The organism is Pseudomonas sp. HY7a-MNA-CIBAN-0227 (genome assembly GCF_040310325.1).
GTDB lineage: Bacteria > Pseudomonadota > Gammaproteobacteria > Pseudomonadales > Pseudomonadaceae > Aquipseudomonas.
Genome location: NZ_JBEOPT010000006.1, coordinates 228,157 through 283,648, shown reverse-complemented (window position 1 = coordinate 283,648; position 55,492 = coordinate 228,157). Strand labels below are relative to the sequence as shown.

The following is a 55,492-nucleotide window of genomic DNA, read 5'->3' as shown; positions in this document are numbered from 1 at the left end:
AGTAACCCCACATGATGCTCGCACTAGGCATGTTCGTATTCAGCCTATCGACCGCCGCCTACCAGGAACTCCAACGCCAAACCGAATGGCGTCACGCAAGCAACAGCCGGATAGGTGCGGTACCTGCGCGGCAGTTCCTCGGACGTGGTGATGACACCATCACGCTGCCTGGCATCATCCTCCCGGAACTCGCCGGCAGTGCCCTCAGCCTGGACGTTATACGGCTGATGGCAAACACCGGTAAGGCCTGGCCGATGGTCGAGGGAAGTGGCCGAATTTACGGCCTCTGGGTGATCGAAAGCCTCAGCGAAACCAAGACCCTATTCTTTCGCGACGGTACGCCTCGGCGTATTGAGTTCAACTTGTCCCTCAAACGTATCGACGATGACCGTATCGACCTGCTCGGCGCCGGTACCGCCGTCGGCGTCAACATCCTGCGCAGGTTGCTATGATCGAAGCCGCCCTTTCCCGAGTCACTGGGTTCTTGAAAGACACCGTCGATCGCTACAAGCGCGATGCGGCATATCCAATACCGGCTTTCCGCTTGACTGTCGACGGCAACGACATCGCCCGGATCGTCAGCCCGCGGTTGATGGGCCTGGAGCTGACAGATAACCGGGGTATCGAATCCGACCAGCTCAGCATCACGCTCAGCGACCACGACGGCCTGTTGTCGATTCCGCCCAAAGGCGCGGTGTTGCGATTGTGGTTGGGCTGGAGCGACACCGGCCTGGTGGACAAAGGCACGTACACCGTCGACGAAACCGAGCACAGTGGTGCCCCGGATGTGCTGAGCATTCGCGCTCGGTCAGCCGACCTGCGCAAGGGTCTGAAAACAAAACGCGAACGCAGCTGGAGCAATACCACCCTTGGCGACGTCTTGGGCGATATCGCCATTGGCAACGGCCTCACCGCCACCATTGCCGGAGCCTTAGACGGCCTGCCCATCCTGCAGCTCGACCAGGCTAACGAATCGGATGCCAATCTCATCAGCCGGCTGGGGGAAGAATTCGACGCGGTGGCCAGCGTCAAGGCAGGTTGCCTGCTGTGTCTGCCAGCTGGCGGCGGCAAGACCGCCAGCGGCCTGGACCTGCCCCACATCACCCTGACCCGTGCCGATGGCGACCAGCACCGCTACTTACAAGCCGACCGCGACAGCTACGACGGTGTGCGGGCCTACTTCTACGACGTGAACAGCGCGAAGAAACAAGAAGCCATTGCCGGCGGTGGCGAAAACCTCAAGGACTTGCGCCACACCTACAGCGACAAACAGTCAGCCCTACGCGCCGCCAGAGCCGAGTTCAACCGACTGCGTCGCGGCAGTGCCACCCTCAGCTACACCCTGGCGGCTGGCCGGCCCGATCTGATTCCGGAGCTGACCTATACACTCCAGGGTGTGAAAGACGAAATCGACGAAATCATCTGGTACGGCGGCAATGTGCAACACAGCCTCAGCCCGGACAGCGGGTACACCATGAGCCTGGAGCTGGAAAGCAAGCTGCCAGAAGATACCGTCGAGGATTTGGCGGAAGACAATAAAGTGAGTTACACCGGGATCATCGCCTACTACCGCGAAGAGACCACCGGTAAAGAGAAGACCATGGCGGCAGGAGACCAGGCCAAGCCGAGACGGTTGTTGTGGCTGTACACCAACAAGAACACGGCGAAGCGCGCCGTGGATCGGGAGTGGAAGCGGTTGCAGGCGGTGAGGGCCGAGGCGGACGACCCTCCAAGCAGCGGGGCCAAAGCGTAGGGACGTTACTCGGAAAACACGGTAATGGTCGTGCCACCACCGTCACGGGCGAAGGCTTGGCATTCAATGGCCAGGCCTTTTTGCTCGACAGTGGCAATTTCGCTTTCGTCCTTCAGGGCCTCTTTACGGCACTGCTTGGAGGCCTTCACAACGTCAGCGGCGGACCGGGTTGAAACCAGGCTGCCGGTACGGCCGACCAGGTCATAAAAGCCCTGGTCTGGTGCTGGGCCATCCCAGGTGACGGCGATGTTGGGTTTGCCCAAGGCGCAGCTGAGAGACAGAGCGATGTTCGGGCCGTCGAGATACTCAGTGGTTTGTTTGCCTTCGGTCTGCTTGACCTGGGACAGGTGGCGCTCCTGCTGGAGGGCAGCAAGCACAGTATCGCAGGGTTCGGCGAGCGCATTGGTAGAGAGCGCCAGTAGTGCCAAGCCGGTACCAACTACCATCAGTAAATCGGTTCTCACAACAGTCCCTCTCTGGATCATTCCTTGATACCTTCGCATCTGATGTGTTGCCAAGGCACATAGGCTATTGGGCAATCACTGTTTCGGCAATAGCTGCACGCCTGACTTGCACCGCATTTGTCCGACTTAAAAGCCCGGCGGACCGGGCTTTTCCCCCTACTGAGCGCTCAAGAGCACATCAATAAACCGAAGGATGTCGTTCCGGTGTTCTTCGCTTAGCTGCCTGAACCCCTTCACCAGATGCAGCTCAGCTGTTGTTAAACGCTGGTCTTCACCGCCTTCGGCTTGATTGGTCTCTGCATCGCTGTTCACCAACATGTCCTACTCCCTTTACAACACGTAACGGGCGCCCGGCACCATCAGTAGTACCGTCGAAAACACCCGGCGAACGAACGATTCTCTGCATGTTTGAGTGTGTCACCACCCCTGCCATGCAATAAAAAGCGACGGACGCTGTGGGCAGAGAAGCAAGTAGGTGTAGTACATCGAGAGGTGAGACAAGTGCCTGCCCCTGAACCGTTGATACGGCGGAAAACTTAATGAGCCGGCGCTACTGCCAATGCATTGGTGAGTCGCACAACGGACGCTTTATCGCCGTCGGAAAGCGAGCGGTAACTTTCAATAATTTTGGATTCGACGCTATCGATCGCATCCTCTGAAAGCAGGGCCTTGGAACCTGTCAGTACGTAGTGAACATCCACCCCCGCCCTTTCAAGCGCTGACAGATAACGCAGATCTGGCGAATTCATGCCCAGTTCGTACGCCTTTTGTGTCCCACGACTGACGCTCCCCAACGCCCCAAAATCGGTCTGATTCAGGCCCAAGCGATCGCGCTCTTCTCTCAGGCGATCGCCCACTCCTTCAGAAATGTACATTTTTCTGCTCAACCTTCTATTGACTTGAACATTTTTATATTCAAGAATGGCCCCACATCAACACGAACGAACACACATGAACACTATGCCCGCCCCCCTTACACCCGAGCAAGCCCGCGCGGCTCTTGACCGCAACGGTGTGAGCATTGCCGAGTTCTGTCGCAAATATGAGCTGAACAGAAATCTGGTCAGCGATTTGCTCAACGGCCGCAAGAAAGGTCGTCGTGGTGAAGCGCATCGAGCAGCTGTTCTGCTCGGAATCAAAGACGGCGTGATTACAAACTAGGGCCTCTGGCTCCAAGGGGAAACCAGAAGATGAAACGCCCAGTTCTAGACAGCAGAAAGAGCGTCGTTATGGCCGTCATCGGCGCCTACCCAGGCGGTCGGTCGTACGCCTCGGCAGACCTCGGCATGCCAATCAAGAAGTTCGACAACCAGGCCTACGAGAACGCTGGCAGCCGCCCGCTGACCGACGAACACATTCACCGTCTGGAGCAGGTCGCCGGAACTACGTTCCTGGCTGACTACATCGCGGCAATGTACGGCGGCATGTTCGTGCCGCTGAGCATCCCGCAGAACCTGGACAACGTGGAACTGTACAGCCGCTCGCTCAAGGCTTCGGCCAAGCGGGGCAAGGTCGACCAGATCATGTCTGCCGCCCTGGATGACGGAATCATCGAAAAGCGTGAGGCCGACGCGATCATCAGTGCCCTGATCACTTACATGTCCGCCCGCTACGCCGAGGTGTTCGCGACCATCCAGCTTTACAGCAAAGGAGCTGTCCAGTGAGCACTTACAAACTGGTCTGCCCCCACTGCCACGGCCGCATGCGCATCCGCACCAGCGAAGGGCAGCATATTTTCCTGCGTATCACCTATATGCAATGCACCAACGAAGCGTGCGGCTGGGCCGTGCGTGCTGAATTTCAAATGACCCATGAACTGAGCCCCAGCGGCATGCCAAACCCGGCTGTCCGCCTTCCAGTTGCAGATGTGGTCATTCGTCGCCAGGCAATGAAAACAGCCAACGATCAACCCGATCTGCTGGATCAACTGGAAATGGAGCGCGCGTGATGAAACTCGATCAACAGACTCATGACTACCGCAGCAGCATGCAACAAGCTGCTTTCGCCTACCTGAAACGCCATGAAGCAGAACACTTGGTGGATTGCGATTTGTTGTTTGATCGCTGCATCCGGCATCTGACCCTTGCACTGGAAGTGCCAGTATTCATGGCGCCCAAGCTGGTCCATAACGCCTGGACTGAATTGCAGGTCATCAAAAAGCGCCGTTGGATTGGCATCGACTGGGCCAGTGGCTCGGACAGTACCCGTGTCCACTTGGTGGACGTTCTCGCAGGTCAACGCTTCCCGGTATCAGCTCGGTTTTTGCCACAGAAGCTGCTCGACCAGCGCAACACCGAATACAAGCAACACCCTCAGTAACGCTCCCTTTTTAAACCCCGCCCTGCCCCATTCCCAATGGGTTTGGGTGAGCTTTGCCCGCAATCCGAGGTGGACCATGGAAATCGACATCGCCATCACCGCAAAACTGCCCCGCGACCAGGCCGAGGCCCTGCTCCAGGACCTGCGCGCGCAGTACGCGCTGCTGTTCAACGAGCATTGGTATGACGACCGTTTTCGCATGATCCCCGAGGGTTTACGGCACGGCTCGTTGCTGGTCGCTTTCCCTGCGCTGGCTGCAAGAAAAAGCCTGATAGGCGCCCTTAAACACAGTCTCGACGAAGCGAAGTAAGCCACGATGGAAATGAAAGAAAGGCTGCGCGCCGACGTCATCCAACGCATTGAGCGGGATTACCAGCTCAAGCACATGCGCGGCACCGACTATATGCGTAAGGGTGTTTGCCCTGCCTGCGGCCAGAAGACCCTGTACACCTTCTACGACTCGCCTTGGACGTTGATCTGCGGACGTCCGGAAAAGTGCGACCACCGCGTCCACGTAAAGGACGTCTACGACGATTTGTTCAACGACTGGAGCAAGACTGCTCCGTCGACGCTGGACAACCCGCTTGCCACGGCGCGCGCTTACCTTGAGTTTGCGCGGGGCTTCAAATTTGAACTGATCGCCGGTTGGTTCACCCAGGATAACTACTGGGATGGTCGGCAGAACATCGGCAGCGCCACGGTGCGTTTCGCGCTGGAAAAAGGTGGGTACTGGGAACGCCTGATCGATCGGCCAGACCGCTTCGGCAAGATGAAAGCACGCTTCCGCCCGACCGGCGAAGGCTTGACCGGTTACAAGGGCGTTTGGTGGTGCCCACCGAGCGTGGACCTGCTGGAGGTCGATGAGCTGTTTATAGTTGAAGGGATCTTCGACTCCATTGCATTGCTGCATAACGACGTGTCGGCCGTGTCGATGATGTCCAGCGCACCCTGCCCGATTGACTCGCTTAAAGCCCTGGTAAAGCTGCGCCACGACGCTGGTAAGCCCTTGCCGCTCCTGGTGTGGGCACTGGATAACGAGCCCGTAGCCAAGGCCAACATGCGCCGCTGGGCGAAGGAAGCGCGCGACCTGGGCTTCACCTGTAAAGCGGCGGTGGTCCCGCAGCCCAATGGCAAAAAGGTTGACTGGAACGACCTGCACCTACGGTGGAAGTCGATCGAGGGCGATGACAAACGCGCCGAGCGGATCGAGCAGGACATCGACGAAGCCCGCCACCACGGCGATTTGCTGCTGGCTGACTCTGCTGAGGAAAAGGGCTTCCTCATCTACCTGCGCGACGAGCGCAAGGAATTCAACTTTATATTCCGCAAGCGCCTGTACTGGTTTCGGCTGGACCTTGATAAGTACGACCGCGCCATGGGCGATCTGGAAAGCTCTGACCGGCATGAAGATCAGTTGCTCACCGATGAACAGCGGCGCTACAAGGCCCTGCGCCAATCCGGCTCAGTGACCAGCATCGCCAATTGCAATTTCCAAGCGCTGTACTACATGCGCAACGACCTGACCGACGAGGCCTGGTATTACTTCCGTATCGAGCGCCCGCAAGGGCCTGCCATCAAAAGCACGTTCACGGCCAAGCAGCTCACGTCGGCACCTGAGTTCGCAAATCGCCTGCTCAACGTCTCCAACGGCGCAATGTTCGAGGGCAGCGCCCAACAACTGAAGCGGATTTTGGCGCCCCAGCTGGACTGCCTGAAAACCGTCAACACCATCGAGTGGATCGGCTACAGCCGCGAGCACGGTGCTTATGTGTTCAACGACCTGGCCTTCTTCGGCGGCGCAGCGCAGGTGCGCAACAAGGAAGACTTTTTCGACCTGGGAAAGCTGAGCATCAAGTCGCAGAGCCAGTCGCCCTTGTTGCACATCAATACCGACCTCAATGAATACAACGAAGGTTGGTTCGACATCTACTGGCGCTGCTTTGGCGTACAGGGCCTGGTGGTGCTGGCCTGGTGGCTGGGCGCGTTGCACGCCGAGCAGATCCGCCAGATCCACAAGTCGCTGATGTTCCTGGAACTGGTGGGCGAAGCCGGCTCGGGCAAGACCACCCTGGTAGAGCTTCTGTGGAAGTCGGTCGGGCGTACCGATTACGAAGGCTTTGACCCGTCCAAAGCAACCGCCGCAAGCCGTGCGCGCAACTTTTCGCAGGTCAGCAACTTGCCGGTTGTACTGATCGAATCCGAGCGTGAACAAAAGGAAGGCCAGCCGGTTAAACACTTCGACTGGGACGAACTGAAAACTGCCTATAACGGACGCAGCGTTCGCTCCACTGGCGTGAAAAACAATGGCAACGACACCCACGAACCGCCGTTCCGCGCCGCCCTGCTGATCGCGCAGAACAACCCTGTGAACGCCTCAGAACCGATCCTGCAGCGTATCTGCCACGTCCACCTGACACGCGAGCACCACACCCCGGAAACCAAGCAGTACGCCGAGCAGTTGGAGCGTATGCCGATGGACAGCATCAGCGGCTTCCTGGTCAAGGCGCTGCAACGCGAAGCCGACACCATGCGCCTGATGGAGGAAAACACCTCCCGCTACGAGCAGGAGCTGCTGGCCTTGCCTGGCGTGCGCACCGTGCGTATCGCCAAGAACCACGCCCAACTGCGCAGCCTGATAGACGCACTGGCCGGCGTGGTGCCGCTCGGCGAACGTCGAACGGCCCTCGCTCATGCCGAGATCAGCCGCATGGCCCTGGAGCGCCAACAGGCAATCAACGCCGATCACCCAACCGTTACTGAGTTTTGGGACCTGTACGACTTCCTGAACGGCTTGGACGAGAAAGGCGCGCTCAACCATGCGCGCCGCGATGAACTGATAGCCGTGAACCTCAACGAATTCGTGGAGATGGCTGCCAACAAGCGCCAGCAGGTTCCGCCGCTGAGCGACCTAAAACGTCTGCTCAAGACCAGCAAGTCACCCAAATTTCTGGAGTCGAACAAACCCGTCAATTCAGCGCGGACGCTAGACGCCTTCGACAAACCTAAAACCATTCGCTGCTGGGTATTCCAGGGCGAAAAACCAAAAAAACCACAGGAGCAACACCATGCAAAACGAACTTAAAACAGCGATTCAATTTGACGATTTTTATGCCGTATTTGGCCCGAAAGGGGTTGTCGCAATGGCCTGGTGGCTCGGCGCACTGCACGCCGACCGAATCCGAGCGGAACATACCAGCTTCCCGTTCCTGCACATCGAAGGCGAAGCAGGCGCCGGCAAAACCTTCTTGATGGGCTATTTGTGGAAACTCGTCGGCGAAGAAACACCTAGGGCTCACACACCGGAATACTCCACTCGGGCAGGACGTTCGCGCTGGCTTGCCGCCGCAGGAGCAATAGGAAAGACAGTCGTGGTTCTGGAGTCGGTGCCTACCGAAAACTCTGCCTTTGACTGGGAGGAACTCCGCGACCTCTACAGCGGCGGAGTCATTAGCCGTGACCAAGCGCAAGGGACAGAAGACGCTTACTTCCATGGCGCGCTAGCAATCGTTAGCAGCCAGCCCATCCAGTGCAGTGAAGCCCTCGAAAGTCGCATTGCCCATATTCACCTCGGAATTGCTCACACAACAGAAAGCCAGAAAAGCGCTTCTGCCTTGAATCAACTTACCGCCCAACAAGCGGGGGCTTTCGGCCACGCAGTAGCTGAACGTGAAGACCAGCTTGTCAGTACCTTCAACAAGCTCGCGCATGCCTACACGGCCTCGCTACTTGATGAACACGGCCATCAACTCAGTCTGCGTGCAGCCAAAAACGCTGGGCAGTTGATGGCTCTTGTGGACGCTCTCAGCCTGCTGCTCAACCTCACCAATGAACAACGCCTCAATTCATTGAGCGCGGTTCGGCATGTCGTCGAAACCGACTTCGTTCAGTTCTGAAATCCTCGGTTTTGGCGCTGCAACGCCTGCCACCCAAAGGAGAAGCACCATGCACGTACAAGTCATCACCGGTGACGGCCAGAACGGCGAAACAATCCGGCTCAGGCTTCTGAAAGGCCTTAAGGACTGGATTGGCGAGACCGGGAAAATCGTTCACGCCGAAGCCTACGACCCAGCCGGGCTGGTCGCGATCCTGGAGGTTCAAGCGGTTAACAACGAAGAGATCCTGGTGCTGGAGTGCAGCCGGGACCAGATCCAAGCAGTTCTGGAATGGCAATCAGCAACCGATGAAGTTGTTGAGTTTGAAAATCTGCTGGTGCACCTGGTGCGCAAGCAAACCCCAATCGGCGAAAGCCAGTAAGAAGGTGGTGTCGAGGGGCTGCAACCCCTCGACACCGACCACCCAAAGGAGAAGCACCATGCAAGTGAATCAACCCCAAGGCGGCACCGTAGAGGCTACCACAACCCCGATGGCTGTCGGCGACAAGGTCAGTTACGTCGCAATGAGCGGTGGTGGTCGGGAATACCGCCTCAGCGCCCGTACCGGCGTGATCGAAGCGATCGATGGCAACGTTGCCACCTTGCGTACCGCGAATGGTCGCACCACCACCCAACCACTCAACAAGCTGACGCCCGACGGCCAGCCCAATGCACTGACGCGCATGCTCATGGGAGGGCAATGATCATGGCCGACTTTTTCTACAAGTCCAGCGAGCCGGCGGTCGTCTCAACTGTCCACGACTTTTACGTCCAGAAAAACGCGCTAAACGCTCAGTTGGTGGCGCTCGGCATGAAGTTCGGCGGCAAAGTCGCACCGATGCGGGATGTCGACTCGCACTTCGCCGGCGGCGTGAAACTCAGCGGCGGCGCGGAGCTGGATGTGCACTGGTGTCGTCCTGATGACCACGGCTATCGCTCACTGCGTACGGCTGCGAAGCCTGGCAAAGGCATTTCAAAAGAGGATCGAGCAGCGATTCGGGCGGAACACGAGCGCCTTATCGCACTGTGGAATGAGCATTGCCCGGCACGCTTGAGCAGCACCGAGTTCTGGGATCGCCTCGGTGTTAACAGCGGCAACCTGTGGCTGTGTGGCGGGATCAAGTTCGAACTCGACGGTACCGCCTATTTTCATCTGGGATTCCAGATCAACAAAGCCGATCACGACTCCCAAGTTGCTGCGGGGGAACCAACCAGCGGGTGGATAGGTGGCGCAGTTGAGATCCTGGCCAGTGAGTACGAAGCCGCACGCCTCGCAAAACTGAAGGCAATTGAGGTGGCAAATGCCTGAGCATGTCAGCCCAGAGCGCGAGCGGCCGACAATGGCAAGCCACCGCCTCGACCTGCCGAGTCGCTGCGACATCTGCGGCAAGGCGCGCTCCACTCGCAAGCACCAGGTCTGTAGCCGTATCCGCCAGCAGAGCAAAACAGCGGAATGGGCTGCATTCATGGCCGAGCGTGAAGCAGCCAAACAGAACAAACCGCGTCGATACGCGCACTGATACCCAACACAGGCGGGACACGGGGAGCTGCAACTCCCCACCGCTTGAAAGGAGAAGCACCATGCTTAAACGCACCCTCACCCATTTCCACCTCTGCTGCGGCGTCGGCAGCGGCGCCGCTGGCTTCAGCGACTCCAAACCAGTTCTGGGCCCAGTGCAAGCTGAATGGCGCTGCCTGGGCGGCGTCGACGTCGACCCAGCCGGCTTGCGCGACTTCCAGATGATGACCGGTGTACCGGGTACGCTGATGGATCTGTTCACCCGCGAGCAATACACCGCCTTCCACGGCCACCAGCCGCCCGCCGGCTGGAGAGAAGCCACCGCAGAGGATTTGCGCCGTGCCGCCGGCAACGAAGACCCTGATGCGGTGTTCATCAGCAGCCCCTGCAAGGGCGCCTCGGGCCTGTTATCCGAAACCATGAGCCAGACGCCGAAGTACCAGGCGCTCAACGAGCTGACGCTGCGCTGTGTTTGGCTGATGTGCGAGGCTTGGAAGCACAACCCGGTGTCGCTGATCGTGTTTGAAAACGTGCCTCGCCTTGCGACACGTGGCCGGCACCTGCTGGACCAGATCAACAAACTGCTGTGTTTCTATGGCTATGCTGTGGCCGAAACCACACACGACTGCGGCGAAATCGGCGGATTGGCGCAAAGCCGCAAGCGCTTCTTGCTGGTGGCCAGGCACGTCGAAAAGGTGCCTGCATTCCTGTACGAGCCGGAAAAGCGAAGTCTGCGGGCCGTCGGCGACGTGCTGAGCCGTATGCCACTGGCCGGCGATATCGATCAGGCAGGGCCAATGCACCGGGTGCCAGCGTTGCAGTGGAAAACGTGGGTGCGCCTGGCCCTAGTTGAGGCCGGGAAGGATTGGCGTAGCCTGAGCCGGTTTGCGATCGAGGACGGGCACCTGCGTGACTTTGTAATCGTGCCGGAATACCACAACGGAGTGCTCGGGGTTGTCGATTGGGACGATACAGCAGGAGTTGTAGCCGGTGCGAGCCGTCCAATGAATGGAAAGTTTTCGGTTGCCGACCCGCGGCCCACCAGCAAATTTGAATACACCCAATACGGCGTGCTGCCCTTCAACCGGCACTGTGGCGTTGTCACCGGACAGCGTAGCCCAGGACAAGGTACGTTCAGCGTTGCCGATCCTCGCCATGCCGGCCCAGCCAAGCACAGCAACGAATTCCGCGTTGTGCCTTGGGATCGATCTGCGCAATCAGTGACCAGCGCCCATGGCTCTGGGCATTGCGTCCAAGACCCGCGTCGCGTCGGGAAAGGCTTCGGCAAGTACCTAGTCACCGACTACACCAAACCCGCCGGCACCGTCATCGCCGGCAGCACCACCGGGCAAGGCGCTTTCGCTGTGGCAGATCCCGCCTACAAAAATTGGCACCCCGCAGCCAGCACGCAAAAGCTGCGGATCACGCCCTGGTGCGAGAGCGCCAAGACCGTGACCGGCTCGCAACAGGTAGCCAGCGGGGCTTTATCGATCGCAGATCCGCGCCCAGGCATGTCACGCACCAAGGGCGACGCGTACCTGACTGGCGGGCATTACGGCGTGGTCGCCTACGACGCCCCGGCCGGCGCCGTTTCTGCCAGTGCCTGCCACGACAACGGGCGGTGGTCGGTTGCCGATCAGCGCATGCCGGCGCCCAACGAGCGGCTGACCTGCATGATCACCAGCCTCGACGGCACTTGGCACCGTCCGTTCACCACCCTGGAGCTGGCCGCATTGCAATCGCTGTTTGATCCAGAGGATCACTGGTCAACAGATCCTCAGACCGCTCACGAAATTCAGGTGATGCAGAGGGTGCGCAAGATTGAGCAGGCTCAGTTCTTCCTGTTGGACGGCATCAACGACGGCAACCACAGGGAGCGGATCGGCAACGCGGTGCCACGCGCAGCGGCAAGGGCGATGGCGGATGTGTTCGGCATGACACTGCTGCTTTCTGAGGCTGGAGAGACGTTCATGCTCAGCAACGTGTCGATTTGGGTGCAGCCGGTGGCGATTGCGCTGAGCGTTGCTCAGCGGGAGATTGATCATGTCTGACCTTTTCTTCTTGCAGGACAGCCGCAGTAACGTCGGTAGCCGGGCGATGTTTTGGCGCAACGGTGGCGGTTACACCTCGAATCTCGACGAGGCGGAGCAGTTCACGCGGGAACACGCGTTGAAGAAGTACGAGAACAGACAAACCGATCTGCCCTTGCCCGTGAGCTACACCAGGGATCGGACAGAAACCGGTGTGGATTGCCAGTACCTCACCCGCTCCGAAGCTGACGCGTACCGCAACACGGACGGCCGCTTCTATGTGGCCTACGAACGCGACTGGGATGGAAACGATCTGGTGTGGCTCGGTGGTTCTGGTCCGACGGCCAATTTGGAAGACGCAATTCACCCCGGCGGCGAGGATGCACTTAGTTACCGGGCGCAGGGCTTTGACCTCTGGCCTTGCGGCTACATTGCTGCTCGTTCGCGGCCGGTTGTGCGCGCCTTGTTGCTGGACCACAAGCAGGCGCTCCGAGCTTTCGGCCTGCGGTTGCCCAAGGTCAAGGTCGAGCGAACAAGGACATATCGCAACCTCACCAACTGCGAGGGGTGCGGGCGCTTCCTCACCGAGCGCCAGCGCTTCGACGACTGCCCGAACTGCGGCGCAAGGAATGCACCATGACCGTATTCCTTTTGCTTTACCTCTGCGCGGATGCGACCCGAACGGATTGCCAGGTGGTGAAGGCTGATAGCTGGAATGGCCCTAACGCCTACGAGCAATGCACCGACGTCGTGCCAGGCCTGACCGAGGCCATGACTGTACCCAACAGGAAGCGGCACAGGTTCGTTTGCGAGATCCAGGGCGATATGGCGAAACCTGCAGAGCACAAGGCTCAGCCGGTGTTCATTCATCAATCGTTTCGGATGTAACAGGGAATAAATCCATGACTATTACATCACCAGTCATCCGCTATCACGGCGCAAAGTTTCGACTTGCTCCTTGGGTCCTGCAGCACTTTCCGCCGCACCTTTGCTATGTCGAATCTTTTGGCGGCGCAGCCGGCGTCCTGATACAAAAATCTCGATCATATGCCGAGGTGTACAACGACCTAGACGGCGACATCGTGAACTTGTTCCGTGTGTTGCAGGATCAGGATTCCCGATCGGCACTTGTGGAACGCCTAGTGTTCACACCCTACTCACGCGAAGAGTTCGAACTGTCCTGGGAGCCGAGTGCCGAACCGATCGAAACCGCAAGACGAACCATCATCAGGGCACAGATGGGGTTTGGCTCTGCCGGTGCCACAAAGGGCGTGACCGGCTTCCGCATCGACACCAAGCGTCAGTACGGTACCGCCCAGTCCCTGTGGGCCACCTACCCCGAACAACTCGCAGAGGTTGGCCAGCGCCTGAGTGGCGTGCTTATCGAGAACAGACCCGCGATCGAGGTCATCAAGGCGCACGACGGCCCGCAAACATTGCATTACGTCGACCCGCCCTACGTGCACGACACCAGGTACAAGGGGGCGTCAAGTGGCCGGTATTACCGACATGAAATGGATGATGCCGAACACCGCGAACTGCTTGGCATGCTGCTCGATCTAGAAGGAATGGTCGTGCTGTCTGGATATCCGAGCGACTTGTACGCGGAGCTGCTACCCGGATGGGCCAGCTACAGCACATCCGCCCGGATCAGCGCCGGGCGCGGCACCGCGAATCGCACAGAGTGCATCTGGCTAAACCCACAATGCGAACGTCAGCTCCATGGGCTGTCACTGTTCGGAGGCAGTTCACTATGACCAAAATCGCAATATGGGGCTTCTTAGCTGGCCTTGGATTCATGGCATCGCAGGAGCTGTGGTGGGTGGCCACTGGAATGGTGGGCCTCTGCCATGGTTGAGAACCCCGAACAGCCGCAAACACCGGTTCGACAAACCTGGGGGTCAGCATGAACACAGCCTTTATTTTGATGGCCCAATATGACGGCCAGGCGATTATCTCGCTGGAGCTGGTGTGCCGGGATTACTTCACACACCTGACGCCGGAGATGTTCCAGCGCAAGGTGATGAGCGGTCAGATCAAGCTGCCCATCACCCGCATGGAGCCGAGTCAGAAGTCGGCCAAGGGCATCCACCTCAGCGACCTGGCCGCTTATCTGGATTCACAACGCGCGGCCGCAGTTAAAGAGCACTGCCAGCTCAACGGGTTAAAACACGTCGTTTGAGCCACTTCATTGATGCGGCGCCCAGTTGGACGGGCGCCCTCAATATCTTCTCGTGCCACTCCCATCCCACATATCGGTCACCCTTGCCTCGCAGGTGGGTGTATCGGCGCATCGAGTTCCAGTCTCGGTGGCCGGAAACGCTCGCCACACGCGGTATGTCCCAATCCATTTCAAACAGGCGACTGATACCTTCATGGCGTAGGTCGTGGAAGTGCAGATCTGCGATCTCCAGGAACTTGCACGCTTTCGCCCAAGAGGTGGAAATTGACTCAGGGCTGTAGGGGAATATGTCTTCGCCGGCCTTGGGCATTGTCTGGAGGATGTGCCACGCTTCGTCCGGCAGGTAACACCAAACATCGTTGCCGATCTTCTGCCCGGGGTTTTTCATGTCACGCACCAGCACCCGCTGACCTGCCTCGTCGACGTCTGCCCAGCGGATACGTGTTATTTCATCCAGCCGGCGCGTCGAGAACAGGGCGAAGCCCACGACCTTCAGCATATTGGTGACAGTCGGGCGCCTTGCCTGCATCGCTTGGTAGTGCGTCAGCACCTTTCCCAACTCGTCCAACGTCGGCCGTCGGTCACGCTCCCGGCTTTTCAGGTTGTAGCCCAGCTTGCGCAGCACCCGCCGGGCGCCGCCCATGGCGAGAGGATCAACCTGGTAACCCCATGCGTCTTTGGCGATTGCCAGAACAGCACCGAGGTGCGCCAGGTCGTTTCCGGCGGTTTGCGGCTGGACCCCACCACCCTCTCCGCTCATCCGCCAAAGGGCAAAATCGACAAGGCACTGGGTGTTGACGTCGGTGTCGTTCAACTTGCCGAAGTGCGTTTCACTGATGGCAGTGAGGGTGGCCTTCTTTGTTTTGCCCAACGGCCGAGCCTTTTCCACTTCCACCAGGTACTGGTCAATCATTTCTTTGACGGTGACACCCTTGCGGCTCGCACGCTCGATCGCACCAGGCTCATCCAGCTCCGACCCACGTTTGCGGGCCCAAGCTTGGGCGGCCTGTTTTCGGGCGAAGGTCTGGCTCTCTTGGTAGACTTGCACTCCGTCGCGCTTGATGCGGATCTGAGCCGTGTAGCTCACCGTCCCATCTGCCAGTTTTCTTGCCCTGATAGTCGCCATATAGAAAGTGGTACGCGTCAGTTTTTGAGTGGTACATCGTACCACCGAGCCTTAAAAAACGCCTGAAAACGCCCCAAAACACGCCCAGAATACGTTGAGTAAAATGCTAGATAAACAGAGCTTTAGCCCAGCAGAATCAAGCCCCGCACTGTCTCGGCGCTTTAGCGTTGCACCCATGATGGATTGGACCGACCACCACTGCCGCTTCTTCCTGCGCCTACTCTCCAAACACGCCCTCCTCTACACCGAGATGGTCACTACCGGCGCCATCCTCCACGGCGACCACGAGCGTTTCCTGCGCCATAACGATGCCGAACACCCGCTCGCCTTGCAGCTGGGCGGTAGTGTCCCGGCGGACCTAGCCGCCTGCGCCCGTATGGCCCAGGCCGCAGGTTACGATGAGGTCAACCTCAACGTCGGCTGCCCCAGCGACCGCGTACAAAACAACATGATCGGCGCCTGCCTCATGGCTCACCCTGCTCTGGTAGCAGATTGCGTGAAAGCGATGCGTGATGCGGTATCGATCCCGGTGACGGTGAAGCATCGGATCGGGATCAATGGCCGGGACAGTTATCCCGAGCTGTGTGATTTTGTCGGGCAAGTGAAGGACGCGGGCTGCACCAGCTTTACCGTGCATGCGCGGATTGCGATTCTGGAGGGGTTGTCGCCCAAGGAGAATCGGGACATCCCGCCGTTGCGTTATGACGTGGCGGCGCAGTTGAAGCGCGATTTTGCCGAGCTTGAGATTATTCTCAACGGTGGGATCAAGACGCTGGAGGAGTGTGAGGAGCATTTGCAGACGTTTGACGGGGTGATGCTGGGCCGAGAGGCCTATCACAACCCGTATGTGCTGGCCGAGGTGGATCAACAGCTGTTTGGGAGTACGGCGCCGGTGATCAGTCGGGCCGAGGCGTTGGCGCAGTTGCGGCCTTATATAGCAGAGCATCTGGCGATAGGGGGCTCGATGCATCACATTACCCGTCATGTGCTGGGGTTGGGCACGGGCTTCCCGGGGGCGCGGAAGTTTCGGCAGTTGTTGTCGGTGGATATTCACAAGGCCAGCGATCCGCTGGCGTTGTTGGATCAGGCGGCGGGGTTGCTGGAGGGGCGCTAACTGAACAGCCCGGAAGCCGATCGCGTTTTTTCTGACAGAGCGCAGTCGCTCAATTGGGGGCGCTTCGCACCCCAACGGGAGCAAGTACCCTCGCCAGAAGGGCTGGGCTGGCCGAGAGTGTGTGGGGAGTCATGACCATCCCTGGCTAATCACTCCTTTAGACGAATCGTCGTTGGGTTACTTAGGTTGAACCTGTCCCGCCTTTTGCCCTCCTATTTACCAGCAAGGCCCGCCATTCAAACAACCGTTTTCAGGTTGTTGCCGCTGTGGGCCGTTGAACGCATTCGCACCCTTGAGCGGCTGTCGGCGCTCGGGTAATGTCATCAGACCCATAGGACAGAGCACGCCCATGACTTCCAAGCTGGAACAACTCAAACAAATGACCACTGTGGTTGCCGATACCGGCGACTTCGAGGCTATCGCTCGCGTCAAGCCGGTGGATGCCACCACCAACCCTTCGCTGTTGCTCAAGGCGGCGTCCATTGCAGGTTATGCCAAGTTGCTGGACGAGTGCGTTGCTGACTGCAATGGCGACGTCGGCCTGGCCAGCGACCGTTTTGCGGTAGCCGTCGGCCAAGAGATTCTGAAAGTAGTACCCGGCCGTATTTCCACCGAGGTGGATGCCCGCCTGTCGTTCGATACCGATGCGGTGCTCAAGCGCGCACATCGCTTGATCGACCTGTACGAAAAGGCCGGCATTGGCCGTGACCGCGTACTGATCAAGATCGCGTCCACTTGGGAAGGCATCCGCGCCGCCGAACAACTGGAAAAAGAAGGCATCCAGACCAACCTGACTCTGCTGTTCTCCTTCGCTCAAGCCGTGGCTTGTGCTGAAGCGGGCGTATTCCTGATTTCGCCATTCGTGGGCCGTATTTACGACTGGTACAAAAAGGCTAATGGCAACGACTACACCGGTACCGATGATCCGGGCGTGCAGTCAGTAACGCGCATCTACAACTACTACAAGGCCAATGGCTACAAGACCGTGGTGATGGGGGCGAGCTTTCGCAACCTGAGCCAGATCGAGGAGTTGGCCGGTTGTGATCGCCTGACCATCAGCCCCGACCTGCTGGAGAAGCTGGCAGCCGACAATGGCAAACTGGAGCGTAAACTGGCGCCGGGCCATGCCGGTGAAGCTCGTGTGCATATGACTGAAGCGCAGTTCCGTTGGGAATCCAACGAAGATGCGATGGCCACCGAGAAGCTGGCCGAGGGCATCCGTCAGTTTGCTCGTGACCAGGAAAAACTCGAAGTGCTGTTGACCGCAAAGCTGTAAAATCGACGGTAAAAAGGGCGGCACCCTCGCGGGCCCGCCCTTTTTCGTGGCTGCAATTCTATAAGATCAATGCCGCTCCAGCGCATTCACCAGGTCGTGGAACGCCTCGCGGTTGGAGTCGTTCAAGCCCATCAGGATCTTGTGAGCTTCCAGCACCTTGATCCGTACCACTTCCTCGGATTGATCCTGGGACGGCAGGTCGGTCAGGCATTCCGTGCACGGGATCGGGCGATCAACAATGTTGAACACTTGATCGAAGCCCATGGACTGCAGGAGCCGGGTGATGTCTTCGTGGGTGGTGACCACGGTCGGCAACAGTCCGACCTTCTGCCGAGACAGAATGGACAACTTGGCCAACAGCCCAAGGGTGGTGCTATCGATGCTGCGGGTTTCGGTCAGATCGATCACGATCGCCGAGAAGTTCAGGGCAGTGAAAATCCGCTCAATCGTCGCATCCAGCGCCGAACACAAGGTCAGGCGCACTTCACCGACAAATTTCAGGACAAAGGTCCCGTCTTGCTCGGCGAACTGGATTCTTCCGGTACTCATCAAAGATTCCTGCTCAACACCAGTAGGGCGATATCATCCGGCATCTCCCCCAGCGTGGCCAATCCAAAAACCTGCCGCAGGCCATCCAGGCTGCCGCCCGCCGACCTGACCCGTTGAGGCAAGGCGGCTTCTTTCTCTTTGAGTGTAGGCTCTGGCAAAAGGTCCAGAATGCCATCGGACATCAGCGTCAAGCTGAAGGTCGGCGGCAGTTCCAATACGTGGTCTTCGTAGGTGGCTTCATTGAACAAGCCCACTGGCAAACCACGCCCTTCCAGATAACGAACACTGTCCGGAGTATACAAAACCGGCAATGGCAGGTGACCGCCAATGCTGTAGGTCAGAAGACCCGTTTCTTCATCAATCACGCCGCCCACCATCGTCACGTGCTTGCCCAGCTTGCAGCTGATCAGGCCTCGGTTGATGTGGCCCAGCACTTGCGAAGGAGTGAACTCTGGCAAGGTACCGTTGCGCTTGGATTCGAACAACAGCCGTGTGGTCATGAATTTCAACAACACGGTCACGAATGCAGAAGATGCACCATGGCCGGAAACATCAGCCAGGTAGAACGCGACACGCCGCTCATCAACGCGGAAGTAGTCGACAAAATCACCCGATAGGTACAGCGACGGGATGATCTGGTGGGCAAACTGGAACTCGTCGATGGTCCACGGGCTGACCGGCAGCATGTTCATCTGCACCTGGCGACCGGCGTTCTGGTCTTCCTGGAGCAGGTTCAGGCTGGCTTCGAGTTCTCGGTTGGCTGTTTCCAGCTTTTCGCGGTAGCGCTGGTTTTCCAGCAGCAGGCGCGAACGATCAAGGGCACGGCGCACCGAGTGCTCCAGCACCGCCAGGTCTTCCAGGGGTTTGATCAGGTAATCGGCGGCGCCCAGGCGCAAGGCCTCGACAGCATCGTTCATCACGCCAGCACCCGACACGACAATGACCGGCGTCTGCGGGGAAAGGTCGGTGACTTGGCGGATCAGTTCGAGACCGCCCACCTGAGGCATGCGCAGGTCGCAGATCACAAGGTCGGGCTTGTCGCGCCCGAACACCTGAAGACCCTGGAGGCCATTGCTGGCCTGCAGGACGCTGAAGCCACTGTCTTCCAAATAGGCCGCGAGGCTCGCACGCACTACTTCGTCGTCATCGATTATCAGCAGCGTGGCACTGGTTTTCTGCATGTGGGCAAACGGCGCCAGAATTAGGTTGGCGTAGGCAGACAGGCTTTGGCCTGGCTCACACTACTGGATTCGCTTTCTAGCCTCTCTGTCCTACAAAACATGAGTTTTCAACTCACGCACAAAGGTAAAGCAGAGGTGCCCTTCTAAGGCGCAGACGGTACTCCCATCCGCCAGGGGTTTCAAGCTCATGCCGATGGTCGCCGGACGTCTTTACATCGCAAATCACCGGGAGTTATAAGAACAGACAAAACCACAACGCAATGGATGGATGAAACCTATGAGCGGAAACGAGCGTGACTACGCTGAGAAGCGTGATTTCATTCGCATGCGGGTGGATGCCGAGGTATCTCTTATCCATGCAGGGCAAGTCATTGCCGCCACGTGCATGGACCTTTCCAGCTCGGGAATGCAGGTGCAGGCGCCACAGCTATTCAAGATCGGGGACAAGGTAAGCGTACGCATCGATTCCGAGCATGCCGCACTCAAAGGCCTGGAGGCTGACACCGAAGTGGTGTGGGTACAGAAATTGGATGATGGCCAACAGAAGCTCGGCCTATCGATCCTGAAGATGGACTGAAATCAGCACATACAAAAAAGGCGACCCGAAGGCCGCCTTTTTCATTTAAGACTTAAACCTTAAAAATCGTCCACAACCTTGCCATCTTTTACCTTGAACTCGCGGTTCTGCAGGTAGGCATTGCGGATGAAAGTGTATTTGTCGCCGTTGATAAGCTTTTCAGCAGACAGCAGGCTGGCACGGGTGTCGACGATGTCGAGACCCATGGCGCTGTTGCGCCACCCAATGTCATTCATGTAGCGGTACGGTTCGGTGAAGCTGTCCACATACTTGGACGGCGCGTCACGCAGGGTGCTTGGGCCCAGCAGCGGCAGCATTACGTACGGACCGCTGCCGACGCCCCAGTAGCCGAGGGTCTGACCGAAGTCTTCGTCATTACGCTGCAGCCCCATTTTAGTGCCTACATCGATGACGCCCAGCACGCCAAACGTGGTGTTCACCAACAAACGGGCGGTATCGACGCCAGCGGCGTGGGGTTTGAGTTGCAGCACATTGTTGGCAAGGTTGCCGACGTCGCCGATATTGCGGAAGAAGTTGTGGACACCGTCTTCAACAAACTGCGGGGTGATCCACTGATAGCCTTGAGCCAAAGGCTTGAGGGCATAAGTATCAACGGTATCGTTGAAGGTAAAGATTGGGCGGTTGACGTTTTCCCATGGATCGTCTTCCGCGGCCTGGACGGCGAAAGGAACCAGCAGGACACTGGCACACACGGATAGCTGAGCTAGACAATGGCTCCAGCGCATACCTTGAACTCCTTGAATGATCTGTCATGGGCGCTATGCCCTGAATTAGGCGTCAGTATATGACGGAAGTGTTAGATTAGGCAGCCTTAGGAAAATGTCATTCATAAAATGTACAAAATTCCTACAATTGGAATTGATGTAACCTGCCTGTCATCCGCGTCCGATAGCGTCACTGCTATTTCAGGGACGTCGATATGCCCCACGCCGAGATTGTTGTCGCCAGCGCCCCGTCCTTGACCGCCGTACTGTTCGGCCTGAGTGGCTGCCTGGTGGACTTTGGTTCCCTGGCCCGCACCGACATCGCTCCCGACACCGAAACCCACGCCACCCCGGGCGCCTTGAAGATCCTGCAATCCCTGGAAGAACAAGGCATGCCCTGCGCCTGGCTGGATGAACTGCCCGCAGCCGTCGCCACGCCCCTGGCCGACGTGCTGCCTCGCTGGATTAAAGCAGCGACGCCCGCTACCACCCGCTGGCCCGCACCCCACGCCTGCTGGCAAGCCTTGATGGACTTGAACATCGAACGCCTGGAAGGTTGCGTTCTGGTCAGCGGTGAACCACGCCTGCTGCAGTCGGGGCTCAACGCCGGGCTCTGGACCATAGGCCTGGCGTCGTGCGGCTCCCTATGCGGGCTCTCCCCTGCACAATGGCAGGCGCTGAGCGAGCGGGAGCGCGAGCACAAACGCGCCAAGGCAACGATGGCACTTTACGGTCTGGGGGTGCACTCGGTAATCGATCACTTGGGCGAGTTGGGTACTTGCCTCGCGGATATCAGTCTGCGGCTGCTCAAGGGAGAGAAACCCTGAGCGGCAGATTGATCAGGATCATGCACAGCACGCGGGAGTGGATTAATCTACAGGCCAGACCATAGACTTTTATCGGCGTGCCGCGGTCTATGCCAATGCCTATCGATAAAAGGAAGAACGCCATGCCTGCCCGCGAACTGCAAGAACAGCTCAATACCCTGCGCGAGCAATTGGAGCAGAATCCGCCGCTGTCGGAAGCCGAGCGTGAAAATCTGCAAGAGTTGATGGCTCAGATTGAGCAGGAACTGAACCTCGAAAATACCACCCAGAATCCCAGCCTCGCCGACGGCGTGAACCTCGCGGTAGAACGCTTTGAACTGGAACACCCAGCCATTGCAGGGACCTTGCGCAACATCGTGCTGACCCTGGGCAACATCGGGATCTGACACAAAAAGCCCCGCGATCAAGCGGGGCTTTCCAGTGTTACTGGCGGGCCAGACGCAAGTTCTGGAACTCCACCGCCTCGGTACTGCGGTACGGATTGATATCCAACCCACCCCGACGTACATACCGTGCATATACCGTCAATTTCTCCGGTTTCAGCAAGCGCTGCAAATCCAGGAAGATCCGTTCCACACACTGTTCATGAAAGTCCGAATGCTGGCGAAAACTCACCAGGTATTCCAGCAGGCTGGCGTGATCCAACGCCGCGCCGCGGTACTCCACCGCCACGCTGCCCCAATCAGGCTGGCTGGTCACCGGGCAGTTGGATTTGAGCAGATGACTGTGAACGCTCTCCTCCACAATGCGCGACTCATCACAACGCAACAGTTCCGGACGCGGATGCTCGTAGTTGCTGACGCTGATATCCAGATCATCAATGCACACGCCCGGCAGGCTGACCACGCCTTCGGCTTCCACATCGCCAAGGCTTCGGATTCGCACGCCAACCGGTTTTCCGGCGGCGGTGCCCAGGTCCGTACGCAAGGTAGCCTCAAGGCTTTGCGTATCGACAAACGCCGTCTGATTCAGCGAGTTGAGGTAGAGCTTGAACGATTTCGACTCGATGATGTTCGGCGAATCGGCCGGGATGCTGAATTCACCGATAGCCACCACCGGCTTGCCGGACGGCAACAGCCAGGACAACTCAAAGCAGTTCCAGAAATCCACACCCTTATAAGGCAGCGTGTCGGCGCTTAGGCCGAGCTCGGCCCACTTGGCGGCACGGGGAATCGGGAACAGCAATGAAGGGGTATAGGTAGAAATGTATTCACTGGACTTGCCCAGCGGCGAATGTTCGGCTGCGGGATGCATGGCGGAAACCTGGCTAAATAAACCCCGCCAGTCTACCAGCCTTTGCTCCCGCCTTTGAACGCCAGGTGCTTACTGACTGACGGTGAGCTTACCCACCATGCCCGCCTGATAGTGCCCGGGGATGTTACAGGCAAACTCCAAGGCACCGGCCTTGCTGAAAGTCCAGGTCAGCTCGGCGGTTTTGCCTGGCTCCACCAGCACGCTATTGGGGTCGTCGTGTTTCATGCCGCCCATGTTGTCATGGCCCATGGTGCTGTGGTCCATGTTGCCCATCTTCACGCCCGTCGCCGTCAACATACCGCTGGCCTGCATCTGCAGCATCTCCTTCTGGTGACTGGCGTGCATGGCCGCGTCGCCGAGATTGAATTCGTGAAGCAACTGGCCTTTATTGACCAGCACGAAGCGCACGGTCTCACCGGCCTTTACATCGAGGGACTTGGGCGAGAAGGAATTGTCCTGTAGCACCACCTCTACCGTACGCGTGGCCTTGGTGGCAGGCGCAGCCGCGCCGAAAGCATAGGTGTGAGCCCCGGATGCCAGGACTGGAGCACTCAACACCAGCAAGCAGCCCGCTAACAGCCAGGATTTACGTAAAAACATGTTCACTCTCCAGAAAGTTTGGAATTAACCTGTGAAAAACTCTACGGATGCGCCGCTGCCAGCCAGCTGACTGTTAGATTACAACTTTGTCAGGTTGCGCCTGCACCGTGGCGCTCACGGTATAAAGCCTGCTGTTACCCGTTGCCATGAGCCACCCATGAAACTACTGATCGTCGAAGACCAACCGAAAACCGGTCACTACCTGCGCCAGGGCCTCGCCGAAGCTGGGTTCAACACCGAGTTGGTGGCCGACGGCACCACCGGCCAGCACCTGGCGCTGACCGGCGACTACGACCTGTTGATCCTCGATGTGATGTTGCCGGGCCGTGATGGCTGGCAAATCCTCCAGGCAGTGCGCAGCGCCGGGCTCGATATCCCAGTGCTGTTCCTCACCGCACGAGACGCCGTGGACGACCGGGTCCGCGGCCTGGAACTGGGCGCCGACGATTACCTGGTCAAGCCCTTCGCCTTCTCCGAGCTACTGGCGCGAGTGCGCAGCCTGTTGCGCCGTGGCAGCAGCGCGCCCCAGGAAACCAGCCTGCAACTGGCCGACCTGCGCCTGGACCTGATTCGCCGACGGGTAGAACGGGATGGCCAGCGCATCGACCTGACAGCCAAAGAATTTTCCCTTCTGGAACTGCTCTTGCGACGCCAGGGCGAGGTGTTGCCCAAGTCGCTGATTGCTTCCCAGGTCTGGGACATGAATTTCGACAGCGACACCAACATCATCGAAGTAGCTATCCGCCGACTGCGCCTGAAAGTCGACGATAGTTTCCCCAACAAGCTGATTCATACCGTGCGCGGCATGGGGTATGTGCTTGAGGAGCGGTTCAGTTGATGAAGCGGATTTCCCTGGCCAGCCGCCTGGCGCTGCTCTTTGCGGCGTGTACGGCCGTGGTGTCGCTGTTGGCGGGCGTGCTGTTCAACCATGCCAGTGAGACGCACTTTATCGAACTGGATCAACAGTTGCTCGACGCCAAGCTGGTGGCCCTGCGCAGCGGGCTACAAGGCGCCGACACGCCAGAGCTATTTGCCCAACGGGAAACTGCACTTCGAGAGGAACTCAGCCACCAACCCGACCTGTCTCTGCGGATCAACGCCGCCGATGGGCAGCGCTGGTTCGACAGTTCGCCGGCGATCCCCCTAGACTTGCCAGCAGCTCCCGGCCTGCACAGCCTGCAAAACGCTGGAACGGACTACCGCGTGTATAACGCGACGTTAGTGCCTGGCAACGCTGGCTCCCCACAATTGACCCTAATGCTCGACATCACCCACCACCAACACTTCCTGCAACGCATGCAGCACCTGATTTGGCTGACCGTCGGGCTCTCGGCCCTGGCCACCGCCCTGCTCGGCGCCTGGGCAGCCCGCAGTGGGTTGCGCCCCTTGCGCCGGATGAGCGAAGTGGCAGGCAGCGTGTCCGCACACTCCCTGGCCCAGCGCCTGCCCCAAGAACAAATGCCCGTAGAACTGGCGGAACTGGCCCAGGCCTTCAACGCCATGCTCGGTCGCCTGGACGATGCCTTCCAGCGACTCTCGGCGTTCTCCGCCGACATCGCCCATGAACTGCGCACGCCTCTGTCGAACCTGCTGACCCACACTCAGGTCATCCTCACCCAACCCCGGCTTCTGGAGGATTACCGCGAGGCGCTGCACAGCAACCTGGAAGAGCTGCAGTGGATGGCACAGTTGGTCAATGACATGCTGTACTTGGCCAAGGCGGACCATGGGTTGCTGGCTCCCAAGCGCGAACCCTTGGCGTTGGGCGATGAAGTGGATGCGTTGCTGGAGTTTTTTGCGCCGCTGGCGGAGGACACTCAGATAAGCTTGCTTCGGGACGGTACCGCCAGCACGGCGGGCGATCGAAGCATGCTGCGCCGTGCATTGTCCAACCTGCTGGATAACGCGCTGCGCTTCACCCCGCAGGGTGGCGAGGTCCGGGTCAGGATGAACGAGGCCGCCCAGGGTGTGACACTAAGTGTGGAAAATACCGGGCAAGGCATTCCCCAGACATTGCTGCCGAGGTTGTTTGATCGGTTCTACCGGGCGGACCCGGCCCGGCATGAGGGGAGCAGTGAACATGCCGGGCTTGGACTGGCAATTACCCAGTCAATTGTGCAGGCCCATGGCGGGCAGATTCGGTGTGAATCAGGCACCGGGTGGACAAGATTTGTCATTGAGCTGCCCAAGACAGCCTAACGATCAGGTCAGGAATACCTCAGCGCATGCGCCGGCTCAATCTTCGCCGCCCGATACGCCGGATAAATCGTCGCAAGGAAACTCAACACAAATCCGGCACCGCAAATCAGCAACACATCGCCACCTTGCAGCTCCGAAGGCAGGTTGCTGACGAAATACACATCGGAACTGAAGATGTGCTGCCCCGTCACCCGCTCCATCCAACCCACCAGTTCACTGACATTCAGCGCCGCAATTACACCGAGCACTCCGCCGATCAAGGTACCGACAATACCGATCACCGTACCCTGGACCATGAAGATCGCCATGATCTGCCGGGGCGTCGCGCCGATGGTGCGCAGGATCGCGATGTCCGCGCCCTTGTCGTTCACCACCATGATCAAGGTGGCGATGATGTTGAAGGCGGCAACGGCGACGATCATCAGCAACAGCAGACCGATCATGGTCTTTTCCATCTTCATCGCGCTGAACAGGCTGCCCTGGGTGTGCGTCCAGTCGTCCGCCTTGTAGTCCGCGCCGAGGCTGGCAGCGATGTCCGCCGAAACCTTGGGCGCCGCATACAGATCTTTCACGGCAAGGCGCACGCTTTGCACCTGATTCGGTTCCCAATGCTGCATCTGCGCGGCATCGGCGACGTGGATCAAGGCCATGGAGCCATCCAGCTCGGCACCCACCTTGAACACACCGACCACATTCAAACGCTGCATGCGCGGGGTGATACCACCAGGAGCGCTGCTGATTTCCGGGACGATCAGAGTCAGTTTGTCGCCGACATTCAGACGAAAGCGCCGAGCAGTGATCTCGCCGATCACCACACCAAACTCGCCAGGTTTCAGATCATCAAGACGGCCCTGGACAATATGCTGGGCAACGATGGAGACCTTGCCTTCCTGGGCCGGATCAACGCCGCTGATCTGGATCGGCTGCATCGACCCCTTATAGGACAGCATGCCTTCCATCTCGGTGAACGGCACGGCGGCGGTCACTTCGGGGTTTTTCATCGCGGCAGCAGCTACCGGCTGCCAATCGCTGATCGGATTGACGCCAACGATGGTGGCATGAGGCACCATGCCGAGGATGCGCGTGCTCATTTCGCGCTGGAAGCCGTTCATTACCGACAACACCACGATCATCGCCAGCACGCCCAGGGCGAGGCCAATCATCGAGGTCATCGAGATAAACGAAACAAAACGGTTGCGGCGCTTGGCGCGGGTATAGCGCGTGCCGATGAAAATCGATAACGGTCTGAACATTCGCGGGCACCGTTGAAAAAATAGAGAACTCGGGCGCGGACGCCCGGGTTTGACACAGGTCAGATGGCGACCAGATGACCTTCCTGCAGGTGCAACACGCGGTCCATCTGCCGGGCCATGCTCATGTCATGGGTCACCACCAGGAACGCTGTGCGCATCTGGGTGCTCAGTTCCAACATCAAGTCTTTGATGCCCTGGGCGGTGTGGGAGTCGAGGTTACCGGTGGGCTCATCGAGCATCACCAGGCCTGGGTTGTTGACCAGGGCGCGGGCAATCGCCACACGCTGGCGCTCGCCGCCGGACAATTCCGACGGTTTGTGCTCCAGACGATGACCCAGGCCGACCCGCTCCAGCAACGCCGTGGCCCGTTGACGAGCTTCAGCAATAGCAGTCTTGCCGATCAACAGCGGCATGCAGACGTTTTCCAGGGCGGTGAACTCTGGCAGCAAGTGGTGGAACTGGTACACAAAACCCAGCGAGCGATTGCGCAACTGGCCGCGCGCCTTCTCGTTCAAGGCCGACAGCTCTTCACCAGCCAGCCAGACGCTGCCCTGGGATGGTGTATCAAGACCACCCAACAGGTTGAGCAAGGTACTTTTGCCAGACCCGGAACTGCCGACGATCGCGACGCGCTCGCCCGGATGCAGTTCAAGTTGCAGGTTGGACAGCACCACCACGGATTCCGGGCCTTCCTCGTAGGATTTGCCCAGGTTGCGGCAGCTCAGGATTGCTTTTTCACTCATGCCCGATTCACTCATAACGTAAAGCCTGCGCTGGCTGGGTACGTGCCGCGCGCCAGGCTGGATACAGGGTGGCAAGGAAACTCAGGACCAACGCGGCGCCGCCAATCATCAACACGTCCTGGCTCTGCACCTGGGACGGCAAGTAGTCGATGAAGTAGACGTCGGCGTTGAGGAACTTGTGGCCGATCAGCGTTTCCAGGGCGGCGATGGCGGCGCTGACGTTCAATGCGGCGAAAATCCCCACCACCGTACCGATCAAGGTACCGACCACGCCAATCACTGTGCCCTGGACCATGAAGATCGCCATGATCTGTCCCGGCGTGGCGCCAAGGGTGCGCAGGATGGCGATATCGCCCTTCTTGTCGTTCACCACCATCACCAGTGTGGAGATGATGTTGAAGGCGGCAACCGCGACGATCAGCAGCAACAGCAGGCCGATCATGGCTTTTTCCATGCGGATGGCCTGGTAGAGGTTGCCGTGGGTACGGGTCCAGTCGCGGGCGTAGAACTGGCTTTCACCCAAGTGCTGGGCAATTTCCCACGAAGTGCGCGGCGCGTCGAACAGGTCGTTGAATTTCAGGCGCAGGCCCTGGACCTGGTCCGGCTTCCAGCGGTGCAGGCGCGCCAGGTCGGTGAGGTTGGTCAGGCCGAGGAAGCCGTCGATCTCGCCGGCGCCAACGTGAAACACGCCGACCACGGTGAAACGCTTCATGCGCGGGAACATGCCGGCCGGGGTCACGGTAACTTCCGGGGCAACGAAGGTCAGTTTGTCACCGATGCCCACGCCTAGCTTGGCCGCCGCCCTGTCGCCGATAACAATGCCGAAGCTGCCGGGCGACAAGTCGTCCAGTTTGCCCTGTTGCATGAAGTTATCGATGATCGAAACGTTGCGCTCCTGGGTCGGATCGATGGCATTGAGCAGGACTTTCTGCACCTTGCCGTCGTTGGTCAACAGGCCCTGCATCTGGGTAAAGGGCGCAACCGCCAGCACTTTCGGGTTCTGCTTGACCTTGGTGGCCAGGCTTTGCCAGTCACTGATGGGTTCACCGGTTTCGATGGTCGCGTGCGGCACCATGCCCAGTACGCGGGTGCGCATCTCATGATCGAAGCCGTTCATCACCGAAAGCACCACGATCATCACGACCACCCCGAGGGCGAGTCCGATCATTGAGGTCAAGGAAATGAACGACACAAAATGATTGCGACGCTTTGCACGGGTATAACGCGTGCCAATAAATACGAAGAGAGGTCTGAACATGTCGGGGCTTGTTCGAAGGAAAAGAAGACGTCCTTGTGGCGGGGTCAGGTAAGCAGCTTTACACTCAGACCATCACCGCTACCTTGGGTTCGCCATGTCGACATTAGATGAAGAAGATCGTCGCGAATACTACCGTATCGACGACATGATCGCACTCCAAATCAGCAGCCTGTCTGCCGCGCAAGCGCAGAGCAAGGAAATGTTGCTGGATGATTCCCAACTGTTCAATCTGCTCAGCGAATTGCACCTGAGTGAATTCGAATCCCAGCACCTGCTGCGCCAGATCGGCGAGCACGACCGCACCCTGGCCGCGTTCCTCAAAGTGCAGAACAAACGCATGGACCTGCTCAGCCAGGTCATGGCGCAGAGCCTGCTGGGCAAGATCGGCGCACCGCAGCCGGTGGTCATCTCCGAAGGTGGCATCGAGTTCCAGCACCCCACGGCGCTGGCGCCCGACAGTCATGTAGCGGTCAAGCTGGTGCTGATGCCCCAGGCGCTGGGCCTGCTGTTGCGGGCCAAAGTCACCCATTGCGATGCCAGGGGGGACCGTTTTGACGTTGGCACCGAATTCGAAGCCATGACCGACGCCCAACGCCAGCTACTGGCGCGCTATATCCTGCAGAAGCAGGCCCAGGAGCGACGCCTGGCACGGGAACAAAGCGAAGCCCAAGACACCTGAATTCGAATACCGTCTGGCACGCTGTGCCATTCATCCCGCCAGGACGCCTGGCGTAAAGGAGCAATTGTGACCCTGATTTATGGCCACCGCGGTGCCAAAGGCGAAGCACCGGAAAACACCCTGACCAGCTTTCAGGAATGCCTCAAGCACGGCGTTCGACGCTGCGAACTGGACTTGCACCTGTCCATGGACGGCGAGCTGATGGTCATCCACGACCCCACCCTCAAGCGCACTGCCGAACGACGCGGCAAAGTGGTTGAGTATTCGGCGGCTGACCTTGTGAAGATCGACGCACGCAAGGGCGGCCCTGGCTGGGTCAATCCGTGCCCGATTCCGCGCCTGGAAGAACTCTTCGAACAGTGCGATTTCGACCACTGGCAACTGGAAGTCAAAAGTGCCTCACGCACCCGCGCCGCCACCACAGTGTTGGCGATCAGGGAAATGGCTCAGCGTTTTGGCTTGATGGACAAGGTCACGGTGACCTCAAGCTCGCGGGAAGTATTGAAAGCGGCGCTGGACCTCACCCCGGACCTGTCTCGCGGGCTGGTCGCCGAATACGCCTGGCTCGACCCATTGAAGGTCGCGCAAAGTTATGGCTGTGAGATTCTGGCGTTGAACTGGACATTGTGCACCCCTGAGCGACTGGCCAAAGCCCAGCGCCAAGGGCTGCACGTGTCCGTGTGGACAGTCAACGAACCGGCGCTGATGCGCAGGCTCGCCGACTTCGGCGTAGATAGCCTGATTACAGACTTTCCCGGTTTGGCCACTGCCACCCTCGGGAATTACTGAAATCGGTCTCCCCGGCCGGCTCAGGCCACCGGCCGGAGCCGCTCAAAAAAGCCGGTTGAGGCCGTCGTAGGCCGCTACTCGATAGGCTTCAGCCATGGTCGGGTAGTTGAACGTGGTGTTGACGAAATACTTGAGGGTATTTTGCTCACCCGGCTGGTTCATGATCGCCTGGCCGATGTGCACGATCTCCGAGGCCTGGTAGCCGAAGCAATGCACGCCAAGGACTTCCAGAGTCTCGCGATGAAACAGGATCTTCAGCATGCCCTGGGGCTCACCGGCAATCTGTGCGCGAGCCATGCTCTTGAAGAACGCCTTGCCCACTTCGTAAGGCACCTTGGCCTTGGTCAGTTCGTGCTCGTTCTTGCCGATAGAGCTGATCTCGGGAATGGTGTAGATCCCGGTCGGCACATCGTTGACGTAACGCCAGCTGCCGTTGTCCACAATACTGCCAGCGGCCGAGCGGCCCTGGTCGTGGGCGGCACTGGCCAGGCTCGGCCAGCCGATCACGTCACCGGCACCGTAAATATTGGTCACGCAGGTGCGATAGTTCTCGTCCACCTCGATCTGACCACGGCTGTTGACCTTGACCCCGACGTTCTCCATGCCCAGCTTGTCGGTGTTGCCGGTACGGCCGTTGCACCAGAGCAAGGCGTCGGCCTTGATCTTCTTGCCGGACTTCAGATGCAGGATCACACCGTTATCCAGGCCTTCAACGCGGTCGTATTCCTCGTTGTGGCGCACGGTGATGTTGTTGTTGCTGAAGTGATAGCTCAACGCCTGGGAAATTTCCGAGTCGAGGAAGCTCAGCAACTGGTCGCGGTTGTCCACCAGTTCCACCAGTACACCCAGGCCACTGAAGATCGAGGCGTATTCACAGCCAATCACGCCGGCGCCATAGATGATCAGTTTGCGCGGGGTGTGGCCCAGGCTAAGAATGGTGTCGCTATCGTAGATACGCGGGTGATGAAAATCGATATCGACCGGGCGGTACGGACGCGAGCCCGTGGCGATGATGATGTGCTTGGCCACCAGTGTTTCGACCACGCCATTGGCGCAGACCACTTCGATGGTTTGCTCGTCGGCGAAGCTGCCGGTGCCGAAGAACAGATCGACGCGATTGCGGGCGTAGTAGCCGGTACGCGAGGCGACTTGTTTGGCAATGACTTTTTCAGCGCTCTTGAGCACGTCCGGGAACGAGAACCAGCGCGGCTCACCAATGGCCCGGAACATCGGGTTGGTGTTGAACTGCATGATCTGGCGCACCGAGTGACGCAAGGCCTTGGACGGGATGGTACCCAGGTGGGTGCAGTTACCGCCAACCTGGCGACGGGTATCGACCATCGCCACCTTGCGCCCTGCTTTCACGGCGTTCATCGCCGCACCTTCTCCAGCTGGGCCGGAACCCAGTACCACCACGTCGTAGTTGTAGACAGCCATGCGTACTCCTCAGAACAGGCCAGGCGCACGGTTGGGCGCCTGGCTAAATCATGCCGCGGCCAGCGGTCATGAAGGATCAATGTGGCTCAGGTGTGTGAACCAGGGCACAGTCTATATAAGCCTCAGCGCCGCGCACATTAACCCTTGGTCGCGTCGTAGGCCAGTTTTGCCTTTACTACACAATGCTTGTTATGGCTTGGGCGCCGTCAGTTGCTCAAATGCCTTGTTGCTGCGTGTGACAAAACCAGTCCCCTCGCGCATCACAAAAAACGCCGCTATCTGGTGTTTTTCTGCGTATTCCCAGCCTTGCTCAGGCCCCAGGACCAGTAACACTGTCGACAGGCCATCGGCCATCAACGCCGACGGTTGCAGCACCGTGACCGACGCCAACTGATGGGAGATCGGCGCACCGGTACGGGCATCCAGAGTATGGGAATACCGGCGACCATCCTGCTGGAAATAATTGCGATAGTCACCCGATGTCGACACACCGAAGCCATCCACGGCGATGATGCGCTCGGCGATTTGCTGGTCGTCGCGGGGTTCTTCCAGGCCCACGCGCCAGGGTGATCCGTCGGGCTTGCGGCCGGCAGCCTTGAGTTCGCCGGTGGCTTCGGCAAGGTAGTCGTGGATGCCCAACTGGTTCAGCCGCTCGGCGATACGGTCTACCGCGTAACCGGCGGCGATACTGTTGAAGTCCACCTCAACGGCGGCGTCCTTGCACAGTTGATTGCCATCGATGCGCAAATGCTGGTGGCCGACACGCTGGCGGGCATCGGCAAGGGTCGTGGCGTCCGGTATTTTTATCTCGCGAGCCTGAGGGCCGAAGCCCCAGAGGTTCATCAACGGCTCGACCGTCAGATCGAAAGCACCATCGCTGGCCTGGGACAATTGCTCGCCCGTGCGCACCAGATGCAGGATCGGCTCCGGCATCCGCTGGCAGCTGTTGGCCGGCAGGTCGTTGAAACGCTCGATGTCGGAATCACTGCGGTAGGTCGACATCTGCCGGTCGACCTCGCCGAGAATAGCTTCCACCTGCCGCTGGACCTCGGCTGGTTCCGGCGTACCGGGGCCGCGGACGTACTTGATCGAATAGGTGCTGCCCATGGTTGGGCCGCCAAAACTTTCCAGGGTCTGGGCAGCGTTACAACCCGTAAGCATTACCAAACAAACAACCACTACATCGCGTAAACCGCCCATGGGCATCAAACCTTATCTCTATCGAACTGATTGAGCCTGTACTCAAACATAGTTTCAGGACTGGCCATTATGCGGCATTCAGCCGCCCGCGATATCGCTTCAGAAAAAACAACAGCTGCGGTAATTAGCCAGCTTGCTAACGGTTTTTATTGCCCACGCCGCAAGATACACATATCGTTACAAAACTGTTCAGAGCAGCCTCGTGCCAAGACTTTGCAGCCAGGACGAGTAGCGACCAGGGATTTCCAACAAGATAGCCAGTTGAGTAAACGACATGTCCACCACCACGGGCAAAGGCAAGGCGATCTTTCGCGTTGTCAGCGGCAACTTCCTTGAAATGTTCGACTTCATGGTCTATGGCTTCTACGCCACGGCCATTGCCAAGACCTTCTTCCCTACCGACAGCGCCTTCGCTTCATTGATGCTGTCTTTGGCCACCTTCGGTGCCGGGTTCCTGATGCGCCCGCTGGGGGCGATTTTCCTCGGTGCCTACATCGACCGTCACGGCCGTAAAAAAGGCCTGGTGATCACCCTGGCAATGATGGCCGCCGGTACGGTGCTGATTGCCTGCGTTCCAGGCTACGCCACCCTGGGAGTGGCCGCGCCGTTGATCGTGCTGTTTGGCCGCCTGCTCCAAGGCTTTTCTGCCGGTGTCGAGCTGGGAGGTGTGTCGGTGTATCTGGCGGAAATCGCCACACCCGGCCGCAAGGGCTTCTTCGTCAGTTGGCAGTCCGCCAGCCAGCAAGCCGCAGTGGTATTCGCAGGCCTCCTGGGCGTCAGCCTGAACCACTGGCTAAGCCCGGAAGAAATGGGTGACTGGGGCTGGCGCGTGCCGTTCCTGATCGGTTGCCTGATCGTACCAGTGATTTTCGTGATTCGTCGTTCCCTGGAAGAAACACCGGAATTCCAGGCTCGCAAACACCGCCCTACACTGCAGGAAATCGTCCGATCCATTGGCCAGAACTTCGGCATTGTGCTCGCGGGCATGGCGCTGGTGGTGATGACTACCGTGTCGTTCTACCTGATCACCGCCTACACCCCGACCTTCGGCAAGGCCGAATTGCACCTGTCGGACTTCGACGCGCTGCTGGTAACCGTGTGCATCGGCATCTCCAACTTCATCTGGCTGCCGGTGATGGGTGCGGTGTCCGACAAGATCGGCCGTAAACCGCTGCTGCTGGGCGCGACCATTCTGGCAATCCTCACCGCTTACCCGGCGCTGTCCTGGCTGGTAGCCAACCCGAGCTTTACGCACCTGCTGATTGTCTTGTTGTGGCTGTCGTTCCTGTACGGCTCATACAACGGCGCCATGGTCGTAGCACTGACCGAAATCATGCCGGTAGAAGTACGTACAACCGGCTTCTCCCTGGCCTACAGCCTGGCGACCGCGACCTTCGGCGGCTTTACCCCGGCGGCCTGTACCTACCTGATCCATGTGCTGGACAACAAGGCGGCACCGGGGATCTGGCTCAGTGGTGCGGCGGTGTTGGGGCTGGTTGCAACCCTGGTGCTGTTCAAGGGTAATCGCCATGAAGTACGCACCGCAGAGGCTGCTATAGCTCGCTAAGGGGTTAAATCGCAGATAAAAAAACGCCCCGACTAATCGGGGCGTTTTCATTTACCGCTGATGCTTAGCGCGGGAACGCTGGCGGGTTGACCCCGGCCATGTCTTCCATCACGCGAACCACCTGGCAGCTGTAACCGAACTCGTTGTCGTACCAGACGTACAGAACAGCGCGGTTGCCTTGGCAGATGGTCGCTTCAGCGTCCACCACGCCAGCATGGCGCGAGCCAACGAAGTCGGTGGAGACCACTTCCTGGGAATTGACGAAGTCGATTTGCTTATGCAGATCAGAGTGCAGCGCCATGTAGCGCAGGTACTCGTTCATCTCTTCACGGGTGGCTGGCTTCTCAAGGTTGAGGTTTAGGATAGCCATCGACACGTTTGGCGTCGGCACACGGATCGCGTTACCGGTCAGCTTGCCAGCCAGCTCAGGCAGGGCCTTGGCAGCAGCGGTGGCAGCACCGGTCTCAGTGATCACCATGTTCAGCGCGGCGCTACGGCCACGGCGATCGCCCTTGTGGAAGTTGTCGATCAGGTTCTGGTCGTTGGTGTACGAGTGAACGGTTTCGACGTGACCGTTGAGGATGCCGAACTTGTCATTCACAGCCTTGAGCACCGGCACGATGGCGTTGGTGGTGCAGGAAGCGGCAGACACGATCTTGTCGTCAGCGGTGATTTCAGCGTGGTTGATACCGTGAACGATGTTCTTCAGCTTGCCTTTGCCAGGCGCGGTCAGAACAACGCGGTCGATACCCGGGCAGGCCAAGTGCTGGCCCAAGCCCTCGGCGTCACGCCACACACCGGTGTTGTCCACCAGCAGTGCGTTCTTGATGCCGTACTGGGTGTAATCCACCTCGGTCGGGTTCTTCGCGTAGATCACCTGGATCAGGTTACCGTTAGCGGTGATGGTGTTGTTTTCTTCGTCGATGGTAATGGTGCCGTTGAACGAACCGTGCACCGAATCGCGACGCAAGAGGCTTGCGCGCTTGGTCAGGTCGTTGTCGGCACCTTTACGCACAACAATGGCACGCAGGCGCAGGCCGTCGCCGCCACCGGTTTTTTCGATCAGGATGCGCGCCAGCAGGCGGCCGATACGACCGAAACCGTACAGGACAACGTCGGTGCCTTTACGGGCGCAAGCGCCCTGCTGGCCAACCACAGCGGCCATTTCTTCACGGACGAACTGCTCGGCAGTTCGGCCATTGCCCTGGGCCTTGAACTTGACGGCCAATTTACCGAGATCCACCGAAGCCGCGCCGAGCTTGAGCTCGCTCATGGCTTTAAGCAGAGGGAATGTTTCGTGGACGGAAAGTTCGACATCGTCAGACTGACGGTGGCGAGCAAAGCGATGAGCCTTGAGAATCGCGATGACTGACTGGTTGATCAGGCTGCGGCCATAGATCGAGCTAACCACGCCGTTATTGCGGTATAGCTGACCGATAAGTGGAATCATCGCTTCCGCAAGTGCTTCACGGTCGATCCATTCACCAAGACACTGGTCGGGCTTCTGAGTCACGGGAACCTTCCACATGTAGGGGCTGAAAAAAGGGGCTACATTATGCCGCCCAGTCGCCCTCTGAGCAATGCGCGCGCCACAACAAAACCCTTTGCGAAAAACACACGCCCCGCGCCAGCCCAGTAAATACGCGGCCTTCAGGACACCCCCAAAGCGAGAGCCCTTGGCCACTTGTCCGTAACCCTCCGAAACATATGGCTAATCCGGCACTACATATTGAGCTAAATGGCCCCATTGTTTGTCTTAGCCACTACATTTTCCTCAATACGTATTAGGCACAGTCTACAACTGACAGGCGGCACCCGAGGCCGTTACAATTACCGACTTTGTCGCAACGCTTGGAGCTCAACCTTCCGTGCCCGTTCTGCGTCTACCGCTACTCCCTGCCGCGGCAGGTAAACAGCACTGGGGCAATCTCCCCGGTGCAGCCCTGAGCCTGGCGATTGCCGAGGCTGCCAGCGCTGCCAAGCGCTTCACCTTGCTGCTGACCGCCGACAGCCAAAGCGCCGAACGGCTGGAACAGGAGCTGAGTTTCTTTGCCCCGGACTTGCCGGTGCTGCACTTTCCCGACTGGGAAACCCTGCCCTACGATCTGTTCTCGCCGCACCAGGACATCATTTCCCAGCGTATCGCCAGCCTGTACCGGCTGCCGGAACTGGCTCATGGCGTGCTGGTGGTGCCAATCACCACAGCCCTGCACCGCCTGGCACCGACCAAGTTCCTGCTGGGCAGCAGCCTGGTACTGGATATCGGCCAGAAGCTCGACGTCGAGCAAATGCGCACACGGCTTGAGGCCAGCGGCTATCGCTGCGTCGACACGGTGTACGAGCATGGCGAATTCGCGGTACGCGGAGCGTTGATCGACCTGTTCCCGATGGGCAGCAAACTGCCGTACCGGATCGACCTGTTCGACGACGAAATCGAAACCCTGCGCACCTTCGACCCGGAAAACCAGCGGTCCATCGATAAGGTGCAGTCGATCAAGCTGCTGCCGGCTCGGGAATTCCCACTGCAAAAAGACGCCGTCACCCGCTTCAAGGCGCGTTTTCGCGAGCGCTTTGACGTGGACTTCCGCCGCTGCCCGATTTTCCAGGACTTGAGCAGCGGGATTACCCCTGCCGGTATCGAGTACTACCTGCCGCTGTTCTTCGACGAAACCTCCACCCTCTTCGACTACCTGCCCCAGGACACCCAGGTGTTCTCCCTGCCGGGCATCGAACAGGCCGCGGAGAACTTCTGGAATGACGTGCGCAACCGTTATGAAGAACGCCGCGTCGATCCCTCCCGTCCTTTATTGCCACCCGCCGAGCTGTTCCTGCCGGTGGAAGACTGCTTCGCCCGGCTGAAAAATTGGCCGCGAGTGGTCGCCAGCCAGCAGGATGTGGATACCGGCGTCGGCCGCGAACGCTTCCCGGCGCAAGCCTTGCCGAACCTGGCCATCGAAGCCAAGGCCAACCAGCCACTGGAAGCCTTGTCCAATTTCCTCGCTGACTTCTCCGGCCGCGTGCTGTTTACCGCCGAATCCGCCGGCCGGCGTGAGGTTCTGCTGGAACTGCTGGAACGCTTGAAGCTGCGGCCGAAAACCGTCGACAGCTGGCCGGATTTCATTGCCAGCAAAGAGCGCCTGGCGATCACCATCGCCCCGCTGGACGAAGGTTTGCTGCTGGATAATCCGGCCCTGGCGCTGATTGCCGAAAGCCCGCTGTTCGGTCAGCGGGTAATGCAGCGTCGCCGTCGGGAAAAACGTGCTGACGGCAATAATGACGCGGTGATCAAAAACCTCACCGAGCTACGCGAAGGCGCGCCGGTGGTGCATATCGATCACGGTGTCGGCCGCTACCTGGGCCTGCAGACCCTGGAAATCGATAACCAGGTCGCCGAATTCCTCACTATGGAATATGCCGAGGGCGCCAAGCTCTACGTGCCGGTCGCCAACCTGCACCTCATTGCCCGCTACACCGGCAGCGACGACGCCCTGGCGCCGTTGCACCGCCTGGGCTCCGAAACCTGGCAGAAAGCCAAGCGCAAGGCCGCCGAACAAGTGCGCGACGTCGCCGTCGAGCTGCTGGATATCTACGCCCGCCGTGCGGCCCGCGAAGGCTATGCCTTCGCCGATCCAAAAGCCGACTATGCGACCTTCAGCGCCGGCTTCGCCTTCGAAGAAACCCCGGACCAGCAAACCACCATCGACGCCGTGCGCGCCGACATGCTCGCCCCCAAGCCGATGGACCGCCTGGTCTGCGGCGACGTGGGTTTCGGCAAGACCGAGGTGGCGATGCGCGCCGCCTTTATTGCCGTGCATGGCGGCCGCCAGGTGGCGATCCTGGTACCCACCACCCTGCTCGCTCAGCAGCACTACAACAGCTTTCGCGACCGCTTTGCCGACTGGCCGGTGACCGTGGAAGTGATGAGTCGCTTCAAGTCGGCCAAGGAAGTGAATGCGGCCATTGCCAATCTGGCCGAAGGCAAGATCGACATCGTCATCGGCACCCACAAGCTGCTGTCGGACGATGTGAAGATCAAGAACCTGGGCCTGGTGATCATCGACGAAGAACACCGCTTCGGTGTCCGTCAGAAGGAACAGCTCAAGGCCCTGCGCAGTGAGGTCGACATCCTGACTCTCACCGCCACGCCGATCCCGCGAACGCTGAACATGGCCGTGTCGGGCATGCGCGACCTCTCGATCATCGCCACGCCGCCAGCGCGGCGTTTGTCGGTGCGCACCTTCGTCATGGAGCAGAACAAAAGCACGGTCAAGGAAGCCCTGCTGCGCGAGCTGCTCCGTGGCGGCCAGGCCTACTACCTGCACAACGACGTAAAAACCATCGAGAAATGCGCCGCCGACCTTGCCGAACTGGTGCCAGAAGCGCGGATCGCCATCGGCCACGGGCAGATGCGCGAACGCGAACTCGAACAGGTGATGAGCGACTTCTACCACAAGCGCTTCAACGTGCTGATCGCCTCGACCATCATCGAGACCGGCATCGACGTACCGAGCGCCAACACCATCATCATCGAGCGCGCCGACAAGTTCGGCCTGGCGCAGTTGCACCAGTTGCGCGGCCGGGTCGGGCGCAGTCACCACCAGGCCTACGCCTATTTGCTGACGCCACCGCGCCAGCAAATCACCTCCGACGCACAGAAGCGCCTGGAAGCCATCGCCAATACCCAGGACCTGGGGGCTGGCTTTGTGCTGGCCACCAACGACCTGGAAATCCGTGGCGCCGGCGAGTTGCTGGGCGACGGCCAGAGCGGGCAAATCCAGGCCGTGGGTTTCACCCTTTATATGGAAATGCTCGAACGAGCGGTGAAAGCCATCCGCAAGGGCGAGCAGCCGAACCTCGATCAACCCCTGGGCGGCGGCCCGGAAATCAACCTGCGCTTACCGGCGTTGATTCCCGAAGACTACCTGCCGGATGTCCATGCACGGCTGATCCTGTACAAACGCATTGCCTCGGCTACCGACGAAGAAGGCCTAAAAGACCTGCAAGTGGAGATGATCGACCGCTTCGGCCTGTTGCCGGAACCGACCAAGAACCTGGTGCGCCTGACCCTGCTCAAATTGCAGGCCGAGCAGTTGGGGATCAAGAAGGTCGACGCCGGCCCTCAGGGCGGGCGCATCGAGTTTGAGGCGCAAACCCCGGTGGACCCGTTGGTACTGATCAAGTTGATTCAGGGCCAGCCCAACCGCTACAAGTTCGAAGGGGCTACGCTGTTCAAGTTCATGGTGCCGATGGAACGCGCCGAAGAGCGCTTTAATACATTGGAGGCGCTGTTTGAGCGACTCATCCCGAAATCTGCTTGAAGGACGCCCCATGCGCCTGTTCCGTATCCTGAGCCTGTTGTTGGTAGTGGTGTGTGCACCTGCGGCATTTGCCGATAGTTTGTATCAGGTAGAAATGATCCTGGTCCGCCAGAATGCCGAGCCGGTGATCGGCAGCCGGGCGGCGCCGGAAGACTGGGACGCCGGGGCGCGACGCCTGGGCAGTGACAAAATGAGCCCGCCGCGCCTGAACAACATCGTCGACAAGCTCAACGCCGACAGCAACTACACCGTGCTGTTGCACAAGGCCTGGGAACAGAACCTCGGCGAGCAGCCGGTCAATATCGCCATCAGCGACGGTGCGGAGCAGTTCGGCCAGTTTCCCCTCCAGGGCACCCTGAAGCTGCAACTTGGGCGCTTTACCGACGTGGACGCGAGCTTCTGGATCAACCAGTTCGACAACAATGGCAACGTAACCGCCAGCGAACACCTCAAGCAAACCAGCCACACCAAGAACAACCAGCTCAACTACCTGGATAACGGCCAGTTGGCGCTGCTGATCAAGATCACTTCGCTGACCGCCAAGCCGCCCAGCGCTGCGCCGCCCGATGTTCAGGACTGATCCAGCACCATGCCCCTGACGTCGTCGCTGACCAAACCCCTGGCCCCTTCGTGGGCCAATCGTTTCAAAGAGCAAAGCCTGGAGCGTGGCCGGCGCTACGCCCTGGAAAACCGCGTGCGCATCGTCGAATCCGGCGACAGCACCATCATCGCCAGTTGCGAAGGCTCCGGCGGCAACGTCTATCGCCAGACCATCTCGTTGCGCGAGTCCACCAAGGGCATGCTGATCCTGGTGGACAGCCGCTGCACCTGCCCTGTGCATACCAACTGCAAACACATTGCGGCGGTGCTGCTTAAAGTCCAGGAAACCCTGGCCTACCCGGCGGCGGCACAGGATGCCGAGTTGCTGGAGAAGCTCCAGGCAGTGCTGGATAACCGCGTGGTGCTGCCGCAAGTGGTGCTGGATAACGTGCAGCCCATCCCGCGATTGTGGCTGGCCAGTATCGAGTTCAGCGCCTTCGAGCCGCGTAACGGCAAGATGCAGCGTTATATCCAGCATCGCGCGGCGCTGTCCTTCAACTACCAGGGCAACTACGTCAGCGGCCAGAAGAACGCCGACATCATTGTCCGCCAGGAAACGCAAAGCCTGCGAATCAAGCGCCACCCCGAGGTCGAACAGCAATTTCGCGAACAACTGCGCCTGCTCGGCTTCAAGATCGCCACCCGCCAGAGCAAGGCTCTGCCGGAAAGTGCAGGCGAACTGTTCGAGATGGTCAACGACAGCGCTTGGCTGAATTTCACCCTTAATGCTTCACCCGGATTACGGGCCCAGTGTTGGGAGTTGCAGATCGATGAGGATTTCGGCTTCGACCTCAGCACCGTGGACGACTGGTACGCCACCGTCGACGAAGTGCCGGAGCGCGACTGGTTCGACCTGGAACTGGGGATCATCGTTAACGGCGAACGGCTGAGCCTGCTGCCAATCCTGTTGAACCTGATGCGTTCCCACACCGAAATCCTCAATCCGGAAAAACTTGCCCGCAGGCGCGATGACGAGCTGATTCTGGTCAACATTCCCGGCCTACCCAATGGCGGCCACGGCCCGCTGCAAGTGGCGCTGCCCTATGGCCGGCTGAAACCGGTGCTGGCCACCCTTGGCGAGTTTTACCTGCAAGAGCCCGGCGCCACCACCTTGCGCCTGGCCAAGGCTGACGCGATTCGCCTCAACCCACTGGAAGACCTGCCACTGCAATGGGAAGGCGGTGATCAGATCCGCAACTTCGCCCAGCGGCTGCGGGACATCAAGGACTTCGCCGTTGTCGCGCCGCAGGACTTGAACGCAACCTTGCGTCCCTATCAGCTGGAAGGCCTGAGCTGGATGCAGTCGCTGCGGCAACTGGAAGTGGGCGGGATTCTTGCGGATGACATGGGCCTGGGTAAAACCCTGCAAACCCTGGCGCATATTCTCATCGAGAAAATCGCCGGGCGCCTGGACCGGCCGTGCATGGTGGTGATGCCCACCAGCCTGATCCCCAACTGGCTCGATGAAGCGGCGCACTTCACCCCGCAGCTCAAGGTGCTCGCGCTGTACGGTGCCGGGCGCAAGAAACATTTCCCGCAACTGCAGGACTATGACCTGCTGCTGACGACCTACGCCCTGCTGCCCAAGGACATCGAGCAACTGGCCGCCCAGCCCCTGCACGTATTGATCCTCGACGAAGCGCAGTACATCAAGAACCCCAACAGCAAGGCTGCCCAGGCCGCCCGCGAGCTGAATGCCCGCCAGCGCCTGTGCCTGAGTGGCACGCCGCTGGAAAACCACTTGGGCGAACTCTGGTCGCTGTTCCACTTCCTGCTGCCGGGCTGGCTCGGTGACGTGAAAAGCTTCAACCGCGACTACCGCGTGCCCATCGAAAAGCGCGCCAGCGAGGTGCGATTACAGCACCTTAACGGCCGGATTAAACCTTTCCTGCTGCGCCGTACCAAGGAACAGGTGGCCACGGAGCTGCCGCCCAAGACCGAGATCATCCACTGGGTCGAACTCAATGAGGCGCAGCGTGATGTGTATGAAACCATGCGTTTGGCGATGGACAAGAAAGTCCGCGATGAGATTACCCGCAAGGGCGTGGCCCGCAGTCAAATCATCATTCTGGAAGCGCTGCTGAAGTTGCGTCAGGTATGTTGCGATTTGCGGCTGGTGAATGACGCCACCCTGCCCGCTCGCGGCAGCAGCTCCGGCAAGCTCGACAGTTTGATGGAAATGCTGGAGGAACTGTTTGCCGAAGGGCGCAGGATTCTGCTGTTTTCCCAATTCACCTCGATGCTCAGCCTGATCGAAATCGAACTAAAAAAGCGCGGCGTCGCCTATGCGCTGCTCACCGGCCAGACTCGGGATCGACGCACACCGGTGAAGGACTTTCAGAGCGGCAAGTTGCAGATCTTCCTAATCAGCCTCAAGGCTGGCGGCGTTGGCCTTAACCTGACGGAAGCCGATACGGTGATCCACTACGACCCATGGTGGAACCCCGCCACGGAAAACCAGGCCACCGACCGAGCGTATCGTATTGGCCAGGAGAAGCCGGTGTTCGTCTATAAGATGATCGCCCGCGGCACCGTGGAGGAAAAGATTCAGGCGCTACAGCAGGAGAAAGCTGATCTGGCTGCAGGTGTGCTGGATGGCCGGACGACCGGGGATTGGAAATTGGGCAATGAGGATATTGAAGCGCTGTTTGCGCCGCTGCCCAATAAGCAGGAAAAGCGCTGACTTTTACGGTGACTCTTAAACCGTCATCGCGGGCAAACCCGCGATGGCTGCGACTTGGTCTTCAGCCAGGCAACGGAGCAAACAGCGCCTCGATGTCCCGCGGTTCCAGCTTCCAGCCCGCACTGGCGCCGCCTTCAAGCACGCCGCTGGCCAGAGCAGCTTTCTCCTGCTGCAATGCCTGAATTTTCTCCTCAACCGTACCGCGGGCGATCATCTTGTAGACGAACACCGGCTTATCTTGCCCGATACGGTAAGCACGATCCGTCGCCTGGTTTTCCACCGCAGGGTTCCACCACGGGTCGTAGTGGATCACCGTATCGGCAGCCGTCAGGTTCAAGCCCGTACCGCCCGCCTTCAAACTGATCAGGAACAACGGCGTCTTGCCGTCCTGGAAGTTCTTGACCGGTGTACGTCGATCAAGGGTTTCACCGGTCAGGATCGAATAATCGACCTGACGCTGCTTCAACTCTTCTTCAATCAGCGCCAACATCGAGGTGAATTGCGAGAACAGCAAAATACGCCGCCCCTCGCTGAGCAGCTCCTCCACCATCTCCATCAAACTGCCCAGTTTTCCCGTGCCTGCGCGAGCGACTTTGAAGACCGGTGCCGACTTGACCAGCCGCAAGTCACAACACACCTGCCGCAGCTTGAGCAGCGCTTCCAGAATGATGATCTGGCTGCGCGCCACACCATGGCGACTGATCTCGTCGCGCACCTTTTTATCCATGGCCACGCGTACGGTTTCATAGACATCCCGTTGCGCGTCGCTCAAGTCCACCCAGTGGACAATTTCGGTCTTGGGCGGCAATTCAGTCGCCACCTGTTCCTTTTTGCGGCGCAACAGGAAGGGTTTTATCCGGGCCGTAAGGTGCTGCATCCGCTGCACGTTACCGTGCTTTTCGATGGGTGTGCGGTAATCACGATTGAAGGTTTTGCTGTCGCCTAGCCATCCTGGCAACAGGAAATGGAACAACGACCAGAGCTCACCCAAATGGTTTTCCAGCGGCGTTCCTGAAAGGCACAAGCGTTGACCGGCTTCCAGTTGCCGTGCGGCCTGGGCGGCCTTGCTGTTGGGGTTCTTGATGTTTTGCGCCTCGTCCAGGATCAACACACTCCAGCGTTGCGCCTGCAAGACTTCGAGGTCCCGGGGCAGCAGCGCATAGGTGGTGAGTACCACGTCGTAATCGGTCAAACGCGTGAACTCTTCCTGGCGTTGAGCACCATGCAGTGCCAGCACCTTGAGTTGTGGGGTGAAACGGGCGGCCTCATCCTGCCAGTTGGGGATCAGACTGGTTGGCATGACGGCCAGCGCAGGGGTAAGCAAACGACCGACCTGTTTTTCGCAGAGTAGATGCGCAAGAGCTTGCAGGGTTTTGCCCAGGCCCATGTCATCGCCCAGGATGCCGCCGACTTCCAGTTCACGCAGGGTCTGCATCCAGTTCAGGCCTTCGAGCTGGTAGCCGCGAAGTTCGGCGTTCAGCCCTTGGGGGGCGGGCACATGGGCATGAGTGGAGTCCTTCAAGCGTTTGGCAAAGTTGCGCAGGCGCTCACCGCCTTGCCATACCAGAGGAATGCCATCCAGATCGCTCAGCCGTGCAGCGTCCGGTGCATTCAGACGCAGCGAGGTCCCCTCGGGCTCACGCAAATAGAGTTCGCCAAGGGTCGCCATCAACGGTTTGATGCGTCCGTAAGGCAGCGCAACCTTGGTTTTCTGACCGGCACCTAGAGCGACCAGCAGGCGCTCGTCATCATCGCGATCTGCCAGATAAGCCGGTTGAAGCAACTGCGGCTGACGGCGCATCAAGTTCAGAACGATAGGCAGCAGGCTGTGGCGCTCGCCATTGACCTCAATACCCAATTCCAGATCAAACCACTCCCGCCCGGGGGACTCCTCGATGTCCGCGTACCAGTGGTCCACCGCTTCCACGTCGTAGTAAAAGCCGGGGTTGACGATCACTTCCCAACCGGACTCACGCAGTGCGGGTAAACCGGCCTCAACGAAGTTCAACCAGGCCTCATCGCTGGGCAGGTCAAACATTTCTCCCGCACTCTCGGGCAACGCCTGGGTCTTGCGGGTTACCTTGGCAAACCCCAACCCTGCAAGCGCCTTGCGCAGGGATTTTTCGGCGGCAGGCTTGCGCTGGATACGCTGGGTTTCGGTGCCCGTCAGCAGCAGGATTTCCGTGGAGGCCTTATCACTTCCAAGACTCGCTCCATAGCGATAGGCCAACGCTGCGCGATGCTCAATGGATGGCATCTGGCGGTGGTAAGCAGCATTGTAGGAATGAGATTCATGACTGCCCAAGGTCAGGCAAGCTCGTGGTTCAATATCGTCGATGACTCGCTCAGTCAGCTTCTGCGGTGGAGGAATGGCCGAAGCCACCGCGCTGATGCGATGGCTGAACAGGGCAACGTCGCGTGCGGGAATCTCGGGCAACTGGCACATATGGCAGGCCAGGGTTGCATTCATATCGTGTTCCAGCGGCCCAAGCTCCATACGCGTGCGGTCGAGGTAATAGAGTGGCTTGAGGGCCAGGACATCAGTCAGCGGTTGCTCAGCACTGTGCCACTGCGGGCGGTAGTCACCATTGGGCTGCTCGACCCATCTGAAATGGGCGACTTGGCTGGGGCCCGAAGTGAGCAACTGCACCGGATCGAAGTCGTAAAACAATCTCCCGGTCTTCATCGCCAGTTCAAGGATTTGCGCACCAGCCTCTCCCTCCAGTGGATAACTGCTGCTGTACCGACCGTACGTTTGGCCGAGCAGCAGCAAACGCGCGATCCGCTTGTCCACCTCAAGGAGATAAGCAGGCGAACGTATCAACGTTTCGTCCAACGAATAGAGCGACTTGATGTCACTCAGACCGCCATTTTTCAGCTGACGTGCCTTGTACACTGCCAATGACCACTGACCTGCAACCCGACTTGTCTGGAACTTGTACAACACTCGGGTATTGGCGCCCTTGGCGTAAGTCTCGACCTCAGGGACGGGGGCAGGAATGCTGTTGAGCCAACGTTCAAGGTCAGGGCTCAGACGGGAATTAGTATTGGCAGCCGACTGTTTGAAATAAGTCGTCTCAAGATAGATAAGGACCGCAGCGCAGTGTTTGCAGTCACTGACCATCGGGCAGGAGCACTCACAATCAAGCCTGGGCGAACCTGAATATTCTTCCAGTGAAATAATCTGCTGGTAGAGGTTTGTACCTGAACCTCGACACTGCGCATGAAGGATGTTCGAGCCCGTATCCACTATCTGGACCCGGTCATCCTTTGCGTAATTGATGGCGCGATCAAAAGTACCCTGATCAAAAAGCTCAGCCCAGTCCAGTTCTAGAATTCGGTCAATAAGTATCGTCATGGGCTGGGATGTTATCGCAGCCGGACATTTCTTCAATATGGTTTTTCTCACAGAGAACTATGAAAAAACCACACTTCAAGACTGATTTATCTGACACCAACAAAAGTGAATAAACACGCCCCAATCAGCCATTCAAGACTCTTGCCAGCCGGGTGATTTCAAGGTGCGGGCCCTGGGTGCAGGCGCCCGCTAGTGGTGCCGCCGATAATCGCGTAACCCGTTAATCGATCAGTTGAGCTTCTCTGAGGGCGCCCAGAGCAGCCAGCCAGCGTGGGTCCTGCTTGTATTCGATGGAGGCAATGCCTTGCCCGCGCATCCGAGCAATACGGGCCGACGGTGTGACCTTCATGCGCTGGGCGGCGCTCAGGGCCAACTCGGCAGCAGCGCGGTCGTTGCACACCAGGCCCATGTCGCAACCGGCGGTCAGCGCCGCTTCGATACGACTGGCGGCGTCACCCACCACATGAGCACCGGCCATGGACAGGTCGTCACTGAAAATCACCCCGTCGAACTGCAACTCACCTCGCAGGATGTCCTGCAGCCAGCGGCGAGAGAAGCCGGCGGGTTGTGCATCGACTTGTGGGTAAATGACATGGGCCGGCATCACTGCGGCCAACTGCTTGCTCAGCCGTGCGAAAGGCACCAGATCATTGGCCCTAATCTGTTCCAGGCTGCGCTCATCATTGGGAATCGCAACGTGGGAATCGGCTTCAGCCCAGCCGTGACCGGGGAAGTGCTTGCCCGTAGCAGCCATGCCGGCGCTGTTCATGCCGCGGATAAAGGCGCCAGCCAGCAAGGCGGCCCGCTCGGGATCGCCCTCGAATGAACGGCTGCCAACAACGGCGCTGCGCTGGTAATCCAGGTCCAGCACCGGGGCGAAGCTCAGGTCCAGACCAACTGCCAGCACTTCGGTGGCCATGATCCAACCACATTGCTCAGCGAGGTATTCGGCGTTGGGGTTATCGGCCAGGGCACGCATGGCTGGCAGGCGCACAAAACCTTGGCGCAAACGCTGAACGCGACCGCCTTCCTGATCGACCGCCAACAACACGTCCGGGCGCACGGCACGAATCGCCGCGCTCAACTCACGCACCTGGCGTGGATGCTCGATATTGCGCGCAAAAATGATCAGGCCGCCTACCTCAGGCTGTCGCAACAAGTGGCGATCTTCAGCCGTCAGCCAGGTACCGGCGACGTCCACCATCAATGAACCTTGCAGGGCAGCAGTCATAAACCTTCCTTAAATAACGCGCGCAAACCGAAGCCCTCGCGAGGTCGCATCGCCAGAATTGAACCTGGCAATGAACGCTCGGCGAGAGCAACGGGTTGTGGATAAATAGCTGTAATCGGCATGGGTGGCTAGCTTAGCGGATGCAAGCCGCCACGCACACCCAAGAGCGGTTAAACCTTGGCGGCGGCTGGCGCCGACTTGCTGCGCGGGCGCAACTGGGCAGCGGCCATGGCCTGGTCAGTGACGCCGGTTTCGGCGCGCATGCCGGCCGCGAGGAACGGCACCATCAGGCGCATCACCTGCTCGATGGAGGTGTTGACGCCAAAGTCGGTTTCGGCAATCGCCCGCAAGGCCTTGATTCCGGACATGCTGAACGCTGCAGCGCCGAGCATGAAGTGCACGCGCCAAAACAATTCGATAGGAGGGATGCGAGGTGCTGCTTCGTTGACCAGCAGCATATAGCGGCGGAACACCTTGCCGTACATGTCTTCCAGGTAACGACGCAAATGCCCCTGGCTCTGGCTGAATGCCAGGCCCAGCAGGCGCATGAAGATCGATAGGTCGTTGCCGCTGCGTGGCTGGACCACCAGCGCTTGCTCGACGAGAATTTCCAGCAGGTCTTCCAGGCTTGGCTTGTGATCTGCCTTGGCCTGGCGGCGCTCCAGTTCACGATCAAGGCTGGCGCAGAACGGCCCCAGGAACCGCGAGAACACCGCCTGGATCAGGGCTTTTTTCGAGCCGAAATGATAGTTCACCGCCGCCAGGTTGACCCCGGCTTTGCTGGTGATCAGCCGCAATGAGGTTTCAGCAAATCCTTTTTCCGCGAACAGCTGCTCGGCAGCATCGAGAATGCGTTCAACGGTTTCCGACTGGGCCATGGCTACTCCGCCTGACAAACACTTGTTTGAAACATACGTTTCACCTTATGTATTGTCAAGCCTGCGGGTCCGCTTTCCGGCTGAGCAGTCAGCTATTTCATCACTATTTAATCACATCTGGCGGGGCCTGTAGGCAGCGCTGTCGCTGGAGCGTTATACGGCTGATGGATGACCGTCCAGCGGAGTTAATAAAAACGATGATTGCCAAGCGCAGTTCACTGTATATAATCCCAGTCACTGTATAAAAAGACAGAGCGATCAACATGCTAAAACTGACGCCACGCCAAGCTGAGATTCTGGCTTTTATCAAGCGCTGCCTCGACGACAACGGTTATCCGCCGACACGGGCTGAAATTGCGCTGGAGCTGGGATTCAAGTCACCCAATGCCGCTGAAGAACACCTGAAGGCCCTCGCCCGCAAAGGCGCGATCGAGATGACGCCAGGCGCTTCAAGAGGCATCCGCATCCCTGGTTTCGAGGCCAAGGCCGACGAATCGACGCTGCCGATCATTGGCCGTGTTGCTGCCGGTGCGCCGATCCTGGCCCAACAGCACGTCGAAGAATCCTGCAACATCAACCCGACATTCTTCCACCCTCGCGCTGACTATCTGCTGCGGGTTCATGGCATGAGCATGAAGGATGTCGGTATTTTTGACGGTGACTTGTTGGCCGTCCATACCACTCGCGAAGCCCGTAATGGCCAGATCGTCGTCGCCCGCATCGGTGATGAAGTCACGGTAAAACGCTTCAAGCGTGAAGGCAGCAAGGTCTGGCTCCTGGCCGAAAACCCTGAGTTCGCCCCCATTGAAGTGAACCTCAAAGACCAGGATCTGGTGATCGAAGGCTTGAGTGTCGGCGTTATTCGCCGCTAACGGAGGCATCATGCAGTTTCCACACGCACCGCAACACACACAACTGCCGTTGTTTGAGGCCTTCATGATGGCCCAGCCCCTTGCGCCGATTCTCAAGGAAGCGGTCGAGTCACCCTGGATCACCGAACCCGAGGCATTCAGTGAATTGTCGTTGCGCGGCGCTGCCGGGAACTGCCTGAGCCTGCTGGCCCCCATTCTTCGCGAACTGAGCGAGGAACAGGACGCCCGCTGGCTGACCTTGATCGCCCCGCCCTCAAGCCTGACCCAGGCCTGGTTACGGGACGCCGGTCTGAATCGCGAGCGTATCCTGCTGCTGCAACCACGGGGCACTCAAAGCGCCCAGCAATTAACTTGCGAAGCTTTACGCCTGGGGCGAAGCCACACCGTGGTCAGTTGGCTGAACCCGCTGAGCACAACAGCCAGGCAACAGTTGATCAGTGCAGCACGCACGGGCGACGCACAGAGTTTGAATATTCGACTTGGATAAAGCCGGTGTTCACGCGCAAAGCGTTACCGCTGCAAGCACGAAAGACCGTCCGATTGCAGCTCTGACTTTCAGCCAGTGCCTGCGATGGACGCCAGGCTTCTCCAGGATTGAGAAGCCGGTCTGTAACTTTGACTCACACCAAAAAAAACCGACAGACGGACTCAGTGAAGAATCCGTGGGCCGTCGTCTTTCTCCGGCTCGCCTTCAGCCAGGCGCCCGGCCATCTGCACACCGACGCTCAACATGGCTTTTGCCACTTCCACGTACTGGCCTTGCAGGAACGCCTTCGCGTCCTCGGAGAAGTCCAAAGTCACCAGAGAACCCTCGTCCTCAGCCCTGCGCAGCTCAATTCGGCCGTCGGGCAATTCAACAATTTCCAGAAAGGAAGTTGGCATAAAAGTCTGTTCTCCACGAAAGGCCGGGATTATATCAGTCTTGTGGCAAGCGGGCTTGTTGTGGCGAGCGGGCTCGTCACAACAAGCCCGCTTTCACATTGAGTGATCATTGATCTATCGAGCGCGCGCGACTTAGCACTCGTTAAGCCCATCCCGAAACCGAATTGCCAGTTTCTTCAGTTCCTGGCGCCAGCTTTCCAGCTCTACCCTGCTCAGCGGCGCCGGGCCCTCCTCCAGGCTCACCGCCACGATCAGCGGTTGGGTCACATCGCCCTTGGGCTTGTGCGGCACCCGTGGCGGCTGGAACATCGCCGCATGGGCCACCAACAAACGCGCCAGCCAACTGTCCGGGCTCTGTGCCATTTCCACCAGTTCGGCCAACTCCGGGATCGCCATGGACTCCAGCACTTCGCGGGTCAGGATCATCTCGGCCCGTGGCGCACCGGCTTGAGGCAAGCGGTAGAACCCGGCGATTTCATGGCACAAGCCCAGCAACGCACCATAAAGGTGAAACAACGCCGATTCACGCCCCGCCTGCACCAGCGCGATAGCGTTCATCTCCTTGCCCTCCTCCGCACGGCCAAGGGCTTCCAGGGACAAACCCGCGAAGTAAATTTTCTGGTTGGTACGGGTATAGAGTTCGTTGGCCATGAAGGCAGTCTCCACAACGAATAAGGCGTAATACTGGCTGTGTAGGAGCGAGCTTGCTCGCGAAGAATTCAAGAATAACGCGTTTAGCCAGAATGCCCGCGTTATCGTTAACGACCTTCGCGAGCAAGCTCGCTCCTACAAACCGAATCAAGCGCCTTGACGCTTGTCCTCGACCTTCCACTTGCCACCGTCGTAGAACGCTTTCCAGCCGGTAGGCTTGCCCTCGACTTCGGTCTGTACGTACTGCTCCTTGGTCTTGCGGCTGTAGCGGATCACAGCCGGACGACCGTCGGGATCTTTCTTCGGAGCTTCGCAGAGGAAGTGGTACTTCGGATCGATCTCGTCCTTGTGGGGCACGATCTCGATCACCAGTGGCGCGCGAGTCTCACGGTTTTTCGGGAACTGGCTGGCTGCCAGGAACAAACCAGAAGCACCGTCGCGCAGGATGTAGGTGTCGTTGACCTTCTGGCACTTGAGTTCAGGCATCTTCACCGGGTCCATCTTCGGCGGCGCCGCATCACCGCTTTTGAGCAGTTTGCGGGTGTTCTTGCAGGTCGGGTTGGTGCAACCGAAGAACTTGCCGAAACGGCCCGTCTTGAGCTGCATCTCGCTGCCGCACTTGTCGCATTCCAGGCTCGGGCCTTCGTAGCCCTTGATACGGTAGCTACCTTCCTCGATCTCGTAGCCGTTGCAATCCGGATTGTTACCGCAGATATGCAGCTTATGCTTCTCGTCCAACAGGTAGGCGTCCATCGCCGTACTGCAGATCGGGCAACGGTGCTTGCCGCGCAGTACCAGGGATTCAGATTCACCCTCGTCATCGGCAGCGATCTCGTCACCCGGCACTAGGTTGACAGTGGCCTTGCAACGCTCTTTCGGCGGCAGGCTGTAGCCCGAGCAACCGAGGAATACACCGGTGGACGCAGTACGAATCTGCATCGGCCGCCCACAGGTGAGGCACGCAATGTCCGTCATCACCGGCTGGTTGGCGCGCATGCCATTCTCAGCGCTTTCGGCGACTTCCAGTTTCTTCTTGAAGTCACCGTAGAACTCGTCGAGTACGTTTTTCCAGTCGCGTTCGCCCTGGGCAACGTCATCGAGGTTCTCTTCCATACCGGCGGTGAAGCCGTAGTCCATCAGGTTGGAGAAGCTCTCGGATAGACGCTCGGTAACGATGTCGCCCATCTTTTCCGAATAGAAACGACGGTTATGCAGGGCCACGTAGCCACGGTCCTGGATGGTGGAGATGATCGCCGCGTAGGTCGAAGGACGACCGATACCGCGTTTTTCCATCTCTTTCACCAGGCTGGCTTCCGAATAACGGGCCGGCGGCTTGGTGAAGTGCTGGGTCGGATCAAGCTTGATCAGCTTCATCACGTCGCCCTGAGCCATGTCCGGCAGCACGTCGTCGTCGCCCGGCTTGGCGATTTGCGGCATGACGCGGGTGTAGCCATCGAACTTGAGGATGCGGCCCTTGGCCCGCAACTCGAAGTCCCCAGCGGCGACGCTGACGGTGGTCGACAGGTATTGTGCCGGCAGCATCTGGCAGGCCAGGAACTGTCGCCAGATCAACTCGTAGAGGCGCTCAGCGTCACGTTCCATGCCAGTCAGTTTGCTTGGCTCGGTGTTGGCGTCAGACGGACGAATCGCCTCGTGAGCCTCTTGTGCGCCTTCCTTGCTGCTGTAGACGTTCGGGTTTTCCGGCAGGTACTTCTTGCCGAACTCGCCTTCAATATAAGTACGCGCCATCGCGACTGCATCCAACGACAGGTTGGTGGAGTCGGTACGCATATAGGTGATGTAGCCCGCTTCATACAGACGCTGGGCCATCATCATCGTCTTCTTCACGCCGAAGCCCAGCCGGTTGCTCGCGGCCTGCTGCAAGGTGGAGGTGATGAACGGCGCCGAAGGCTTGCTGCTGGTGGGCTTGTCTTCACGCTTGACGATGCTGTAGCTGGAAGCCTTGAGCTTCTCCAGCGCGGCCATGGCCTGGGCTTCGTTGAGCGGCTTGAAGGCCTCGCCTTTCTCGCGGGCCACGTCAAAGCGCACGGTTGCGCCCTTGGCGCTGCCGAGATCAGCATGGATTTCCCAGTATTCTTCAGGGTTGAACGCACGAATCTCGCGCTCACGCTCCACCACCAGCTTCACCGCTACCGATTGCACACGGCCGGCGGACAGACCACGGGCGATCTTCGCCCACAGCAGTGGCGAGACCATGTAACCCACGACGCGGTCGAGGAAACGACGGGCCTGTTGAGCGTTGACCCGATCGATGTCCAGTTCGCCCGGCTTGGAGAAGGCTTCCTGAATCGCCTTCTTGGTGATTTCGTTAAACACCACGCGCTTGTAGCGGCTGTCATCACCACCGATGGCTTCGCGCAGGTGCCAGGCAATGGCTTCCCCCTCGCGATCCAAGTCGGTTGCGAGATAGATGATGTCAGCATCCTTGGCGAGCCGGCGCAGCTCTTCGATGACCTTTTCCTTGCCCGGGAGGATCTCGTACTGGGCTTTCCAGCCATGGTCGGGATCGACACCCATGCGCGAGACCAGCTGCTTGCGCGCTTTCTCTTTAGGCGTTAGTACCGGACCTTCGCCCGCAGCCGCCTTGCCGCGCTTGGCGGCAGGCTCCTTGCTGGCGCTAGCCGAACCGCTGGTGGGCAGGTCTCGGATATGGCCGATACTCGACTTCACCACGTACTCGTTACCCAAGTACTTGTTGATGGTCTTGGCCTTAGCCGGGGATTCCACAATGACCAGCGATTTGCCCATGGATCGGAAAATTCCTGAATTCGAGAAGTGAAAGGCGGTTGGCGCCTGACGCGGCAACGCTATATATAGTGGCAACAAGGTGAGGTCAAGCGCAGCATTGCGCGCGGCCTGCCTTTATTGCGCTGAAAAAAGGCTCGGTTCGACCTGGATCAAAGCAAAGCGCGGGACCTGCTCGCCGTCAACTTCGACGGTCTCCAGGAACATGCTCAAGGGACGCACCCAAAAGCCGTAATCGCCATACAGTGCTTGGTAAAACACCACTTCTTCTTCGGTCTCGGAATGCCGCGCAACATTAAAAACGCGGTACTGCGGACCTTTATAATGCTGGTAGAGCCCGGGTTCGACTTTCATGCTCTGGCGCTCTTACAAAACTTGTTAAAAAAAAATACAAAAACTTCCAAAAAACAAAAAACCGGGGCACTTGGCCCCGGCTTCCGTCAACACAACGTTTAGATACGTTCGAAGACGGTGGAGATGCCTTGGCCGAGACCAATGCACATGGTGGCTACCCCGAGGTTGCCGCCATTTTGCTTCATCACGTTAAGCAACGTGCCGGAGATTCGCGCGCCAGAGCAACCGAATGGGTGACCCAGGGCAATCGCGCCGCCGTGCAGGTTAACCTTCTCGTTCATCTTGTCGAGCACTTTCAAATCTTTCAGCACTGGCAGGGCCTGTGCGGCGAAAGCTTCGTTGAGTTCGAAGAAGTCGATGTCGGAGATAGTTAGGCCCGCGCGCTTCAGTGCTTTTTGTGTGGCCGGTACTGGACCATAGCCCATGATCGCCGGGTCCACACCTGCCACTGCCATCGAACGAATCACTGCCATCGGCTGAATACCCAGGTCCTGGGCACGCTGGGCCGACATCACGATCATGCACGAAGCACCGTCAGTGATCTGCGACGAAGTACCGGCTGTCACGGTGCCGCCCTTGGGATTGAAGGCAGGCTTGAGGGCCGCCAGGCTTTCCAGGGTGGTGTCCGGACGAATGGTTTCGTCGTAGTCAAACAGTTTCAGGAAACCGTTCTCGTCGTAGCCGTTCATCGGGATGATTTCATCCTTGAACTTGCCTTCCAGGGTCGCCTTGTGGGCGAGCTGGTGGGAGCGCACGCCGAATGCGTCCTGGGCCTCACGGGTGATGCCGTGCATCTTGCCGAGCATTTCTGCGGTCAAGCCCATCATGCCCGAGGCTTTCGCCGCGTAGAGGGACATGTGCGGATTCGGATCGACACCGTGCATCATGCTGACGTGGCCCATGTGCTCGACGCCACCCACCACAAATACATCACCGTTGCCGGTCATGATCGCTTGCGCGGCAGTGTGCAAGGCACTCATGGACGAGCCACACAGGCGGCTGACGGTCTGGGCAGCAGCAGTGTGCGGGATCGGTGTCATCAGCGACACCATGCGCGCGATGTTCCAGCCCTGCTCCAGGGTCTGGTTCACACAGCCCCAGATCACGTCTTCGACTTCGCTCGGATCGACCTTGACGTTGCGCTCCAGCAACTTGCTGATCAGGTGCGCCGACATGTCTTCGGCGCGGGTGTTGCGGTGCATGCCGCCCTTGGAGCGGCCCATTGGAGTGCGACCGAAGTCGACAATCACGACGTCTCTTGGATTCAAGCTCATAAATATTCTCGCTCTAGTCGTTTGGGCGCTTAACCGAAGAAGCTCTGGCCGTTTTTGGCCATCTCACGTAGCTTCGCAGTCGGGTGGTACAGCGGGCCCAAATCAGCGTACTGATCAGCCAGGGCAACGAAC

General features: G+C 59.0%; 58 protein-coding genes (2 of these 58 running past the window's edge). 34 read left to right on the top strand and 24 right to left on the bottom strand.

The window, feature by feature from the left end; genetic code table 11:
- The 3 genes in view from AAEZ06_RS13175 to AAEZ06_RS13165 are tightly spaced (at most 6 nt apart) and all read left to right on the top strand, a layout consistent with a single transcriptional unit that may run on beyond the window.
- Positions 1-5 carry the 3' portion of a phage tail tape measure protein gene (locus tag AAEZ06_RS13175; RefSeq protein ID WP_350614607.1) on the top strand. It extends 2,725 nt beyond the left edge of the window, so the window shows 5 of its 2,730 coding nt (coding positions 2,726-2,730); its start codon lies beyond the left edge, outside the window; the stop codon is at positions 3-5.
- A 6-nt stretch (positions 6-11) separates the two neighbouring features.
- Complete coding sequence (locus AAEZ06_RS13170; protein WP_149412932.1) at positions 12-452, top strand: phage tail protein; 441 nt, start codon at positions 12-14, stop codon at positions 450-452.
- Positions 449-1,753, top strand: a complete 1,305-nt coding sequence (locus tag AAEZ06_RS13165) for a phage late control D family protein (protein ID WP_350614605.1) — start codon at positions 449-451, stop codon at positions 1,751-1,753. Before AAEZ06_RS13170 ends, AAEZ06_RS13165 begins: the two co-directional genes overlap by 4 nt.
- A 5-nt stretch (positions 1,754-1,758) precedes the next feature.
- Here the strand turns inward: AAEZ06_RS13165 and AAEZ06_RS13160 are convergent, their stop codons facing one another.
- The 3 genes from AAEZ06_RS13160 to AAEZ06_RS13150 all read right to left on the bottom strand — a co-directional run bounded on the left by AAEZ06_RS13160 (position 1,759) and on the right by AAEZ06_RS13150 (position 3,092).
- Positions 1,759-2,217: a hypothetical protein gene (locus AAEZ06_RS13160; protein WP_149412930.1), complete on the bottom strand. Its 459-nt coding sequence runs from the start codon at positions 2,215-2,217 to the stop codon at positions 1,759-1,761.
- Positions 2,218-2,373: 156 nt separating this feature from the next.
- On the bottom strand, positions 2,374-2,535 hold the full coding sequence (locus AAEZ06_RS13155; protein WP_178114401.1) for a hypothetical protein: 162 nt from the start codon (positions 2,533-2,535) through the stop codon (positions 2,374-2,376).
- 218 nt (positions 2,536-2,753) lie between these two features.
- A complete protein-coding gene (locus AAEZ06_RS13150; protein WP_149412929.1) occupies positions 2,754-3,092 on the bottom strand; it encodes a helix-turn-helix domain-containing protein in 339 nt (112 codons plus the stop codon).
- 85 nt (positions 3,093-3,177) lie between these two features.
- Between AAEZ06_RS13150 and AAEZ06_RS13145 the strand changes: the two genes are divergently transcribed.
- From AAEZ06_RS13145 to AAEZ06_RS13070, 16 genes are all read left to right on the top strand, one after another.
- Positions 3,178-3,378 (top strand): DNA-binding protein, encoded by a 201-nt coding sequence (locus tag AAEZ06_RS13145; protein ID WP_149412961.1) that lies wholly within the window; start codon positions 3,178-3,180, stop codon positions 3,376-3,378.
- Positions 3,379-3,407: 29 nt separating this feature from the next.
- Positions 3,408-3,881, top strand: coding sequence for a YmfL family putative regulatory protein (locus AAEZ06_RS13140; protein WP_149412928.1), 474 nt, complete (start codon positions 3,408-3,410; stop codon positions 3,879-3,881).
- Positions 3,878-4,165 carry an Ogr/Delta-like zinc finger protein gene (locus tag AAEZ06_RS13135; protein WP_149412927.1) on the top strand — a complete coding sequence of 96 codons (288 nt, stop codon included), beginning with the start codon at positions 3,878-3,880 and terminating at the stop codon, positions 4,163-4,165. The genes AAEZ06_RS13140 and AAEZ06_RS13135 overlap by 4 nt, the downstream gene beginning before the upstream one ends.
- Entirely contained in the window at positions 4,165-4,536 is a 372-nt protein-coding gene (locus AAEZ06_RS13130) for a hypothetical protein (protein WP_149412926.1), read from the top strand. Before AAEZ06_RS13135 ends, AAEZ06_RS13130 begins: the two co-directional genes overlap by 1 nt.
- Positions 4,537-4,612: 76 nt before the next feature.
- Entirely contained in the window at positions 4,613-4,846 is a 234-nt protein-coding gene (locus tag AAEZ06_RS13125; RefSeq protein ID WP_149412925.1) for a hypothetical protein, read from the top strand.
- 12 nt (positions 4,847-4,858) lie between these two features.
- Positions 4,859-7,618, top strand: a complete 2,760-nt coding sequence (locus AAEZ06_RS13120) for a toprim domain-containing protein (protein ID WP_350614601.1) — start codon at positions 4,859-4,861, stop codon at positions 7,616-7,618.
- Positions 7,602-8,429: a hypothetical protein gene (locus AAEZ06_RS13115; RefSeq protein WP_350614599.1), complete on the top strand. Its 828-nt coding sequence runs from the start codon at positions 7,602-7,604 to the stop codon at positions 8,427-8,429. The genes AAEZ06_RS13120 and AAEZ06_RS13115 overlap by 17 nt, the downstream gene beginning before the upstream one ends.
- A 49-nt stretch (positions 8,430-8,478) precedes the next feature.
- Positions 8,479-8,790 carry a hypothetical protein gene (locus tag AAEZ06_RS13110; protein WP_350614597.1) on the top strand — a complete coding sequence of 104 codons (312 nt, stop codon included), beginning with the start codon at positions 8,479-8,481 and terminating at the stop codon, positions 8,788-8,790.
- 58 nt (positions 8,791-8,848) lie between these two features.
- Positions 8,849-9,112: a hypothetical protein gene (locus tag AAEZ06_RS13105; RefSeq protein WP_350614595.1), complete on the top strand. Its 264-nt coding sequence runs from the start codon at positions 8,849-8,851 to the stop codon at positions 9,110-9,112.
- 2 nt (positions 9,113-9,114) lie between these two features.
- On the top strand, positions 9,115-9,717 hold the full coding sequence (locus tag AAEZ06_RS13100) for a Mu-Gp12 family protein (protein WP_350614760.1): 603 nt from the start codon (positions 9,115-9,117) through the stop codon (positions 9,715-9,717).
- Between the two features lie 31 nt (positions 9,718-9,748).
- The gene (locus AAEZ06_RS13095) at positions 9,749-9,928 is read left to right on the top strand and encodes a hypothetical protein (protein WP_350614593.1); all 180 of its coding nucleotides are present in this window, start codon (positions 9,749-9,751) and stop codon (positions 9,926-9,928) included.
- 61 nt (positions 9,929-9,989) lie between these two features.
- Positions 9,990-11,978: a DNA cytosine methyltransferase gene (locus tag AAEZ06_RS13090; RefSeq protein WP_350614591.1), complete on the top strand. Its 1,989-nt coding sequence runs from the start codon at positions 9,990-9,992 to the stop codon at positions 11,976-11,978.
- Positions 11,971-12,597, top strand: coding sequence for an FmdB family zinc ribbon protein (locus AAEZ06_RS13085; protein ID WP_350614589.1), 627 nt, complete (start codon positions 11,971-11,973; stop codon positions 12,595-12,597). Before AAEZ06_RS13090 ends, AAEZ06_RS13085 begins: the two co-directional genes overlap by 8 nt.
- Positions 12,594-12,845, top strand: a complete 252-nt coding sequence (locus tag AAEZ06_RS13080) for a hypothetical protein (protein WP_350614587.1) — start codon at positions 12,594-12,596, stop codon at positions 12,843-12,845. The genes AAEZ06_RS13085 and AAEZ06_RS13080 overlap by 4 nt, the downstream gene beginning before the upstream one ends.
- A 14-nt stretch (positions 12,846-12,859) precedes the next feature.
- On the top strand, positions 12,860-13,714 hold the full coding sequence (locus AAEZ06_RS13075) for a DNA adenine methylase (protein ID WP_350614585.1): 855 nt from the start codon (positions 12,860-12,862) through the stop codon (positions 13,712-13,714).
- Between the two features lie 149 nt (positions 13,715-13,863).
- The gene (locus tag AAEZ06_RS13070) at positions 13,864-14,139 is read left to right on the top strand and encodes a pyocin activator PrtN family protein (RefSeq protein WP_350614583.1); all 276 of its coding nucleotides are present in this window, start codon (positions 13,864-13,866) and stop codon (positions 14,137-14,139) included.
- On the opposite strand, the gene AAEZ06_RS13065 is transcribed toward AAEZ06_RS13070, so the two are convergent.
- Positions 14,114-15,265, bottom strand: a complete 1,152-nt coding sequence (locus AAEZ06_RS13065; protein WP_350614581.1) for a tyrosine-type recombinase/integrase — start codon at positions 15,263-15,265, stop codon at positions 14,114-14,116. The genes AAEZ06_RS13070 and AAEZ06_RS13065 overlap by 26 nt on opposite strands.
- Positions 15,266-15,368: 103 nt before the next feature.
- On the opposite strand from AAEZ06_RS13065, the gene dusA reads away from it, so the two are divergent.
- Complete coding sequence (dusA, locus tag AAEZ06_RS13060) at positions 15,369-16,379, top strand: tRNA dihydrouridine(20/20a) synthase DusA (RefSeq protein ID WP_350614579.1); 1,011 nt, start codon at positions 15,369-15,371, stop codon at positions 16,377-16,379.
- 349 nt (positions 16,380-16,728) lie between these two features.
- Entirely contained in the window at positions 16,729-17,655 is a 927-nt protein-coding gene (tal, locus tag AAEZ06_RS13055) for a transaldolase (RefSeq protein WP_133101572.1), read from the top strand.
- Positions 17,656-17,721: 66 nt separating this feature from the next.
- On the opposite strand, the gene rssC is transcribed toward tal, so the two are convergent.
- Positions 17,722-18,204 (bottom strand): anti-sigma factor antagonist RssC, encoded by a 483-nt coding sequence (gene rssC / locus AAEZ06_RS13050; RefSeq protein WP_133101573.1) that lies wholly within the window; start codon positions 18,202-18,204, stop codon positions 17,722-17,724.
- On the bottom strand, positions 18,204-19,385 hold the full coding sequence (gene rssB / locus AAEZ06_RS13045) for a two-component system response regulator RssB (protein WP_149412914.1): 1,182 nt from the start codon (positions 19,383-19,385) through the stop codon (positions 18,204-18,206). The genes rssC and rssB overlap by 1 nt, the downstream gene beginning before the upstream one ends.
- Before the next feature lie 277 nt (positions 19,386-19,662).
- Between rssB and AAEZ06_RS13040 the strand changes: the two genes are divergently transcribed.
- A complete protein-coding gene (locus AAEZ06_RS13040; protein WP_149412913.1) occupies positions 19,663-19,962 on the top strand; it encodes a PilZ domain-containing protein in 300 nt (99 codons plus the stop codon).
- Positions 19,963-20,021: 59 nt separating this feature from the next.
- Here AAEZ06_RS13040 and AAEZ06_RS13035 read toward each other — a convergent pair whose 3' ends face one another.
- A complete protein-coding gene (locus AAEZ06_RS13035) occupies positions 20,022-20,708 on the bottom strand; it encodes an MlaA family lipoprotein (RefSeq protein WP_149412912.1) in 687 nt (228 codons plus the stop codon).
- 194 nt (positions 20,709-20,902) lie between these two features.
- Here AAEZ06_RS13035 and pcrP point away from each other — a divergent pair, with 194 nt between their 5' ends.
- The gene (gene pcrP / locus AAEZ06_RS13030; protein WP_350614575.1) at positions 20,903-21,514 is read left to right on the top strand and encodes an HAD superfamily inactivated hydrolase PcrP; all 612 of its coding nucleotides are present in this window, start codon (positions 20,903-20,905) and stop codon (positions 21,512-21,514) included.
- 122 nt (positions 21,515-21,636) lie between these two features.
- Positions 21,637-21,900: a DUF4404 family protein gene (locus AAEZ06_RS13025; RefSeq protein WP_149412911.1), complete on the top strand. Its 264-nt coding sequence runs from the start codon at positions 21,637-21,639 to the stop codon at positions 21,898-21,900.
- Between the two features lie 37 nt (positions 21,901-21,937).
- Here the strand turns inward: AAEZ06_RS13025 and queF are convergent, their stop codons facing one another.
- Together queF and copI are read right to left on the bottom strand one after the other, a co-directional pair.
- Positions 21,938-22,768: an NADPH-dependent 7-cyano-7-deazaguanine reductase QueF gene (gene queF, locus AAEZ06_RS13020; protein WP_133101579.1), complete on the bottom strand. Its 831-nt coding sequence runs from the start codon at positions 22,766-22,768 to the stop codon at positions 21,938-21,940.
- Between the two features lie 69 nt (positions 22,769-22,837).
- Positions 22,838-23,368, bottom strand: a complete 531-nt coding sequence (gene copI / locus AAEZ06_RS13015; RefSeq protein WP_149412910.1) for a copper-resistant cuproprotein CopI — start codon at positions 23,366-23,368, stop codon at positions 22,838-22,840.
- Positions 23,369-23,525: 157 nt separating this feature from the next.
- Between copI and AAEZ06_RS13010 the strand changes: the two genes are divergently transcribed.
- Complete coding sequence (locus tag AAEZ06_RS13010) at positions 23,526-24,206, top strand: heavy metal response regulator transcription factor (RefSeq protein ID WP_149412909.1); 681 nt, start codon at positions 23,526-23,528, stop codon at positions 24,204-24,206.
- On the top strand, positions 24,206-25,567 hold the full coding sequence (locus AAEZ06_RS13005) for a heavy metal sensor histidine kinase (RefSeq protein WP_149412908.1): 1,362 nt from the start codon (positions 24,206-24,208) through the stop codon (positions 25,565-25,567). Before AAEZ06_RS13010 ends, AAEZ06_RS13005 begins: the two co-directional genes overlap by 1 nt.
- Before the next feature lie 8 nt (positions 25,568-25,575).
- Here the strand turns inward: AAEZ06_RS13005 and AAEZ06_RS13000 are convergent, their stop codons facing one another.
- The 3 genes from AAEZ06_RS13000 to AAEZ06_RS12990 are packed head-to-tail and all read right to left on the bottom strand — an operon-like array spanning position 25,576 to position 28,821.
- On the bottom strand, positions 25,576-26,820 hold the full coding sequence (locus AAEZ06_RS13000) for a lipoprotein-releasing ABC transporter permease subunit (RefSeq protein ID WP_350614572.1): 1,245 nt from the start codon (positions 26,818-26,820) through the stop codon (positions 25,576-25,578).
- Positions 26,821-26,879: 59 nt separating this feature from the next.
- Positions 26,880-27,563, bottom strand: coding sequence for a lipoprotein-releasing ABC transporter ATP-binding protein LolD (gene lolD / locus AAEZ06_RS12995; RefSeq protein WP_178114402.1), 684 nt, complete (start codon positions 27,561-27,563; stop codon positions 26,880-26,882).
- Between the two features lie 7 nt (positions 27,564-27,570).
- Positions 27,571-28,821 carry a lipoprotein-releasing ABC transporter permease subunit gene (locus AAEZ06_RS12990; RefSeq protein WP_350614569.1) on the bottom strand — a complete coding sequence of 417 codons (1,251 nt, stop codon included), beginning with the start codon at positions 28,819-28,821 and terminating at the stop codon, positions 27,571-27,573.
- 94 nt (positions 28,822-28,915) lie between these two features.
- Here AAEZ06_RS12990 and AAEZ06_RS12985 point away from each other — a divergent pair, with 94 nt between their 5' ends.
- The gene (locus AAEZ06_RS12985) at positions 28,916-29,500 is read left to right on the top strand and encodes a PilZ domain-containing protein (RefSeq protein ID WP_149412904.1); all 585 of its coding nucleotides are present in this window, start codon (positions 28,916-28,918) and stop codon (positions 29,498-29,500) included.
- Between the two features lie 66 nt (positions 29,501-29,566).
- The gene (locus AAEZ06_RS12980) at positions 29,567-30,289 is read left to right on the top strand and encodes a glycerophosphodiester phosphodiesterase (protein WP_149412903.1); all 723 of its coding nucleotides are present in this window, start codon (positions 29,567-29,569) and stop codon (positions 30,287-30,289) included.
- Between the two features lie 42 nt (positions 30,290-30,331).
- On the opposite strand, the gene sthA is transcribed toward AAEZ06_RS12980, so the two are convergent.
- Both sthA and AAEZ06_RS12970 read right to left on the bottom strand, forming a co-directional pair.
- A complete protein-coding gene (gene sthA, locus AAEZ06_RS12975; protein ID WP_149412902.1) occupies positions 30,332-31,726 on the bottom strand; it encodes a Si-specific NAD(P)(+) transhydrogenase in 1,395 nt (464 codons plus the stop codon).
- Positions 31,727-31,915: 189 nt separating this feature from the next.
- Positions 31,916-32,887: an FAD:protein FMN transferase gene (locus AAEZ06_RS12970; protein WP_371923857.1), complete on the bottom strand. Its 972-nt coding sequence runs from the start codon at positions 32,885-32,887 to the stop codon at positions 31,916-31,918.
- Between the two features lie 313 nt (positions 32,888-33,200).
- On the opposite strand from AAEZ06_RS12970, the gene AAEZ06_RS12965 reads away from it, so the two are divergent.
- Positions 33,201-34,493: an MFS transporter gene (locus AAEZ06_RS12965; RefSeq protein ID WP_149412900.1), complete on the top strand. Its 1,293-nt coding sequence runs from the start codon at positions 33,201-33,203 to the stop codon at positions 34,491-34,493.
- Positions 34,494-34,557: 64 nt separating this feature from the next.
- On the opposite strand, the gene AAEZ06_RS12960 is transcribed toward AAEZ06_RS12965, so the two are convergent.
- Positions 34,558-36,021 (bottom strand): glyceraldehyde-3-phosphate dehydrogenase, encoded by a 1,464-nt coding sequence (locus AAEZ06_RS12960; RefSeq protein ID WP_149412899.1) that lies wholly within the window; start codon positions 36,019-36,021, stop codon positions 34,558-34,560.
- Positions 36,022-36,361: 340 nt separating this feature from the next.
- On the opposite strand from AAEZ06_RS12960, the gene mfd reads away from it, so the two are divergent.
- Genes mfd through AAEZ06_RS12945 form a run of 3 tightly spaced genes read left to right on the top strand, consistent with a single transcriptional unit; the run spans position 36,362 to position 43,094 of the window.
- Positions 36,362-39,811: a transcription-repair coupling factor gene (gene mfd / locus AAEZ06_RS12955; RefSeq protein ID WP_149412898.1), complete on the top strand. Its 3,450-nt coding sequence runs from the start codon at positions 36,362-36,364 to the stop codon at positions 39,809-39,811.
- 10 nt (positions 39,812-39,821) lie between these two features.
- A complete protein-coding gene (locus tag AAEZ06_RS12950; RefSeq protein ID WP_350614565.1) occupies positions 39,822-40,391 on the top strand; it encodes a CsiV family protein in 570 nt (189 codons plus the stop codon).
- Positions 40,392-40,400: 9 nt separating this feature from the next.
- A complete protein-coding gene (locus AAEZ06_RS12945; RefSeq protein ID WP_149412896.1) occupies positions 40,401-43,094 on the top strand; it encodes a DEAD/DEAH box helicase in 2,694 nt (897 codons plus the stop codon).
- 61 nt (positions 43,095-43,155) lie between these two features.
- On the opposite strand, the gene AAEZ06_RS12940 is transcribed toward AAEZ06_RS12945, so the two are convergent.
- The 3 genes from AAEZ06_RS12940 to AAEZ06_RS12930 form a co-directional block, all read right to left on the bottom strand.
- A complete protein-coding gene (locus AAEZ06_RS12940; protein WP_350614563.1) occupies positions 43,156-46,452 on the bottom strand; it encodes a DEAD/DEAH box helicase in 3,297 nt (1,098 codons plus the stop codon).
- Positions 46,453-46,672: 220 nt separating this feature from the next.
- Positions 46,673-47,683 carry a beta-N-acetylhexosaminidase gene (nagZ, locus tag AAEZ06_RS12935; RefSeq protein ID WP_149412894.1) on the bottom strand — a complete coding sequence of 337 codons (1,011 nt, stop codon included), beginning with the start codon at positions 47,681-47,683 and terminating at the stop codon, positions 46,673-46,675.
- Positions 47,684-47,853: 170 nt separating this feature from the next.
- A complete protein-coding gene (locus AAEZ06_RS12930; protein ID WP_149412893.1) occupies positions 47,854-48,561 on the bottom strand; it encodes a TetR/AcrR family transcriptional regulator in 708 nt (235 codons plus the stop codon).
- A 263-nt stretch (positions 48,562-48,824) separates the two neighbouring features.
- Here AAEZ06_RS12930 and lexA point away from each other — a divergent pair, with 263 nt between their 5' ends.
- Entirely contained in the window at positions 48,825-49,433 is a 609-nt protein-coding gene (gene lexA / locus AAEZ06_RS12925) for a transcriptional repressor LexA (protein WP_003172575.1), read from the top strand.
- A 10-nt stretch (positions 49,434-49,443) separates the two neighbouring features.
- Positions 49,444-49,920 carry an SOS-induced cell division inhibitor SulA gene (gene sulA, locus AAEZ06_RS12920; protein WP_149412892.1) on the top strand — a complete coding sequence of 159 codons (477 nt, stop codon included), beginning with the start codon at positions 49,444-49,446 and terminating at the stop codon, positions 49,918-49,920.
- 161 nt (positions 49,921-50,081) lie between these two features.
- On the opposite strand, the gene AAEZ06_RS12915 is transcribed toward sulA, so the two are convergent.
- The 6 genes from AAEZ06_RS12915 to fadB all read right to left on the bottom strand — a co-directional run.
- Positions 50,082-50,315: a hypothetical protein gene (locus tag AAEZ06_RS12915; RefSeq protein ID WP_149412891.1), complete on the bottom strand. Its 234-nt coding sequence runs from the start codon at positions 50,313-50,315 to the stop codon at positions 50,082-50,084.
- Positions 50,316-50,447: 132 nt separating this feature from the next.
- A complete protein-coding gene (locus AAEZ06_RS12910; RefSeq protein WP_149412890.1) occupies positions 50,448-50,966 on the bottom strand; it encodes a DUF6586 family protein in 519 nt (172 codons plus the stop codon).
- 147 nt (positions 50,967-51,113) lie between these two features.
- Entirely contained in the window at positions 51,114-53,735 is a 2,622-nt protein-coding gene (gene topA / locus AAEZ06_RS12905; protein ID WP_149412889.1) for a type I DNA topoisomerase, read from the bottom strand.
- A 114-nt stretch (positions 53,736-53,849) separates the two neighbouring features.
- A complete protein-coding gene (locus tag AAEZ06_RS12900) occupies positions 53,850-54,086 on the bottom strand; it encodes a DUF1653 domain-containing protein (protein WP_010176359.1) in 237 nt (78 codons plus the stop codon).
- A 98-nt stretch (positions 54,087-54,184) separates the two neighbouring features.
- Positions 54,185-55,360: an acetyl-CoA C-acyltransferase FadA gene (fadA, locus tag AAEZ06_RS12895; RefSeq protein WP_133101602.1), complete on the bottom strand. Its 1,176-nt coding sequence runs from the start codon at positions 55,358-55,360 to the stop codon at positions 54,185-54,187.
- A gap of 29 nt (positions 55,361-55,389) precedes the next feature.
- Positions 55,390-55,492 carry the 3' end of a fatty acid oxidation complex subunit alpha FadB gene (fadB, locus tag AAEZ06_RS12890; protein WP_350614558.1) on the bottom strand. It continues 2,045 nt past the right edge of the window, so 103 of the gene's 2,148 nt are visible here — the last part of the coding sequence; its start codon lies off the right edge, out of view; the stop codon is at positions 55,390-55,392.

Excerpts from the sequence above, each read along its gene's own strand:
- dusA (WP_350614579.1), top strand. The coding sequence starts at position 15,369 with ATGCTAGATAAACAGAGCTTTAGCCCAGCAGAATCAAGCCCCGCACTG.
- AAEZ06_RS12940 (WP_350614563.1), bottom strand. The coding sequence starts at position 46,452 with ATGACGATACTTATTGACCGAATTCTAGAACTGGACTGGGCTGAGCTT.
- sthA (WP_149412902.1), bottom strand. The coding sequence starts at position 31,726 with ATGGCTGTCTACAACTACGACGTGGTGGTACTGGGTTCCGGCCCAGCT.
- AAEZ06_RS13085 (WP_350614589.1), top strand. The coding sequence starts at position 11,971 with ATGTCTGACCTTTTCTTCTTGCAGGACAGCCGCAGTAACGTCGGTAGC.
- AAEZ06_RS13105 (WP_350614595.1), top strand. The coding sequence starts at position 8,849 with ATGCAAGTGAATCAACCCCAAGGCGGCACCGTAGAGGCTACCACAACC.
- AAEZ06_RS12970 (WP_371923857.1), bottom strand. The coding sequence starts at position 32,887 with ATGCTTACGGGTTGTAACGCTGCCCAGACCCTGGAAAGTTTTGGCGGC.
- AAEZ06_RS13145 (WP_149412961.1), top strand. The coding sequence starts at position 3,178 with ATGCCCGCCCCCCTTACACCCGAGCAAGCCCGCGCGGCTCTTGACCGC.
- AAEZ06_RS13065 (WP_350614581.1), bottom strand. The coding sequence starts at position 15,265 with ATGGCGACTATCAGGGCAAGAAAACTGGCAGATGGGACGGTGAGCTAC.
- tal (WP_133101572.1), top strand. The coding sequence starts at position 16,729 with ATGACTTCCAAGCTGGAACAACTCAAACAAATGACCACTGTGGTTGCC.
- lolD (WP_178114402.1), bottom strand. The coding sequence starts at position 27,563 with ATGAGTGAAAAAGCAATCCTGAGCTGCCGCAACCTGGGCAAATCCTAC.
- AAEZ06_RS13155 (WP_178114401.1), bottom strand. The coding sequence starts at position 2,535 with ATGTTGGTGAACAGCGATGCAGAGACCAATCAAGCCGAAGGCGGTGAA.
- AAEZ06_RS13110 (WP_350614597.1), top strand. The coding sequence starts at position 8,479 with ATGCACGTACAAGTCATCACCGGTGACGGCCAGAACGGCGAAACAATC.
- AAEZ06_RS13125 (WP_149412925.1), top strand. The coding sequence starts at position 4,613 with ATGGAAATCGACATCGCCATCACCGCAAAACTGCCCCGCGACCAGGCC.
- AAEZ06_RS12950 (WP_350614565.1), top strand. The coding sequence starts at position 39,822 with ATGCGCCTGTTCCGTATCCTGAGCCTGTTGTTGGTAGTGGTGTGTGCA.
- AAEZ06_RS12900 (WP_010176359.1), bottom strand. The coding sequence starts at position 54,086 with ATGAAAGTCGAACCCGGGCTCTACCAGCATTATAAAGGTCCGCAGTAC.
- lexA (WP_003172575.1), top strand. The coding sequence starts at position 48,825 with ATGCTAAAACTGACGCCACGCCAAGCTGAGATTCTGGCTTTTATCAAG.
- rssC (WP_133101573.1), bottom strand. The coding sequence starts at position 18,204 with ATGAGTACCGGAAGAATCCAGTTCGCCGAGCAAGACGGGACCTTTGTC.
- AAEZ06_RS13100 (WP_350614760.1), top strand. The coding sequence starts at position 9,115 with ATGGCCGACTTTTTCTACAAGTCCAGCGAGCCGGCGGTCGTCTCAACT.
- queF (WP_133101579.1), bottom strand. The coding sequence starts at position 22,768 with ATGCATCCCGCAGCCGAACATTCGCCGCTGGGCAAGTCCAGTGAATAC.
- AAEZ06_RS13095 (WP_350614593.1), top strand. The coding sequence starts at position 9,749 with ATGGCAAGCCACCGCCTCGACCTGCCGAGTCGCTGCGACATCTGCGGC.
- AAEZ06_RS13075 (WP_350614585.1), top strand. The coding sequence starts at position 12,860 with ATGACTATTACATCACCAGTCATCCGCTATCACGGCGCAAAGTTTCGA.
- AAEZ06_RS12960 (WP_149412899.1), bottom strand. The coding sequence starts at position 36,021 with ATGTGGAAGGTTCCCGTGACTCAGAAGCCCGACCAGTGTCTTGGTGAA.
- AAEZ06_RS13070 (WP_350614583.1), top strand. The coding sequence starts at position 13,864 with ATGAACACAGCCTTTATTTTGATGGCCCAATATGACGGCCAGGCGATT.
- pcrP (WP_350614575.1), top strand. The coding sequence starts at position 20,903 with ATGCCCCACGCCGAGATTGTTGTCGCCAGCGCCCCGTCCTTGACCGCC.
- AAEZ06_RS12930 (WP_149412893.1), bottom strand. The coding sequence starts at position 48,561 with ATGGCCCAGTCGGAAACCGTTGAACGCATTCTCGATGCTGCCGAGCAG.
- AAEZ06_RS13165 (WP_350614605.1), top strand. The coding sequence starts at position 449 with ATGATCGAAGCCGCCCTTTCCCGAGTCACTGGGTTCTTGAAAGACACC.
- AAEZ06_RS12990 (WP_350614569.1), bottom strand. The coding sequence starts at position 28,821 with ATGTTCAGACCTCTCTTCGTATTTATTGGCACGCGTTATACCCGTGCA.
- AAEZ06_RS13170 (WP_149412932.1), top strand. The coding sequence starts at position 12 with ATGATGCTCGCACTAGGCATGTTCGTATTCAGCCTATCGACCGCCGCC.
- AAEZ06_RS12910 (WP_149412890.1), bottom strand. The coding sequence starts at position 50,966 with ATGGCCAACGAACTCTATACCCGTACCAACCAGAAAATTTACTTCGCG.
- AAEZ06_RS13080 (WP_350614587.1), top strand. The coding sequence starts at position 12,594 with ATGACCGTATTCCTTTTGCTTTACCTCTGCGCGGATGCGACCCGAACG.
- AAEZ06_RS13005 (WP_149412908.1), top strand. The coding sequence starts at position 24,206 with ATGAAGCGGATTTCCCTGGCCAGCCGCCTGGCGCTGCTCTTTGCGGCG.
- rssB (WP_149412914.1), bottom strand. The coding sequence starts at position 19,385 with ATGCAGAAAACCAGTGCCACGCTGCTGATAATCGATGACGACGAAGTA.
- AAEZ06_RS13025 (WP_149412911.1), top strand. The coding sequence starts at position 21,637 with ATGCCTGCCCGCGAACTGCAAGAACAGCTCAATACCCTGCGCGAGCAA.
- AAEZ06_RS13010 (WP_149412909.1), top strand. The coding sequence starts at position 23,526 with ATGAAACTACTGATCGTCGAAGACCAACCGAAAACCGGTCACTACCTG.
- AAEZ06_RS12945 (WP_149412896.1), top strand. The coding sequence starts at position 40,401 with ATGCCCCTGACGTCGTCGCTGACCAAACCCCTGGCCCCTTCGTGGGCC.
- AAEZ06_RS13150 (WP_149412929.1), bottom strand. The coding sequence starts at position 3,092 with ATGTACATTTCTGAAGGAGTGGGCGATCGCCTGAGAGAAGAGCGCGAT.
- AAEZ06_RS13040 (WP_149412913.1), top strand. The coding sequence starts at position 19,663 with ATGAGCGGAAACGAGCGTGACTACGCTGAGAAGCGTGATTTCATTCGC.
- AAEZ06_RS12915 (WP_149412891.1), bottom strand. The coding sequence starts at position 50,315 with ATGCCAACTTCCTTTCTGGAAATTGTTGAATTGCCCGACGGCCGAATT.
- AAEZ06_RS13000 (WP_350614572.1), bottom strand. The coding sequence starts at position 26,820 with ATGTTCAGACCGTTATCGATTTTCATCGGCACGCGCTATACCCGCGCC.
- sulA (WP_149412892.1), top strand. The coding sequence starts at position 49,444 with ATGCAGTTTCCACACGCACCGCAACACACACAACTGCCGTTGTTTGAG.
- AAEZ06_RS13090 (WP_350614591.1), top strand. The coding sequence starts at position 9,990 with ATGCTTAAACGCACCCTCACCCATTTCCACCTCTGCTGCGGCGTCGGC.
- AAEZ06_RS13035 (WP_149412912.1), bottom strand. The coding sequence starts at position 20,708 with ATGCGCTGGAGCCATTGTCTAGCTCAGCTATCCGTGTGTGCCAGTGTC.
- nagZ (WP_149412894.1), bottom strand. The coding sequence starts at position 47,683 with ATGACTGCTGCCCTGCAAGGTTCATTGATGGTGGACGTCGCCGGTACC.
- AAEZ06_RS12985 (WP_149412904.1), top strand. The coding sequence starts at position 28,916 with ATGTCGACATTAGATGAAGAAGATCGTCGCGAATACTACCGTATCGAC.
- AAEZ06_RS13120 (WP_350614601.1), top strand. The coding sequence starts at position 4,859 with ATGAAAGAAAGGCTGCGCGCCGACGTCATCCAACGCATTGAGCGGGAT.
- topA (WP_149412889.1), bottom strand. The coding sequence starts at position 53,735 with ATGGGCAAATCGCTGGTCATTGTGGAATCCCCGGCTAAGGCCAAGACC.
- AAEZ06_RS13130 (WP_149412926.1), top strand. The coding sequence starts at position 4,165 with ATGAAACTCGATCAACAGACTCATGACTACCGCAGCAGCATGCAACAA.
- fadA (WP_133101602.1), bottom strand. The coding sequence starts at position 55,360 with ATGAGCTTGAATCCAAGAGACGTCGTGATTGTCGACTTCGGTCGCACT.
- AAEZ06_RS13140 (WP_149412928.1), top strand. The coding sequence starts at position 3,408 with ATGAAACGCCCAGTTCTAGACAGCAGAAAGAGCGTCGTTATGGCCGTC.
- AAEZ06_RS12965 (WP_149412900.1), top strand. The coding sequence starts at position 33,201 with ATGTCCACCACCACGGGCAAAGGCAAGGCGATCTTTCGCGTTGTCAGC.
- AAEZ06_RS13115 (WP_350614599.1), top strand. The coding sequence starts at position 7,602 with ATGCAAAACGAACTTAAAACAGCGATTCAATTTGACGATTTTTATGCC.
- copI (WP_149412910.1), bottom strand. The coding sequence starts at position 23,368 with ATGTTTTTACGTAAATCCTGGCTGTTAGCGGGCTGCTTGCTGGTGTTG.